This is a genomic window from Pseudodonghicola xiamenensis DSM 18339, from assembly GCF_000429365.1.
In the GTDB taxonomy this organism is placed as follows: Bacteria; Pseudomonadota; Alphaproteobacteria; order Rhodobacterales; family Rhodobacteraceae; genus Pseudodonghicola; species Pseudodonghicola xiamenensis.
In genome coordinates this window covers 1-56,892 of the sequence record NZ_AUBS01000005.1, presented here as the reverse complement: position 1 = coordinate 56,892, position 56,892 = coordinate 1, and the positions used below count along the sequence as shown (strand labels likewise).

At 63.0% G+C, this 56,892-nt stretch carries 50 protein-coding genes (1 of these 50 only partly in view); 35 read left to right on the top strand and 15 right to left on the bottom strand.

All coding sequences use genetic code 11. The annotated features are described in order from the left end of the window. A protein-coding gene (dnaE, locus tag G455_RS0107805; protein ID WP_028093182.1) for a DNA polymerase III subunit alpha crosses the window boundary here: on the top strand, positions 1–1,087 show its 3' portion. 2,441 nt of this gene lie to the left of the window's left edge; the window shows 1,087 of its 3,528 coding nt (coding positions 2,442–3,528); its start codon lies beyond the left edge, outside the window; it ends in the stop codon at positions 1,085–1,087. A gap of 257 nt (positions 1,088–1,344) precedes the next feature. Here dnaE and G455_RS0107800 read toward each other — a convergent pair whose 3' ends face one another. Continuing rightward, the gene (locus tag G455_RS0107800) at positions 1,345–1,539 is read right to left on the bottom strand and encodes a SlyX family protein (RefSeq protein WP_028093181.1); all 195 of its coding nucleotides are present in this window, start codon (positions 1,537–1,539) and stop codon (positions 1,345–1,347) included. 132 nt (positions 1,540–1,671) lie between these two features. On the opposite strand from G455_RS0107800, the gene G455_RS0107795 reads away from it, so the two are divergent. The 4 genes from G455_RS0107795 to hisG all read left to right on the top strand — a co-directional run bounded on the left by G455_RS0107795 (position 1,672) and on the right by hisG (position 5,956). Further along, entirely contained in the window at positions 1,672–2,475 is an 804-nt protein-coding gene (locus G455_RS0107795; protein WP_028093180.1) for a crotonase/enoyl-CoA hydratase family protein, read from the top strand. Between the two features lie 204 nt (positions 2,476–2,679). Continuing rightward, a complete protein-coding gene (gene hisS, locus G455_RS0107790) occupies positions 2,680–4,179 on the top strand; it encodes a histidine--tRNA ligase (protein ID WP_028093179.1) in 1,500 nt (499 codons plus the stop codon). After that, complete coding sequence (locus G455_RS0107785; protein WP_028093178.1) at positions 4,179–5,267, top strand: ATP phosphoribosyltransferase regulatory subunit; 1,089 nt, start codon at positions 4,179–4,181, stop codon at positions 5,265–5,267. The genes hisS and G455_RS0107785 overlap by 1 nt, the downstream gene beginning before the upstream one ends. Continuing rightward, positions 5,264–5,956 carry an ATP phosphoribosyltransferase gene (gene hisG, locus G455_RS0107780; protein ID WP_028093177.1) on the top strand — a complete coding sequence of 231 codons (693 nt, stop codon included), beginning with the start codon at positions 5,264–5,266 and terminating at the stop codon, positions 5,954–5,956. The genes G455_RS0107785 and hisG overlap by 4 nt, the downstream gene beginning before the upstream one ends. A 194-nt stretch (positions 5,957–6,150) precedes the next feature. Here the strand turns inward: hisG and G455_RS0107775 are convergent, their stop codons facing one another. Next, positions 6,151–6,582: a DUF1489 family protein gene (locus G455_RS0107775; RefSeq protein WP_028093176.1), complete on the bottom strand. Its 432-nt coding sequence runs from the start codon at positions 6,580–6,582 to the stop codon at positions 6,151–6,153. A 195-nt stretch (positions 6,583–6,777) separates the two neighbouring features. Here G455_RS0107775 and G455_RS0107770 point away from each other — a divergent pair, with 195 nt between their 5' ends. The 3 genes from G455_RS0107770 to G455_RS0107760 all read left to right on the top strand — a co-directional run bounded on the left by G455_RS0107770 (position 6,778) and on the right by G455_RS0107760 (position 10,728). Beyond that, positions 6,778–9,066 carry an adenosylcobalamin-dependent ribonucleoside-diphosphate reductase gene (locus tag G455_RS0107770; protein ID WP_028093175.1) on the top strand — a complete coding sequence of 763 codons (2,289 nt, stop codon included), beginning with the start codon at positions 6,778–6,780 and terminating at the stop codon, positions 9,064–9,066. A 628-nt stretch (positions 9,067–9,694) separates the two neighbouring features. After that, on the top strand, positions 9,695–10,090 hold the full coding sequence (locus G455_RS23640) for a YqcI/YcgG family protein (protein WP_051312282.1): 396 nt from the start codon (positions 9,695–9,697) through the stop codon (positions 10,088–10,090). Then, the gene (locus G455_RS0107760; protein WP_028093174.1) at positions 10,087–10,728 is read left to right on the top strand and encodes a LysE family translocator; all 642 of its coding nucleotides are present in this window, start codon (positions 10,087–10,089) and stop codon (positions 10,726–10,728) included. The genes G455_RS23640 and G455_RS0107760 overlap by 4 nt, the downstream gene beginning before the upstream one ends. Before the next feature lie 815 nt (positions 10,729–11,543). On the opposite strand, the gene G455_RS0107755 is transcribed toward G455_RS0107760, so the two are convergent. Next, entirely contained in the window at positions 11,544–12,149 is a 606-nt protein-coding gene (locus G455_RS0107755) for a hypothetical protein (protein ID WP_028093173.1), read from the bottom strand. 166 nt (positions 12,150–12,315) lie between these two features. Further along, complete coding sequence (locus G455_RS0107750; RefSeq protein WP_407636241.1) at positions 12,316–12,798, bottom strand: IS5 family transposase; 483 nt, start codon at positions 12,796–12,798, stop codon at positions 12,316–12,318. A 103-nt stretch (positions 12,799–12,901) separates the two neighbouring features. Here G455_RS0107750 and G455_RS0107745 point away from each other — a divergent pair, with 103 nt between their 5' ends. Genes G455_RS0107745 through G455_RS0107735 form a run of 3 tightly spaced genes read left to right on the top strand, consistent with a single transcriptional unit; the run spans position 12,902 to position 19,653 of the window. After that, entirely contained in the window at positions 12,902–15,298 is a 2,397-nt protein-coding gene (locus G455_RS0107745; protein WP_028093171.1) for a type I restriction-modification system subunit M, read from the top strand. Then, positions 15,295–16,578: a restriction endonuclease subunit S gene (locus tag G455_RS0107740; RefSeq protein WP_028093170.1), complete on the top strand. Its 1,284-nt coding sequence runs from the start codon at positions 15,295–15,297 to the stop codon at positions 16,576–16,578. The genes G455_RS0107745 and G455_RS0107740 overlap by 4 nt, the downstream gene beginning before the upstream one ends. A gap of 54 nt (positions 16,579–16,632) precedes the next feature. Then, a complete protein-coding gene (locus tag G455_RS0107735; protein ID WP_035366384.1) occupies positions 16,633–19,653 on the top strand; it encodes a type I restriction endonuclease subunit R in 3,021 nt (1,006 codons plus the stop codon). Between the two features lie 379 nt (positions 19,654–20,032). On the opposite strand, the gene G455_RS0107730 is transcribed toward G455_RS0107735, so the two are convergent. After that, positions 20,033–21,472, bottom strand: coding sequence for a helix-turn-helix domain-containing protein (locus tag G455_RS0107730; RefSeq protein ID WP_028093168.1), 1,440 nt, complete (start codon positions 21,470–21,472; stop codon positions 20,033–20,035). A gap of 138 nt (positions 21,473–21,610) precedes the next feature. On the opposite strand from G455_RS0107730, the gene aceB reads away from it, so the two are divergent. Both aceB and G455_RS0107720 read left to right on the top strand, forming a co-directional pair. Next, a complete protein-coding gene (gene aceB, locus G455_RS0107725; protein WP_028093167.1) occupies positions 21,611–23,251 on the top strand; it encodes a malate synthase A in 1,641 nt (546 codons plus the stop codon). Between the two features lie 83 nt (positions 23,252–23,334). Further along, the gene (locus G455_RS0107720; protein WP_028093166.1) at positions 23,335–24,945 is read left to right on the top strand and encodes an isocitrate lyase; all 1,611 of its coding nucleotides are present in this window, start codon (positions 23,335–23,337) and stop codon (positions 24,943–24,945) included. Between the two features lie 63 nt (positions 24,946–25,008). On the opposite strand, the gene G455_RS0107715 is transcribed toward G455_RS0107720, so the two are convergent. Next, positions 25,009–26,394, bottom strand: a complete 1,386-nt coding sequence (locus G455_RS0107715; protein ID WP_028093165.1) for a short-chain fatty acyl-CoA regulator family protein — start codon at positions 26,392–26,394, stop codon at positions 25,009–25,011. A gap of 142 nt (positions 26,395–26,536) precedes the next feature. Between G455_RS0107715 and G455_RS0107710 the strand changes: the two genes are divergently transcribed. From G455_RS0107710 to prpB, 4 genes are read left to right on the top strand one after another with little or no spacing between them, the layout of a single operon-like run. Beyond that, a complete protein-coding gene (locus G455_RS0107710; RefSeq protein ID WP_028093164.1) occupies positions 26,537–26,947 on the top strand; it encodes an acyl-CoA thioesterase in 411 nt (136 codons plus the stop codon). Next, entirely contained in the window at positions 26,944–28,458 is a 1,515-nt protein-coding gene (locus tag G455_RS0107705) for an MmgE/PrpD family protein (RefSeq protein ID WP_028093163.1), read from the top strand. The genes G455_RS0107710 and G455_RS0107705 overlap by 4 nt, the downstream gene beginning before the upstream one ends. 2 nt (positions 28,459–28,460) lie before the next feature. Continuing rightward, positions 28,461–29,630 (top strand): bifunctional 2-methylcitrate synthase/citrate synthase, encoded by a 1,170-nt coding sequence (gene prpC / locus G455_RS0107700; protein WP_028093162.1) that lies wholly within the window; start codon positions 28,461–28,463, stop codon positions 29,628–29,630. Positions 29,631–29,634: 4 nt separating this feature from the next. After that, complete coding sequence (prpB, locus tag G455_RS0107695; protein WP_028093161.1) at positions 29,635–30,552, top strand: methylisocitrate lyase; 918 nt, start codon at positions 29,635–29,637, stop codon at positions 30,550–30,552. A 101-nt stretch (positions 30,553–30,653) separates the two neighbouring features. Here the strand turns inward: prpB and G455_RS0107690 are convergent, their stop codons facing one another. The 3 genes from G455_RS0107690 to hisI form a co-directional block, all read right to left on the bottom strand. Continuing rightward, positions 30,654–31,982 (bottom strand): dihydroorotase, encoded by a 1,329-nt coding sequence (locus tag G455_RS0107690; RefSeq protein ID WP_035366382.1) that lies wholly within the window; start codon positions 31,980–31,982, stop codon positions 30,654–30,656. An 81-nt stretch (positions 31,983–32,063) separates the two neighbouring features. Continuing rightward, positions 32,064–32,741, bottom strand: a complete 678-nt coding sequence (gene ribD, locus G455_RS27165) for a bifunctional diaminohydroxyphosphoribosylaminopyrimidine deaminase/5-amino-6-(5-phosphoribosylamino)uracil reductase RibD (RefSeq protein WP_084437030.1) — start codon at positions 32,739–32,741, stop codon at positions 32,064–32,066. A 10-nt stretch (positions 32,742–32,751) separates the two neighbouring features. Then, a complete protein-coding gene (gene hisI, locus G455_RS0107680) occupies positions 32,752–33,228 on the bottom strand; it encodes a phosphoribosyl-AMP cyclohydrolase (RefSeq protein ID WP_028093159.1) in 477 nt (158 codons plus the stop codon). A gap of 148 nt (positions 33,229–33,376) precedes the next feature. Between hisI and cysS the strand changes: the two genes are divergently transcribed. Genes cysS through G455_RS0107635 form a run of 9 tightly spaced genes read left to right on the top strand, consistent with a single transcriptional unit; the run spans position 33,377 to position 41,167 of the window. Beyond that, entirely contained in the window at positions 33,377–34,717 is a 1,341-nt protein-coding gene (gene cysS, locus G455_RS0107675; protein ID WP_035366416.1) for a cysteine--tRNA ligase, read from the top strand. Between the two features lie 8 nt (positions 34,718–34,725). Then, on the top strand, positions 34,726–34,962 hold the full coding sequence (gene yidD, locus G455_RS0107670) for a membrane protein insertion efficiency factor YidD (protein WP_035366414.1): 237 nt from the start codon (positions 34,726–34,728) through the stop codon (positions 34,960–34,962). After that, positions 34,959–36,881 carry a threonine--tRNA ligase gene (gene thrS, locus G455_RS0107665; RefSeq protein WP_028093156.1) on the top strand — a complete coding sequence of 641 codons (1,923 nt, stop codon included), beginning with the start codon at positions 34,959–34,961 and terminating at the stop codon, positions 36,879–36,881. The genes yidD and thrS overlap by 4 nt, the downstream gene beginning before the upstream one ends. Continuing rightward, the gene (locus tag G455_RS23630; RefSeq protein ID WP_051312278.1) at positions 36,881–37,390 is read left to right on the top strand and encodes a transcriptional repressor; all 510 of its coding nucleotides are present in this window, start codon (positions 36,881–36,883) and stop codon (positions 37,388–37,390) included. The genes thrS and G455_RS23630 overlap by 1 nt, the downstream gene beginning before the upstream one ends. A gap of 46 nt (positions 37,391–37,436) precedes the next feature. Then, a complete protein-coding gene (gene folE2, locus G455_RS0107655) occupies positions 37,437–38,375 on the top strand; it encodes a GTP cyclohydrolase FolE2 (RefSeq protein ID WP_028093155.1) in 939 nt (312 codons plus the stop codon). Then, positions 38,372–39,556: a thiolase domain-containing protein gene (locus tag G455_RS0107650; RefSeq protein ID WP_028093154.1), complete on the top strand. Its 1,185-nt coding sequence runs from the start codon at positions 38,372–38,374 to the stop codon at positions 39,554–39,556. Before folE2 ends, G455_RS0107650 begins: the two co-directional genes overlap by 4 nt. 1 nt (position 39,557) lies before the next feature. After that, the gene (locus tag G455_RS23625) at positions 39,558–40,043 is read left to right on the top strand and encodes a Zn-ribbon domain-containing OB-fold protein (RefSeq protein ID WP_084437024.1); all 486 of its coding nucleotides are present in this window, start codon (positions 39,558–39,560) and stop codon (positions 40,041–40,043) included. After that, entirely contained in the window at positions 40,044–40,529 is a 486-nt protein-coding gene (locus tag G455_RS0107640; protein WP_028093153.1) for a hypothetical protein, read from the top strand. After that, a complete protein-coding gene (locus tag G455_RS0107635; RefSeq protein WP_035366378.1) occupies positions 40,529–41,167 on the top strand; it encodes a DUF1826 domain-containing protein in 639 nt (212 codons plus the stop codon). The genes G455_RS0107640 and G455_RS0107635 overlap by 1 nt, the downstream gene beginning before the upstream one ends. A 50-nt stretch (positions 41,168–41,217) precedes the next feature. On the opposite strand, the gene G455_RS0107630 is transcribed toward G455_RS0107635, so the two are convergent. Continuing rightward, positions 41,218–42,240, bottom strand: coding sequence for a GlxA family transcriptional regulator (locus tag G455_RS0107630; RefSeq protein WP_051312276.1), 1,023 nt, complete (start codon positions 42,238–42,240; stop codon positions 41,218–41,220). 122 nt (positions 42,241–42,362) lie between these two features. Between G455_RS0107630 and G455_RS0107625 the strand changes: the two genes are divergently transcribed. After that, the gene (locus tag G455_RS0107625) at positions 42,363–43,526 is read left to right on the top strand and encodes an S-(hydroxymethyl)glutathione dehydrogenase/class III alcohol dehydrogenase (protein WP_028093150.1); all 1,164 of its coding nucleotides are present in this window, start codon (positions 42,363–42,365) and stop codon (positions 43,524–43,526) included. A gap of 194 nt (positions 43,527–43,720) precedes the next feature. Here the strand turns inward: G455_RS0107625 and G455_RS0107620 are convergent, their stop codons facing one another. The 4 genes from G455_RS0107620 to G455_RS0107605 form a co-directional block, all read right to left on the bottom strand. Then, complete coding sequence (locus tag G455_RS0107620) at positions 43,721–44,215, bottom strand: flavin reductase family protein (RefSeq protein ID WP_028093149.1); 495 nt, start codon at positions 44,213–44,215, stop codon at positions 43,721–43,723. Further along, on the bottom strand, positions 44,212–45,252 hold the full coding sequence (locus tag G455_RS0107615) for a methionine synthase (RefSeq protein ID WP_028093148.1): 1,041 nt from the start codon (positions 45,250–45,252) through the stop codon (positions 44,212–44,214). The genes G455_RS0107620 and G455_RS0107615 overlap by 4 nt, the downstream gene beginning before the upstream one ends. Positions 45,253–45,277: 25 nt before the next feature. Then, positions 45,278–46,255: a DUF1852 domain-containing protein gene (locus tag G455_RS0107610; protein ID WP_028093147.1), complete on the bottom strand. Its 978-nt coding sequence runs from the start codon at positions 46,253–46,255 to the stop codon at positions 45,278–45,280. A 186-nt stretch (positions 46,256–46,441) separates the two neighbouring features. Beyond that, positions 46,442–47,314, bottom strand: coding sequence for a LysR family transcriptional regulator (locus tag G455_RS0107605; RefSeq protein WP_028093146.1), 873 nt, complete (start codon positions 47,312–47,314; stop codon positions 46,442–46,444). A gap of 435 nt (positions 47,315–47,749) precedes the next feature. On the opposite strand from G455_RS0107605, the gene G455_RS0107600 reads away from it, so the two are divergent. The 8 genes from G455_RS0107600 to G455_RS23615 all read left to right on the top strand — a co-directional run bounded on the left by G455_RS0107600 (position 47,750) and on the right by G455_RS23615 (position 56,578). Then, complete coding sequence (locus tag G455_RS0107600; protein ID WP_028093145.1) at positions 47,750–48,085, top strand: helix-turn-helix domain-containing protein; 336 nt, start codon at positions 47,750–47,752, stop codon at positions 48,083–48,085. Then, positions 48,078–49,325 carry a type II toxin-antitoxin system HipA family toxin gene (locus G455_RS0107595; RefSeq protein WP_028093144.1) on the top strand — a complete coding sequence of 416 codons (1,248 nt, stop codon included), beginning with the start codon at positions 48,078–48,080 and terminating at the stop codon, positions 49,323–49,325. The genes G455_RS0107600 and G455_RS0107595 overlap by 8 nt, the downstream gene beginning before the upstream one ends. 443 nt (positions 49,326–49,768) lie before the next feature. Beyond that, positions 49,769–50,395, top strand: coding sequence for a hypothetical protein (locus G455_RS0107585; protein WP_028093142.1), 627 nt, complete (start codon positions 49,769–49,771; stop codon positions 50,393–50,395). A gap of 130 nt (positions 50,396–50,525) precedes the next feature. Further along, positions 50,526–50,765 (top strand): hypothetical protein, encoded by a 240-nt coding sequence (locus tag G455_RS0107580; RefSeq protein WP_028093141.1) that lies wholly within the window; start codon positions 50,526–50,528, stop codon positions 50,763–50,765. A 252-nt stretch (positions 50,766–51,017) separates the two neighbouring features. Next, a complete protein-coding gene (locus G455_RS23620; RefSeq protein ID WP_035366376.1) occupies positions 51,018–51,698 on the top strand; it encodes a PDDEXK family nuclease in 681 nt (226 codons plus the stop codon). Positions 51,699–51,902: 204 nt separating this feature from the next. Next, a complete protein-coding gene (locus G455_RS0107570; protein ID WP_229861742.1) occupies positions 51,903–53,984 on the top strand; it encodes a Mu transposase C-terminal domain-containing protein in 2,082 nt (693 codons plus the stop codon). Between the two features lie 2 nt (positions 53,985–53,986). Beyond that, positions 53,987–54,967 carry a TniB family NTP-binding protein gene (locus tag G455_RS0107565; protein WP_028093139.1) on the top strand — a complete coding sequence of 327 codons (981 nt, stop codon included), beginning with the start codon at positions 53,987–53,989 and terminating at the stop codon, positions 54,965–54,967. A 3-nt stretch (positions 54,968–54,970) separates the two neighbouring features. Further along, the gene (locus G455_RS23615; protein ID WP_051312274.1) at positions 54,971–56,578 is read left to right on the top strand and encodes a TniQ family protein; all 1,608 of its coding nucleotides are present in this window, start codon (positions 54,971–54,973) and stop codon (positions 56,576–56,578) included. On the opposite strand, the gene G455_RS23610 is transcribed toward G455_RS23615, so the two are convergent. Beyond that, a partial coding sequence (locus G455_RS23610; RefSeq protein ID WP_035366374.1) for a transposase occupies positions 56,563–56,892 on the bottom strand: 330 nt, incomplete at its 5' end. The genes G455_RS23615 and G455_RS23610 overlap by 16 nt on opposite strands.

Below are 56,892 nucleotides of genomic sequence, written 5' to 3'. Positions count from 1 at the left end.
AGAGGTGAAGCACGGGCTCGAGATTGAGGTGGTGCCGCCCTGCGTGAACCGGTCTCTGTCGACTTTCGATGTCGTCGATCAGAAGCTGGTCTATGCGCTGGGCGCGCTGAAGAACGTCGGTCACGAGGCGATGGAACTTATCGTGCAGGCGCGCGAGGAGGGCGGCAAGCTCTTTGCCTCGCTCTATGATTTCGCGCGGCGGGTCGACATGAAGAAAGTCGGCAAGCGGTCGCTGGAAATGCTTGCCCGTGCCGGCGCCTTCGATCAGCTCGACCAGAACCGCCGGCGGGTGTTCGAAAGCCTGGACGGGCTGGTGGCCTATTCGGCTGCGATCCAGGAGCAGAAGCATTCGGCGCAGGTCTCTCTCTTCGGGGAGGCGGGCGACGATCTGCCGGAGCCGCACCTGGCCCAGGTTAACGATTGGATGGCGGTCGACCGGCTGATGGAGGAACAGAAGGCGATCGGCTTCTTCCTTTCCGGCCACCCGCTCGACGATTATGCCGCGGCGTTGAAACGCAAGGGCATCGCCACCCTGGCCGAGGCGCAGGAAAAGGCCGAACGCGACGGCGGCGCCATCGTCAAGGTCGGGGTGATGGTCTCGGGTTTCCGCGAGATGAAAAGCTCCAAGGGCACGCGCTATTTCCGCATGAACATCTCTGACAGCTCCGGCCAGCTTTCGGGCATTGCCATGTTCCCCAAGTCCGAGGAATTCGGCCCTGCACGCGCGGTCTTCGAGAAGACCGACAAGGTGGTGGCGACGCTGGAGGCGCGGTTCCACGATGGCCAGTTCGACCCGACCATTCGCGGCGTCGTTCCGGTGGAAAATGTCGTCGCGCAGGCCGGGGCGACCGGTCTGCGGGTGTTCCTGGAAAGCCCCGGCGCGGTCGAGACCGTGGCTGCGATCCTCGAGGACGCCGCCCGGGCTGCGCGCGGGGCCACCGCCAAGGGCCCGGTGCAGCTTTGCCTGATGGATCCGGGGCTACCTGGCGAGGTGGAAATGGAACTGGGGCAGGATTTTACCCTAAACCCCGAGATCAAGGGGGCCCTGAAGAACGTCGAAGGGGTCATGTCGGTGGAGGAACTTTGATGCCGCCGCCCGGCCGCTCTGTGCGGGGAAGGGGGCTGTCTGCCCCCTCTTGGCCCCTGCAGGGCCAATTCACCCCCGAGGATATTTGTCGCCAGATCGAAGGCAGGCAGAAACGCGGCTGGAGGATATAGCCTAGCCCCGGGGCCGAGGTTCACACCTTCGACCTGGTTGAAATATCCCGGGGGAGGCGCGCGTAAGCGGGCCGGGGGCAGAGCCCCCATCATCACGTGATATCGGGACTGGGGGGCAGTTGGGCCTCAGTAATGCGGCGGACGTTCGTCGCCATAGATGACACCGCCGGAACCTTCGGCTTCGCGCTGGGCTTCGCGTTCCATCAGCATCTGCACCCGGCGGGTCAGCTTGTCGATCTCGGTTTGCTGGCGCGCGACGATCTCGCTCAGATCCTCGACGGTGCGGGTCAGATGGGCGAGCTTTTCCTCGATATGCTGCATCGGCACCTCCTTCGGGTTGCGGCAGCTCCGGGATAGGACAGTGGCGCTTCGGGCGCAACGTCAGTTGGTGGAACGCTTGCGCGGGGGCAGTGGCGCCGGCAGGCTGATGCCTGGGAGACGGGGAGGAGTGACATGGGCATTGCAATCGATACCGAAGGCGCGGTGCAGGTCATCGCCATCGACCGGCCGCAGGCAAGGAATGCGGTCGACCCTGAGACGGCGCGGGCACTGTTTCAGGCCTTTCTCGACTTCGACGCGGATGACACGCTGTCGGTTGCGATCCTGACCGGAACCGGGGGCGCGTTCTGCGCCGGTTTCGATCTGAAATCCGCCGGCTCCGGCGCGGCGGATGCCTGGATCGCCGAGGTCGATATTCCGGTGGGCTGGTGCGATCCGGGCGGCGATCCGATCCCGGGGCCGATGGGACCGTCGCGGCTGATGCTGCAGAAACCGGTGATCGCCGCGGTCGAGGGCCATGCCGTGGCGGGCGGGATGGAGCTTGCCGCCTGGTGCGATCTGCGGGTGATGGCCGAAACCGCGACCACCGGGATCTTCTGTCGTCGCTGGGGCGTGCCGCTGATCGACGGTGGCACCGTGCGGCTGCCACGGCTCCTGGGGCAGGGGCGGGCCAATGATCTGATCCTGACCGGTCGGCCGGTGGGGGCGGCAGAGGCTCAGGCGATGGGGTTTGCCAGCCGGGTGGTGCCGGAGGGGCTGGCACTGGCCGAGGCGAAGGCCCTGGCGCAGGATTTGGCGCGGTTTCCGCAGGGCTGTCTGTTGGCGGACCATCTCTCAGCGCGGATACCGCCCGCCGATCTGGCCGCAGGCCTGCGGCGCGAATGGGTGTCTTCTGCCATCTTCTCCGCCGAGGGTCGGGCCGGGGCCGCGCGCTTTGCTGCGGGCAAGGGGAGGGGAGGCGATTTCTCCGCACTCTGAGACGAGGCGTCCGGCGTCCGGAAGCGATCTTTTCAGTCTTGCGAATGCGGTGCTCGGGTGGGGCAGGAGGCGCGAGCGGCGATTGATCTGCCGAAAACCATGGGAAATGGCTGCCAGAGCCGCTTGCCAGCGGCGCGCCCGCCTTGCTCCCCGGGGGGGCATGGGATAGACCCCGCCGCGACATCTATTGTGCAGGAGCCCGCGATGGCCAAGCCCAAGAAAACCCCCCGTCCCAAGGCCGAGACGCCGAAGGGCTTTCGTGACTATTTCGGTGCCGAAGTTACCCAGCGCACCGAGATGCTGCGCAAGATCGCCGGGGTCTACCATCGCTATGGCTTCGACGCGCTGGAGAGCAGCGCGGTGGAGACGGTCGAGGCTCTGGGCAAGTTCCTGCCCGACGTCGACCGCCCGAACGAGGGCGTCTTTGCCTGGCAGGAGGCGGATGAGGACGGCAAGGGCGACTGGATGGCGCTGCGCTATGACCTGACGGCGCCGCTGGCACGGGTCTATGCCCAGCACCGCAACGATCTGCCGACACCGTACCGTCGCTTTGCGATGGGGCCGGTCTGGCGTAACGAAAAGCCGGGGCCGGGGCGTTATCGCCAGTTCTATCAATGTGATGCCGATACCGTCGGCACTGCCTCGATGGCGGCGGATGCCGAGATCTGCGCGATGCTGGCCGATACGCTGGAAGAGGTCGGTATCCCGCGCGGTGACTATCTGGTGCGGGTCAATAACCGCAAGGTCCTGAACGGCGTGCTCGAGGCGATGGGCGTGACCGACGAGGGCCAGGCGGCGGACGTGTTGCGCACCATCGACAAGTTCGACAAGGTCGGCGAAGCCGGCGTGCGCGAGCTTTTGGGGAAGGGGCGGCTCGATGCTTCCGGCGCCTATATCGACGGGGTCGGCCTCAGCGATGCGCAGGCCGAACCGGTGATTGCCTTCCTGACCTCCAAGGGCGCGGATGCGGAAGAGACGCTGACCAATCTGCGGGCCGCCGTGGGCGACAGCGCCATCGGCTCCGAGGGTGTGGACGAGCTGGCGCAGGTCGCCGATCTGCTGGCCGCCGGTGGTTATGGCGTTGATCGGATCGTGATCGACCCCTCGGTCGTGCGGGGCTTGGGCTATTATACCGGCCCGGTGTTCGAGGCTGAGCTGACCTTTGAAATCCTCGATGAGAAGGGCCGCAAGCGGCAGTTCGGTTCGGTCGCGGGCGGCGGGCGCTATGATGGCTTGGTCAAGCGTTTCACCGGGCAGGAAGTGCCGGCGGTGGGCGTTTCCATCGGGGTCGACCGGCTGCTGGCAGCGCTGCGCGAAAAGGGCCGGGTGACCGCCCATGACGTGGGCCCGGTGGTGGTGACAGTGATGGATCGCGACCGCATGGCCGATTATCAGGCCATGGTGTCCGAACTGCGCCAGGCCGGCATCCGCGCCGAGGTCTATCTGGGCAATCCGAAGAACTTCGGTAACCAGCTCAAATATGCCGACCGCCGGCACTCCCCCGTCGCCGTTATCGAAGGCGGGGATGAAAAGGCTGCAGGCATTGTCCAGGTGAAGGATCTGATCCTGGGCGCGCAGATTGCCGAAAACGCAACGCTGGAGGAATGGAAGGAACGCCCGAGCCAGTTTGAAGTGGCGCGCGGCGATCTGGTCGCAAAGGTGCGCGACATCCTCGCAGCGCATGATCTGGGTGGGCTGGGCTGATGGAAGACCGGGCCAGGACCTTGGCGCGCGCGGCCGAATTGCGCGCCTATTTCGAACAGGCCGGCGCGCTGCCGGTCGAGACACCGGTGCTGCAGCCGGCGGAATTACTGCTCGATCTTTATGGCGAGGATATCCGTGGGCGCGCCTATGTCACCTCGGACGCGCTGCGGGGGGAGCAGATGCTGCGCCCCGACTTCACCGTGCCGGTGGTGCAGATGCACATGAGCCATGGGGCGGAACCGGCGCGCTATACCTATGCGGGCGAGGTGTTCCGACGCCAGGAGCATGACCCGGATCGCGCCAATGAATATATCCAGGTGGGCTATGAGGTCTTCGACCGAAACGATCCTGCGGCGGCGGATGCCGAAGTCTTTACTCTTATCGCGGGGGCTTTGTCGGGCTTGCCTCTGCGGGCCGCGACGGGGGATATCGGCATCCTCACTGCGGCGGTCGCCGGGCTGAACACCACTGCGGCGCGCAAGGCCGCGCTCATGCGGCACATCTGGCGCCCGCGCCGGTTTCGCGCGTTGCTGGATCGTTATGCCGGCCGCACGCCGGTGCCGCCGACCCGCGATGCCCTGTTGGCCGAGGCCGATCCTCTCGCGGCCGCCGGTCCGGTGATCGGTCGGCGCGGTCGGTCCGAGATCGCGGCTCGGGTCGCGGTGCTGAAGGCGGATGCGGCGGCGGGACCGATTTCCAAACACGAGCTGACCGCGCTCGAAGCGCTGCTGGCGGTGCGTGAGACATTGCCCTTCGCGCAGGAGCAATTGCGCGACGTGGCGGTTGATCTGCCGCAGATTACCCCGGCGCTCGACCGGTTGGAGGCGCGGTCCGCAGCGCTGGCGGCGCGTGGTGTCGATGTCGACAGTCTTGAGTTCGAGGCAAGCTATGGGCGCACCTCGATGGAATACTACGATGGGTTCGTGTTCGGATTCTATGCCGAGGGTCGGGCTGATCTCCCCCCCGTGGCCAGCGGTGGGCGCTATGACGCGCTGACGCGGGCGTTGGGGGACGGGGCAGAAATTCCGGCCGTGGGTGGTGTGCTGCGCCCGGGGCTGATGCTTGCGCTGCAGGAGGGCGGAGAATGACGCTGAAACTGGGCGTGCCGTCAAAGGGGCGGCTGATGGACAAGACCTTTGAGTGGTTCGACCGTCACGGCATCCAATTGAGCCGGACCGGGTCGGATCGGGAATACTCCGGTGCGGTCGAGGGGATCGAAGGCGTCTCGTTGGTCTTGCTCTCGGCCGGGGAGATTCCCCGCGAATTGGCGGCAGGGCGGATCCATTTCGGCGTCACCGGCACCGATCTGGTGCATGACAAGCTGCCGCGCTGGGAACAGCAGGTCGAAGAGATCGCACCCCTGGGCTTCGGTCAGGCCGACCTGATCCTCGCGGTGCCGCGCTGCTGGGTCGATGTCGACACGCTCGACGATCTGGATGCCGCTGCTGCCGCCTTCCGGGCCGAACACGGATTCCGGCTGAGGATCGCCACGAAATACCACCGGTTGGTGCGGGAATTCCTGATGGATGCGGGCGTGGCCGATTATCAGCTGGTCGACAGCCAGGGCGCCACTGAAGGTACGGTGAAGAATGAGACCGCCGAGGCGATTGCCGATATCACCTCCACCGGCGAGACATTGCGGGCGAATCACCTGAAGATCCTGAGCGACGGTTTGGTGCTGAAATCGCAGGCGACGCTTTGGCGCAGTCGTGGCGCGCCTTGCACCGGCGACGATCAGGAGGTGATGGCGGATTTCCTGCGCCGGGTTGATCACTGAGATGGGGCAGGGGGGCTCTGCCCCCACGGCCTGCGGCCTCCCCCCGGGATATTTCTTGCCAGAAAAAGGCGCGATGCCGGCGGAACCCGCGGTCAGGCCATGTGCCCTCCTGCTTTTCTTGGCTGGAAATATCCCGGGGGAGGCGTGCCGTCAGGCACGGTGGGGGCAGAGCCCCCCCGATCGGGTGAGAAGGTTCAGAGCACACCGATTTCAGCCAGCGCGCGGCTGAGGTCATCGGGCAGATCATCCTCGGCCTGATGGCCGTCTGGCAGATCGGCTGGGGCCTCCTCCGGTTTGAGATAGCGCCAGCCCTGGAACGGGCGGCGGGGGGCGGTGCGGGTCAGGATCACCTCAGGATCGAGCACGATGGCACAGCGCAGGATGCCGTCAGAGCCCTGGGCTTCCTCCAGTCGCAGGACGCGCTGACGCGCCAGCACCTCGCCCTTGAAGACCCAGTAGAGCGAGCCGCCGTTCAGCAGTTCCGTCGCGCGCTTCGGCCACATGCGGGTGATATGGCGTGGCAGCCCGTCGGGCCAGCGCAGGCGGGTTTCGGCTTGCCAGTCCAGCAGATCCTGCACCTGTTCGGCGCCGACACATAGCTTGATGAGATTGATACTGTCGCTCAAGTGAGTCTTTCCCTTTCTTGTCCGTATATTGTAGTCTCTCAGGTCAGGACTTCAAACTGTTGTGGGTTCCCTTCCCGGTGATTGAGTGGCATTGCGCGGCACCGCGATGGTTATCCGCGTTATGATTCCCCGCCGGGATGTTGTATCTTGGGTTTCCTCGCCGCTGATCAAAGACCTCTGCCAAGGACCACTGCCATGACTCGTTTCGCTGCCGCCATCGCTGAACAGATTTGGGATATGAAGTATCGCTTCAAATCCGCCGATGGGGAGCCGATCGACGTCACTGTCGAAGACAGCTGGCGCCGGATTGCCCGCGATCTGGCGCGGGTGGAGCAAGACCCCGAGTTTTGGGAGCAGCGGTTCTTCGAAGCGCTGGAGGATTTCAAGTACCTGCCCGCCGGGCGCATCACTGCCGGTGCCGGCACCGCCCGTGAGGTGACGTTGTTCAACTGCTTCGTCATGGGGACGGTGCCCGATTCGATGTCGGGCATCTTCGACATGTTGAAAGAGGCGGCGCTGACCATGCAGCAGGGCGGCGGCATCGGTTATGATTTCTCGACCATCCGGCCGCGCGGGGCTGAGGTGAAGGGGGTGGCGGCGGATGCCTCAGGCCCCCTGTCCTTCATGGATGTCTGGGATGCGATGTGTCGCACCATCATGTCGGCGGGGTCGCGCCGGGGCGCGATGATGGCGACGATGCGCTGCGATCACCCGGATATCGAACAGTTCATCACCGCAAAGCAGGATGCGGCGCGGCTGCGGATGTTCAATCTCTCTGTGCTGGTGACGGACGCCTTCATGGAGGCGGTCAAGGTCGATGGCCCCTGGGAGCTGCAGTTCGGCGGCAAGGTCTATCACACCCTGCAGGCGCGCGATCTGTGGAACAAGATCATGCGCGGCACGTATGATTATGCTGAACCCGGCGTGATCTTCATCGACCGTATCAACAAGATGAACAATCTCGCTTATTGCGAGACCATCGCCGCCACCAACCCTTGCGGCGAACAGCCCCTCCCGCCCTATGGCGCCTGTCTGCTGGGGTCGATCAACCTGGCGCGGCTGGTTTCCGACCCCTTCGGGCCGAAGGCGGCGCTTGATCTCGAGGCACTCTCTGATCTGGTTGCCGTTGCGGTGCGGATGATGGACAACGTGGTCGACGTGTCGAAATTCCCGCTGCCGCAGCAGGAGGCCGAGGCGCAGGCCAAACGGCGGATCGGCCTCGGCGTCACGGGGCTGGCCGATGCGCTGTTGATGCTGGGGCTGCGCTATGGTTCGGACGAGGCTGCGGCGCAGACCGAGGAATGGCTGCATCAGATCGCGCGCGCCTCTTACCTTGCCTCGGCTGAACTGGCGAAGGAGAAGGGCGCCTTCCCGCTGTTCGATGCGGAGAAATACCTGGCGAGCGGCTCGCTGATCCATATGGATGCAGATGTGCGCGCCGCCATCGCCGAACATGGCATTCGCAACGCGCTTTTGACCTCGATCGCTCCGACCGGCACCATCAGCCTTTATGCCGGCAATGTCTCGAGCGGGATCGAGCCGGTCTTCGCCTATGCCTATACTCGCAAGGTGCTGCAGAAGGATGGCAGCCGGACCGAGGAAGAGGTGGTCGATTACGCGGTGCAGATGTGGCGTGACCTGAAGGGCGATGCGGAATTGCCCGATTATTTCGTCAACGCCCAGACGTTGGCGCCTGCTGATCACGTCAAGATGCAGGCGGCGGCGCAGAAATGGATCGACAGCTCGATCTCCAAGACCATCAACTGCCCCGAGGATATCAGTTTCGACGCCTTCAAGGACGTCTACATGCAGGCCTATGAAACCGGCTGCAAGGGCTGCACCACCTACCGGCCGAACGATGTGACCGGGTCGGTGCTGAGCGTGTCGGAGACATCCGAAGCCGCCCCGGGCGAGGCGCAGGCCAAGGGTGCCGGCGTTACTGAGGCGGGGGCCGAGGTGGTCTATATGTCCGAACCGCTCGATCGGCCGCAGGCGCTGGAAGGCCATACCTACAAGCTGAAATGGCCCGACAGCGAACATGCGATCTATATCACCATCAACGATATCGTCATCGCCGGCCGGCGCCGGCCTTTCGAGGTCTTCATCAACTCGAAGAACATGGAGCATTACGCTTGGACCGTGGCGCTGACGCGGATGATCTCCGCCGTGTTCCGCCGCGGCGGCGATGTGAGCTTCGTGGTCGAGGAGCTGAAGGCCGTCTTCGATCCGCGCGGCGGTGCCTGGGTACAGGGGAAATATATTCCTTCGATGCTGGCGGCGATCGGCGGGGTGATCGAGCGGCATATGGTTACGACCGGCTTCCTGGAGGGCGAGGGCATGGGGTTGAAAAGTGACCCCAAGGCAGAGGTCGTCAACCTCGACACCCCGCGCGGCAAGGCCTGCCCGAGCTGCGGCCAATACGACATGCGCATGATCGAAGGCTGCATGACCTGCGCCAGCTGCGGCTATTCGAAATGTGGGTGAGTGTCTGACTGATCTAATAGTTGTTGTGGCGGTTCAGACGACATGACCTAAACGTCTCAAAAGCTCGTTTTGGCTGAGATGATAAAGAAACGGCCTCGGGGAGTGAGTACCCGAGGCCGTTTGCATACCTGGCTGTGCCGACGCCTAGTCGTACTCTGCGGGTGCGGCAGGCAAAGTCGACCTTCGTTGCGCGTGGTCGGATCGTATGAGGGAAGGCAGGCGAAGTATGTGGATGCAGTTCCGCGACTTCAGATCTTAGTTCGTCAGGAAGCGGCCCATTGCCCCGTCTATCTTGCCTTTGATCGCGGCTGGTGTCAGCCAAAGCCGCCGTCCATGTAAATTCTTATTATGATAGAGGTACTGCAGTGCAGCGGGGGGCGGCATGTCGAGGGCTATCTGAGCTGAATAATGTCAAGGATGCTCTGTTTTTTCCTGAACGTGTAGTGCTAACTTTCGGATGAAAACAAGTTGGCTCGGTATCGCGGAAGATTTGTCAAATGAGTAGCGATCTGGATTTTGGCGGAGCACGAGGCTCCAACACTGGTGATGTATATCATGAACTTTGGGCAGTTCGTTCGGCCCTGAAGCTGTTAGACAGCGCGAGCAAGCTAGAAGCGGTAACAGTGGAGTGGACTGGCCTTCCAACGTCCCCATTGATCCCGAGGACAGTCTCTGGAGCTTTTGTTTCGACGGGGTGCAATTGTTTATCAACATGAGTTGCCCGGGTCATGTGACCCTGAAAAGCCGCAACCTTGGAGCCTACATCACCTTCGTCATCAATCCGCGTGAAAACTTCGATCTGATCGCCAATCGGAACAGCCGCAAGGGTATCCGGGTGCGTCAGACGATTCGCAAGCGCGTCGAAAGGTATAACGCTGCGCCGGTTCCCGATGCGCTTGGCTTCTTCGGTAGCCACAGCAACCTCGAATGGCGACAGTACCAGTTAGCCGAGGAGCATAGTCCGCCGAAAACCATTTGCCCCTTCCGTATGCGCACTCGAACCAGAGAGGTCGAGCCCTCATGAACCTTACGCTTCTGTCGGTCTACTTGACCTCCATCGTCTTGCTGATCGCAACCCCTGGCCCCGTTGTCGCACTCGTTCTCAACACGGCCGCAAAGCGCGGGTTGCGTCAGGCCGTGCTCACCGTATTCGGAACCAACTGGGCCTCGCTTTTCCTGATCGGCGCAGCTGCTCTGGTGATTTCCGGCCTGATGACCATCAACGTGAGGATGCTGACCTGGGTCAGTCTTATCGGCTGCCTGTTCATCGCCTGGATGGCCATTCAGTCGTTTCGTCACAGGCCGACCTCGCAGGAAACAGATCCCACAGAGGAATTGGGGATGGCACGACGCGGCTCCTCTCCTCTGTTGCACGGGTTTCTTGTTGGCATCTCCAACCCGAAGGACATCCTGTTTTTCGTCGCCTTCTTCCCGCAATTCGTCGGCATCACCAGCCGACACGAGATCAGTCTCATCATTCTGACTGTGCTCTGGATTTTCTTCGACTTTGCGATCCTCGTCAGCTACGCCGCCGTCATCCACACCAGCGTGTTCCGCCGCCAGGCGCATCGGATCTCACAGATCTCCGCAGGATTCCTGCTCTGTGTCGCCATCGCAGGCTTTGCCTACTCTCTCAACGAGTTGCTCTCTGTGCCCCGTTAAATGATAAGCCGAAACCTCTACCGCAAAAGACCACCGACAACTGTCAATGTCATGTCAGCGGGGCTCTGATGATGTGACCGACCGCGCCCGTCGGCATCAATGTACCAAGGTGGGGCTGCGATGATCCACAATGGTGGCCAGTCATGTCGGAGATTATCACGGTCGGGCTCGACCTGGTGGAGAATGTGTTCCAGGCGCACGGGGCGGACGGAGAATGAAGACTGCGCCATGCCATCAGCTTTTCCGTTGCGCGCGGGCATTGCAACCCGAGAGATGTCAATCTGGGCTCGAAGCTGCCTTCAGCTGCCTAAATCATGAAAGTCCGGTTTGGGCCGGGAGCGTCACATTTACTCTGCCAGGCTGATCACGCGACCTGCCGCAGCGCCGCATGAAGGCTTGGAGCCCTTCCGAGACATTCTCTGAGAGTGCAGGCGGCGAGTGATGCCTCGACTGGTCACGTATGTTGGGCCATGGCCTCCGCCAGAAAGCCTGGAAGGGTTTCGCTCACCGGCGTTGCGTGTTCCTGTGAACTCAATCTGCGGCATCTGTCCCGGATGTTGACCAGGGCAGAGGCTATGACCGGGCATATGCTTCTCAACTGAGTAGGCCGCATCGCCCCCTTCCATGAGTTTGTGGTCGGCGAACTGCCTTGGCGGGAGGGTTGCTTCCGGGCCGTCTTCTGGCGGCGTCGGGTAATTGCTCTCAGCGAGGAGGGTCTGTCTGGAGGTCAGTCGCTGAACGCGCAGGCGACAAGCGCCCCATGGGGGCCTGTCGACATGCTGGCAACTACCGAAGGAATGTAATCGACCACAGGGTCAACTGCACTCGAAGACGGCCCCAATCATGTGTGGGTCAAAAGCGTCTCCGGTCCAGATCATCGTCCAGTAGACGCCAGGTTCCGGAGCCAGGTCTGAATTTCCGCACACGGCGCTGAGGGTTTCGTAATTTTGATCCGGCGTCTGGAACCAGGAAAACGTCATTCCATAATTTTCGATTTGGCTGACGGCCACGCCTCGCACGTAATATCCAGCTTCTTCTGCTTCTCTTGGGAGACGCCCCAAAGTATTGGCGCAAGCCAAGTTTGCTGCTGGGCTGGCGGTGCCGCCGCACATGTATGTATATGGGCTATCCATGTTTAGATCAAAGCCACAGCTGCTGACCGAGACCTGGTCCATTCTGGAAAGATTCTTCAGGAAGGAGTTTGATCCCAGATACCATTCTCTTGGGAGATTGGCTGGGACCATGATCGGGGTTTCCCCGTTGTTCGTGATCACCCTGCAGACGCCATGTTTGTCCAGTGTGACGGATGTGCCCGGATCAACCTTGGCGCCGAGTTGCGCAGCCTCCTGTGCGAATGCCGTCTGGGCAGCAGTCATGGAGACCATAGCTGCGGTGATGATGAAGAGGGTTCTGGTGTTCATGTCGGTCCTCGGTGTTTCTGGCTCACCAAGAATTATAAGATGACACTTGGAAAATACGTATGCGCCTGGTGGGAATGGCGTGCGGAATTTGTGGATAACTGGGCATTAAATGGCTGGAGGTAGCCTGAGGCGAAATAATTAATTGCAAAAAGTCCGTGGTGTTAGGTCATGTTGACAAATGGCGGAGCCAGAGGCGGATCGACGTGATGTCGATGAAGCTCAGGAAGCTCTCGGCGGTCTTGTCGTCGCGGGTGGCGACGCGGCGGGCGTTCTTCAGTTTGTTGAAGCAGCGCTCGGCCAGGTTGCGCAATCGGTAGAGGGTGCGATCCACGGCGATGCGCAGCTTTCGGGACTTGCGCATCGGGATGAACGGCACGACGTTGCGCGCTTCCATGTTTTCTCGAACCTTGTCAGAGCCATATCCGTGATCCGCCAACAGGACGCTCGGTTCGGGCAAGTTGTCGTCCATGACCAGATCGAAGCCCAGATAGTCTGACGTCTGGCCCGGCGAGATGTCCGACCTCATGGGCAGGCCTGCGGCGTTGACGCGGAGGTGGATCTTGGTCGTGAAGCCGCCGCGTGAATGGCCGAGACCTTGTTGCTTTCCCTCATGGAAGCTTCGCAGACCGTCCGGGTTTTGAGAGCACATCAACGTATGTCACGCCTTGGGCTCCATTGCCGCGCCAGACACTTACCCTTATCCCTGTTCTCAAAGCGACTACAGTCGCGCGAATACCTTTTGGGGCCCTCCATTGAACCAGACTTCCCACAACAGCCTTGTCTCCTTCATCTGGCGCATCGCCGACGACTGCCTGCGCGACGTCTACGTGCGTGGTAAATACCGCGATGTCATCCTGCCGATGGTCGTCCTGCGCCGCCTCGACACGCTGCTTGAGCCGACCAAGGCCGCTGTTCTGGAAGAAGTCAGGTATCAGAAGCGAGAGGACCCAGGCTCGACGGAGCTGGACGATGAGCCGCTCAAGGATGCCTCAGGCTACGTGTTCTTCAACACCAGCCAATGGACCCTCAAGAAGCTGCACGGCACCGCCACCAACAACCAGCAGATCCTGCTCGCCAATATCGAGGATTACCTCGACGGCTTCAGCGACAACGTCAAAGAGATCATCGGCCGCTTCAAGCTGTTCGAACAGATGCGCCACATGGCCGAGAAGCAGGTTCTCCTCGACGTCATCGAGAAGTTCGTCTCCCCCTGGATCAACCTGACCCCTCACAACATCGAAGACCCGGATGGCAACACGCTGCCCGGTTTGTCGAACCTCGGCATGGGCTACGTCTTCGAGGAGCTGATCCGCAAGTTCAACGAAGAGAACAACGAGGAAGCCGGGGAACACTTCACCCCGCGCGAGGTGATCCACCTCATGACCCATCTCATCTTCGACCCGATCAAGGATCAGCTGCCTCCGGTCATCACGATCTATGACCCGGCCTGTGGGTCGGGCGGAATGCTGACCGAGGCGCAGAACTACATCAAGGAGCCGGGCGGTCCGATCCGGACCAACGCTGACGTCTACCTCTACGGCAAGGAGATCAACGACGAGACCTACGCGATCTGCAAATCGGACATGATGATCAAGGGCAATGACCCTGCGAACATCCGCGTGGGCTCCACCCTCTCGACCGACGAATTCTCGGCCAACCGCTTCGACTTCATGCTGTCCAACCCGCCCTACGGCAAAAGCTGGAACAGCGAGGTCAAGTACATCAAGGACGGCAAGGACGTCATCGACCCCCGCTTCCAGGTCGAGCTGGCTGACTACTGGGGCAAGAAGCAAGTCATGGACGCCACGCCGCGCTCCTCGGATGGGCAGTTGCTGTTCCTGATGGAGATGGTCAGCAAGATGAAGCCCACGGGCACCAGCCCGCTCGGCTCGCGCATCGCGTCCGTCCACAACGGCTCCAGCCTCTTCACCGGGGACGCGGGCAGCGGGGAATCCAACATCCGCCGCTACATCATCGAGAATGACTGGCTCGACACCATCATCCAGCTGCCGAACAACCTGTTCTACAACACCGGCATCACCACCTACATCTGGCTCCTGTCCAACGCCAAGCCCGAGGGACGGAGGGGCAAGGTGCAGCTGATCGACGCCAACCTGCTCTATCGCAAGCTGCGCAAGAACCTGGGCGACAAGAACTGCGAGTTCTCGGACGCGCATATCCAGCAGATCACCGACGCCTTCCTCGCCTTTGCCCCGATGGAGCGCGAGATGGATGCCAACAACGATCCCACCGGCATCGCCGTGCAGGTCTTCGACAACGCGGACTTCGGCTACCACAAGGTCACCATCGAACGCCCGGACCGCCGCCGCGCGGGTTTCAGCGCCGAACGCCTTGCGCCTCTGCGTTTCGACAAGTCGCTGCGCGAGCCGATGGAATGGCTCTATGGCGAGCATGGTGATCAGGTCTATCAGCCGGGCTTCCTCAAGGAGCAGACCAAGGCAATCATGGCCTGGTGCGAGGAACAGGGCATCACCCTGAATGCCAAGGCTAGGGGCAAACTGACCGATACCAAGTACTGGATCAAGCTGCGCGACCTGCTGGCCACGGCGACCCAGATCATGGGCGATGTCGGCCTTGAGGAGACCGACGATTTCAACGCCTTCCGCAAGGCGGTGAACGCCGCGATCAAGGCGCGCAAGTTCAAGCTGGGTGTGACCGAGAAGAACGCCATCCTGAACGCCGTCAGCTGGTACGACGAGACCGCCAAGAAGGTCATCGCCAGGAAGCACAAGCTGACCGGGGCGGAGGTCGAGGATCTGACCACGCATCTGGGCTGCGCAGCGGGCGATCTGGCCGATTTCGGCTGGTACCGGCAAGCGGACGGCAGCTACCTGACCTACGAGAGCACCTCTGACCTGCGCGACGCGGAAAGCGTGCCGCTGAAGGACGACATCCACCGCTACTTCCTGGCGGAGGTAAAGCCACATGTTGAGGAAGCCTGGATCAACCTCGACTCTGTGAAGATCGGCTACGAGATCAGCTTCAACAAGTACTTCTACCGCCACAAGCCGCTGCGCAGCCTCGAAGCGGTGACGCAGGACATCCTGGCCCTGGAAGAAAAGGCCGACGGGCTGATCGCCGACATCCTTGGCGTCGAGGTCGCGACCAAGCTGGAGCCGGCGGAATGAACATCGCGGCATATCCCCAACATGAAAGCTACATCGACAGCGGCATTGATTGGATTGGCGAGGTGCCATCGACTTGGTCGGTCGAACCCGGTCGCCAGTGCCTCTACGAAAGCAAGGAGAAGAACACCGGCATGAAGGAGAGCACCGTGCTTTCCCTCAGTTATGGCCGCGTGATCGTGAAGGATGAAGACAAGCTGACCGGCCTTGTCCCTGAAAGCTTCGAAACCTACCAAGTCGTGCAGCCCGGTGACATCATCATCCGGGGAACCGATCTCCAGAACGACATGACCAGCCTCCGCACTGGTCTCGCGCGTAATACAGGGATCATCACCTCAGCCTACATCAATCTGCGCCCAAAGGCCGATATCGACCCGAAGTTCCTGCACTACCTCCTGCACTCCTATGACGTGAAGAAGGTCTTCTACGCACTTGGCTCTGGCCTGCGGCAGAACCTGTCGTATGAGGACTTCAAGTACCTTCGCCTGCCAATCCCCAGCCCCGAGGAACAACGCGCCATTGCGGCGTTCCTGGATGGGAAATGCGCGACGATTGACGAGGCGGTGCGGATCAAGGAGGAGCAGATCAGGCTACTGGCCGAGCGCAGGCAGATCCTGATCCAGCAGGCCGTCACCCGCGGCCTGAACCCCGCCGCCCCCATGAAGGACAGCGGCATCGACTGGATCGGCCAGATCCCCGCGCATTGGGAGGCCCAACGCTTCAAATACCTGTTCGAGCAGAGCCGGTTGCCCGTTCGACCTGGCGATGAAGTCGTGACCTCTTTCCGCGACGGGCAAGTCACGCTCCGGTCGAACCGTCGCCTCGAAGGTTTCACCGAAGCCATCATCGAAGGCGGTTATCAAGGCATCCGAGTGGGTCAGCTTGTGCTGAACTCCATGGACGCTTTTGAGGGGGCAATTGGCGTCTCGGAGTCTGATGGGAAATGCACTCCTGAGTACGTTATCTGCGACCCAATCCAAGATGGGCTTTCCCAGCAATACTTTGCCTACCTTCTGCGCGAGATGGCGCTGGCACGGTACATTCAGGTGATCTGTAATGCGGTGCGCCAGCGCGCCGTCCGCATTCGTTTCAATAACCTCGCGCATCGCTTCGTGGTCGTCCCACCAGCAGATGAACAAAAGCATATCGTCGAATTCGTCGAAGCGACAAAGAAGCGGATTGGCGATGCCATTACCCTCAAAGAAACCCAGATCACCGCATTGCGGGAATACAAGACGAGCTTGATCAACGCAGCGGTGACTGGAAAGATCAAGGTATTGTAAGCGCCCGGCCCCAGAACGGGGCCCCGGGTGCCAGGACGTGAGAGTAGAAGCCCCATGAATGTCGCGGTCAGCAACACCAAGGAAATCGCCCTCGAACAGGCCATCGAACGACGGCTCTGCGGCGCGAGCTCCGAAGAGCTGGCCGCTGGGGCCGCTACTGAGACCGGCCCCTTCCGCATCGGCCAAGCGTCGGACTTCGACGCGCCCCTCGCGCTCGACCGCGCCAAGTTCTGGGAGTTCCTCGAGGCCACACAGTCCAGGGACCTCGACAAGCTCAAGAGCCACAACCCCGCCGACTGGCAGGCCAAGATCACCGGCCAGCTCGACAAGCTGATCAGGTCCAAGGGCCTGCTGCACGTCCTGAAGAAGGGCCTGCCCGTCGACAACGCGCATTTCACCCTGATGTACCCCGCGCCGCTGGCCAGCTCGGCGCAAAAGGTCCACGACAACTTCGCCGCCAACATCTGGAGCGTGACCCGGCAGGTCCATCACAGCACAGCCAACCCGAATGAATCGGTGGACATGGTGGTGTTCCTCAACGGGCTGCCGCTGGTAACGCTGGAGCTGAAGAACGCCTGGACCCACCAGACCGCCCGCTACCACGGCCAGAAGCAGTATCGCGAGCGCGATGCGAACCAGACCCTGATGCGCTTTGGCCGGGTGCTGGTCCACATGACCGCCGACACCGACGAGGTGTGGATGGCGACGAAGCTGGACGGGGCCAAGACCTTCTTCCTACCGTTCAACAAGGGCCACAACGAAGGCGCGGGCAACCCGCCGAACCCGAACGGCCACAAGACGGCCTACCTGTGGGAAGAGGTGCTGCAACCGGAGAGCCTTGCCGGGATCATCCAGCACTTCGTCCTGCTGGAGGGAAAGAAGACCGACCCGCTGGCGAAGAAGACGCTGATCTTCCCGCGCTACCACCAGTTGAACGTGGTCCGGAAGCTTCTTTCCCACGCCGCAGAGACGGGCGTGGGGCACAGCTACCTGATCCAGCACTCTGCCGGTTCGGGGAAATCCAACAGCATCACCTGGGCCGCTTACCAGCTGATCGAGACCTACCCGGCGGAACTGGGCCTGCCGGGCGCCAAGGCGCTGGACGCCCCGCTGTTCGACAGCGTGATCGTCGTGACCGACCGCCGCCTGCTGGACAAGCAGCTGCGCGACAACATCAAGGACTTCTCCGAGGTCAAGAACATCGTCGCGCCGGCCCTGAAGTCCTCGGACCTGAAGGCGGCGCTGGAGAATGGCAAGAAGATTATCATCACGACGATTCAGAAGTTCCCCTTTATCATCGACGGGATCGCTGACCTTGGCGACAAGAGGTTCGCCGTGATCATCGACGAGGCCCACAGCGGCCAGAGCGGCATCGCCAGTGACAAGATGAACCAGGCAATGGGCGGCGACCCGGACGAAGATGACGCGCAGGACAAGATCGTCGCGGCCATGCAGGCCCGCAAGATGCGCGGCAATGCGTCCTACTTTGCCTTCACCGCGACGCCGAAGCCGATCACCCTGGAGAAGTTCGGCGAGCAGCAACCTGACGACCGCTTCCGCCCCTTCCACCTGTACAGCATGAAGCAGGCGATCGAAGAGGGGTTCATCCTCGACGTGTTGGCGAATTACACGACCTACAAGGGCTATTACGAGATCCAGAAGTCCATCGAGGACAATCCCCTGTTCGACACATCCAAGGCGCAGAAGAAGCTGCGCGCCTATGTCGAGCGGAGCCAGCAGACCATCAACACCAAGGCCGAGATCATTGTCGATGACTTCATCGACAACGTGGTCAACCCGAAGAAGCTGCGCGGCAAGGGCAAGGGGATGATCGTCACGCAGAACATCGAGATGGCGATCCGGTACTACAAGGCCGTCCAGGCGGAGCTTGCCAAGCGCGGTAGCCCGTTCAAGGCGCTCATCGCCTTCTCGGGCGAGAAAGAGGTCGATGGGGTCAAGTACACCGAGGCCGACATGAACGGTGTGGCCGAAGACAAGACGCGGAGCGAGTTCGACAAAGACGAGTATCGGCTGCTCATCGTCGCGAACAAGTATCTGACCGGTTTCGATCAGCCGAAGCTCTGCGCGATGTACGTCGACAAGAAGCTGCAATCAGTGCTGGCGGTTCAGGCCCTGTCCCGGTTGAACCGGTCCTCGCCGAAGCTGGGCAAGCGGACCGAGGACCTGTTCGTGCTCGACTTCTTCAACTCGACGGAAGACATCAAAGCCGCCTTCGATCCCTTCTTCACCGTGACGACCCTGTCCGAGGCGACGGACGTCAACGTTCTGCACGAGCTGAAGGCATCCCTGGACGATGTTGGCGTGTACGAATGGTCCGAGGTCGAGGAATTCTGCACGCGGTTCTTCGACGGCGAGGATGCCGAGAAGCTAAGCCCGCTGATCGACAGCGCCGCTGAACGCTTCAACAATGGCCTGGAGCTGGATGATCCCGAGAAGATCGATTTCAAGATCAAGGCCAAACAATTCGTGAAGATCTATGGGCAGATGGCCGCGATCATGCCCTTTGAAGTATTGGCGTGGGAGAAGCTGTTCTGGTTCCTGAAGTTCCTGGTGCCGAAGCTGAACATCCAGGACCCCAACCAGGACGCCCTGGATGAGCTGCTCGAGGCGGTTGACCTGTCGTCGTATGGGCTGGAGAGGACCAAGCTGAACCACGCCATCGACCTGGACACTTCGGAAGCAGAACTAGAGCCACAGAACCCCAATCCCCGCGGCTACCGCGAAGGAGAGGTGCAGGAGGACCCGCTCGAAGAGATCATCCGCAGCTTCAACGAGCGTTGGTTCCAAGGCTGGGGCGCTACACCGGAAGAACAGCGGATCAAGTTCTTGAATATTGTGGAGAGTGTTCAGGCTCATCCAGACTTCGAAGAGAAGTTCGATGGAAACCCTGATCCATACAGTCGCGACCTGGCGTTCGATAAGATCATGAAGGAAGTTATGCTTAAGCGGCGGAAAGAGGAGTTGGAACTTTACAAGCTTCATAGCCAGGACGAGGCGTTCCGGTCTTCGCTTTATCAAAGCGTCAAGGAAGCGCTCGCGAAGAGCGTGGGCTAATCGGCATTGACCTGCCCTCTTGGGGTCCACGGCTAAAACGATGGTCTGCGGGTTTGAGCCTAGCCGTTGGCTCGATGGCATTGGGCCCAGAGCATGCGTAATTGGGCTGACCCTGAACTGAGGTCGAGCTCCCGATAGGATCACAGGAAATCTGTGAACAAGGGAGATTTCGAATGGAACATTATGTTGGCTTGGATGTGTCGCTACGGTCCTGCGCGGTTTGTGTGGTCGCTCGTCGATCAGGTCTCCTTGCGGGGCCTGAAACATGCCGGGAGCCTGAAATCAATGGGTCTGGAGCCTAGCTCGGCGCGAGGGCTTCGATCGGTTGTTTGCGACGCCGATTGACCTGAAAAAGACCAATGAACTTCTGCCAGTACAGCTATTCTGTGTCTGGTGCGAAACCGAAGCTCGACACGCCGCGGGAGCGTTCGGAAAAGCTGAAAGGCCGGTTGATCGGTGGATAGGCCCGGGACGGACAATCGGGCCGTTCGCAGAGATAGCAGTTCACCCCGATCGGCACCGGCTGCACCGCCTCCAGGTCCAAATCCTGCGCATAGATCAGCCGCGGCGCATAGGCGATGTCGCACCCCAGCCCGATGGCAAAACGCGCCGCCGGGCTGGCATAGGTGCCGACCTGCCGCGTCACCGTGCGCGCGACCGAGAAATAGGTGGTGCCGTCGGGCATGGCGATCACCTGGGTCTGCACCCGCTCGGGCGTCTCGAAACAACTGTGGATGTTCCAGAGCGGGCAGGAGCCGCCGAATTTCGAGAAGTGAAAGCGCCCGGCGCTGAACCGTTTCGACACATTGCCGGCGCGGTCCATGCGCACGAAGAAGAAGGGCACACCGCGCGCCTCGGGCCGTTGCAGGGTGGTGAGGCGATGCGCCACCTGCTCGAAACTGGTGCCGAAGCGCTGGCACAGCAGTTCAACGTCATAGCGCGCCCCCTCCGCCGCCCTGAGAAACCGGCGATAGGGCATCAAGAGAGCGGCGGCGAAGTAATTGGCAAAGCTCGCCCGCGCCAGCGGCAGAGCAGCGTCGGAGACGCCGGCGGCCGCAGCCTCGGCTGCGATCAGATCGTCGTACTCCAGCCGCGCCAGCTGCACCGCGATCTGGAACCGTCGCCCGGGCTGGTCCAGCCGTTCCGACAGGTTCAGGTGCTTGCGGTGCGGGTCCAGCAGGCGAAGCTGGCCGGGCATGACGTCTTGCGGCAGGATGCGGACGCGATAGCCGTGCACCTCGCGCAGCCGGTCGTTCAGCACGATCTGCGGCTCGGTCCGCCAGATCGCCAGATCGTCGGCCAGCGCCTCGGCAGCGCGGTCGAGCGCGTCGATATGGTTGTGTCGGACATGGAAATGCGCCCGCACCTCGTCCACCGGGCGCACCGTCTGTTCCAGCAGCTCCACCTTGTCGCGGTCGGAAAAGGGGTTCTCCTCGGAAATCGCGGCCATCGCCATGGCGCGGTATTTCTCATGTAGCCTGAGCAGCCCGCGCGCCAGCGCGGGGGAGGCGTTCACAACCTCCTCGATCTCGGCCCGCGGGACGGTTTCGGCAAAGAGCGGATCCTTCAGCGCCGCCTCCAGATCCGCCTGCAGTTGCAGATCGCCGCCGCCCGCGATCTCTCCGGCCGAGAAGTCGTAGACCTGGCTGAGCCGCACCAGCAGCTTGGCCGAGACCGGGCGCTGGTTCGCCTCGATCAGGGTGATGTAGCTGGGCGAGACGCCCAGATCCTGCGCCATCTGCGCCTGGGTCAGCCCCAATGTGCGCCGCAGCCGCTTGAGCCGCGCCCCGATGATCAGTTTTTCGCCGCGTTCCGACATGACAAACCTTACAGACCTCTGTGGTGTAATCTTACATTAATTACAGAATAACCCTTTAATTACAGCATATTATTTCAATTACCCCAACACATTACTAACCTCACATCAGCCGACGACTCCAGCAGAAAGGCCGATGTGATGACCCTTGCCCGCCCGATCCTCTCCGATCCCCCAACCCAAGCCGCGCGCCCCGTTGTGCTGCGCGACGTGCCGGGGGTGAGCCGCGTGCTGACGCCCGAGGCGCTGGCCTTTCTGGCCGATCTTCAGGCGCAATTCGGCCCGCGTCTGGCCGCGCTGCGCACCGCGCGGCGGCAGCGGCAGGCGGGCTATGACACCGGGCTGTTGCCCGAATTCCTGGTGGAAACCGCCGATATCCGCGCCGGCGATTGGGAGGCCGCCCCGGTGCCCGCACCGCTGCGCGACCGGCGGGTCGAGATTACTGGCCCGGTCGACCGCAAGATGATGATCAACGCGCTGAACTCCGGCGCCAAGGTCTTCATGGCGGATTTCGAGGATGCCTCAGCCCCGCGGTTCGACATCATGATCGCCGGGCAGGTGAACATGATGGATTACCGCGACGGCGCCCTGTCGCATGACGATCCCAGAACCGGCAGATCCTACCGGTTGAATGACCGGACTGCGGTGCTGATCGTGCGCCCGCGCGGCCTGCATATGGAAGAGGACAACGTGATGATGGGCGGCCACCCCATCGCCGCCGCGCTGTTCGATTTCGGGCTGCATATTTTCCACAATGGTGTGGCGCTGGCCGAGACCGGGCGCGGACCGTTCTATTACCTGCCGAAGTTGGAAAACCACCGCGAGGCGCGGTTGTGGAATGACATCTTCGTCTTTGCGCAGGACCGGCTGGGCCTGCCGAAGGGCACCATTAAGGCCACCGTGCTGATCGAGACCCTGCGCGCCGCCTTCGAGATGGACGAGATCATCTGGGAACTGCGCGATCATATCGCCGGGCTGAACTGCGGACGGTGGGATTACATCTTCAGCTATATCAAATGCCTGCAGGCGCATCCGAACTTCGTGTTGCCGGACCGGGCGCAGGTGACGATGGATCGCGCCTTTCTGGCGGCCTATTCCGCCCGGCTGGTCGAGGTCTGCCATCGTCGCGGCATCCACGCCATGGGCGGCATGGCCGCGCAGATCCCGGTCAAGGACGATGCGACGGCGAACGAGGCCGCCTTTGCCAAGGTGCGCGCCGACAAACTGCGCGAGGTGACGGCGGGGCATGACGGTACCTGGGTCGCACACCCCGATCTGGTGCCGGTGGCGATGGAAGTGTTCGACGCCGAGATGCCGGGGCCGAACCAGATCCGCCAGCCGCGTCAGCATCCGCGGGTGACCGCCGAGGCGCTGTTGAAGCCCCACAGCGGCACGGTGACCGAAGCCGGCCTGCGCGGCAATGTCTCGGTCGCCATCGAATATCTGGCTGCCTGGCTGTCGGGGCGCGGTGCGGTGCCGATTCACAATCTGATGGAGGATGCGGCCACCGCCGAGATCGCGCGCAGCCAGATCTGGCAATGGATCCGCCACGGTGCCGCGGTGGAGCTGGAAGCCGGCGGCGCTCGGCAGATGGATGCCGACTGGCTGGCCGAGCTGATCCAGCAGGAGATCGAGACGATCCTGAATCGCCTTGGCGCCACCGGCTTTCATCGCGGCCATTACGCCTCGGCCGCGCGGATCTTTCAGGAGGCCGCCTGCGCCGAGACCTTGCCCGATTTCATCACCACCCCCGCTTATGCGGTGCTGAACGCGCTCGACTGATGCAGCCCATTCGTACCGCATCCTCCTTCGGCGACCCGGGCCTTCCGGGCGCTGCCTTTCATCCGCCAAAGAGGAGACAGATCATGGCACATCGCAAACCCTATGCCGAATTGCGCGCGGACGCGCTGGCCCGCTACCCGGAGGGTCAGGCCCCGGGCGGCGTCTCGGTCGACGATATCGTCCAGCTCAAGCTGCAAAACACCTGGGACACCCATCTGGAGATCGCCCGCGAGATGGCCCATGTGATGCGGGCCGACATGGCCGCCTATGACGCCGACAGTTCGAAATTCACCCAGTCTCTGGGCTGCTGGTCGGGCTTCCACGCCCAGCAGATGATCAAGGCGGTCAAGCGGCTGCGCGGCACCGCCAAGGGCACCTATGTCTATCTCTCCGGCTGGATGGTTGCCGGGCTGCGCAACCGCTGGGGCCATCTGCCCGACCAGTCGATGCATGAGAAAACCGCCGTCGCCGATCTGATCGCGGAAATCTACACCTCGTTGCGGCAGGCCGATGAGGTGGCGCTGAACGATCTGTTCAAAGACCTGCGCGCCGCTCCAACCGATGCGGCCCGCGCCGAGGCGATTGCCGCGATCGACGCCTTTGAAACCCATGTGGTGCCGATCATCGCCGATATCGACGCGGGCTTCGGCAACGAACACGCGACCTATCTGCTGGCCAAGGAGCTGATCAAGGCCGGCGCCTGCGCGCTCCAGATCGAGAACCAGGTGTCGGATGCCAAGCAATGTGGCCACCAGGATGGCAAGGTGACGGTTCCGCGCGAGGATTTCATCGAAAAGCTGCGCGCCTGCCGTCTGGCCTTCGAGGAGCTGGGGGTCGAGGATGGGGTGATCGTCGCCCGCACCGACAGCCTCGGAGCCGGTCTCACCCAGAAGGTGCCGGTCAGCCAGGCGCCGGGCGATCTGGCCGCCGAATACATCAAGTGGCTCGATACCGAGGCGATCAGCGAGGCCAATCCGATCCGCGAGGGGGAATTGGCGCTTTATCAGCGCGGCGAGTTCGTCAAGCCGCGCCGCCTGCCCAACGGTCTCTTCCCGTTCAAACCGAACACCGGCCGCGCCCGTGTGATCGAGGATTGCATTGCTTCGCTGAACGAGGGCGGCGCCGACCTGCTGTGGATCGAGACCGACACCCCCAATGTCGACGAGATCGCCGGCATGGTGGCGGAAATCCGCGAGAAGGCACCGGGCGCCAAGCTGACCTATAACAACTCGCCCAGCTTCAACTGGACGCTGAACCTGCGCAAGCAGGTCCGCGAACAATGGCTGGCAGAAGGCAAGATCGCCGAAGGCGACTATCCCGAGGGCAATGAGCTGATGAAGGCCGAGTTCGACGATACCGATCTGGGCCTTGAGGCAGACGCGCGGCTGCGGGCCTTCCAGACCGATATCGCGGCGCGGGCCGGGGTGTTCCACAACCTGATCACCCTGCCGACCTTCCATCTGACCGCCAAGGCGATGGACGAGCTGAGCCATGGCTATTTCGGCGGTGACAAGATGCTGGCCTATGTCGCCACCGTCCAGCGCGCGGAAATCCGGCGCGGTATTTCGGCGGTCAAGCACCAGCACGAGGTCGGCTCCGATCTGGGTGACAGCTTCAAGGAAATGGTCGGTGGCGACCGCGCGCTGAAAGCGGGCGGCTCGGCCAACACGATGAACCAATTCGCAGCTGAATAGCACCACGCGGGCGCCGCCCCGGTGCGACGGTCGCCGCCCCCGCCGGGGCGGCGGCCTTTGCCGTCAGCCGCCGGAATAGGGGGCAAACCGCGATCGGTTGGGATCGGGGTGCAGCTCTCGCCCGGTGGCGGGAAAGGCGCGTTGCGGGCAGGCCGGGCGGTCGCAGACCTTGCAGCCGGCGCCGATCGGGGTGGCGAGCGCCGGGTTTCTCAGATCCAGCCCGCGGGCATAGACCAGCCGGTCCGCATGGGCCAGATCGCAGCCGAGCGCCACGGCAAAGCGTTTGACCGGCGCGCCATAGCCGCCGGCGCCATGGCTGACCGTGCGCGCGACCCAGAGGTATGACCGTCCGTCCGGCATCTGCGCCACCTGGGTCAGCACCTCGCCGGGGCGGGAAAACGCCTCGTAGACATTCCACAGCGGACAGGAGCCGCCGATGCGGCTGAAGTGGAAATCGGTTGCCGATTGGCGTTTGGAGATGTTGCCGGCCCGGTCGACGCGGATGAAGAAGAACGGTACGCCGCGTGCCTGCGGCCGCTGCAGGGTCGACAACCGGTGACAGGTGGTCTCGAACCCGACGCCAAACTGGCGGGCCAGAAGTTCGATATCGTACCGCTCGTCCTCCGCTGCCTCGACAAAGGCACCATAGGGCAGGATCACCGCACCGGCGAAATAATTGGCCAGCCCGATGCGCAGCAGGTCGCGCGCCTCGGTGCTGTCCATCGGCGCCTCGGCGGCCAGCCGGTCGATCTCCGCCCCCTGTTCGAGAAAGGCCAGCTGCGTCGCCATCTGGAACGCCCGCTGCCCCGGCGACAGGCGGGCCGACAGGGTCAAAAGCCGCGCGCCGGGATCGAAGCGCCGCAGCGCCGCCGCCCCATCCTCCAGCGTCACCCGGATGCCGTGGCGCCCGGCCAGCCGGTCGGTCAGCCCCTCGGCCATCCGCCCCGTCCGCAGGCCCCGACCGATGGCTTCACCCGCTTCGTCGAGCGAGGGGATATAGTTGCGGTGGGTATAGAAGTAATCGCGCACCGCCTCGAAGGGGGCCAGGGTGGCGCCCAGCTCTCCGGTGATGCGGCCGCTGATCAGGTCGATCTGTTCGGCCGCCTCACGCAGCCGCGCCTGCATGGCGATGATGGCGCGGGCGACATCGGGCATGTTGGCCGCGATCTCGCGCACCTCGGCCAGGGCGGCGCCGGCGCCCTGATCGGCGAGTGCGGCGCGCAGATCGGGGATCAGTCGCGCCTCCTCGGCTTCCGAGAACAGCTGCACGTCAAGACCGAAGACCGCGTTCAGCTTCAGCAGCACCGGCACGGTCAGCGGCCGCTGATTGCGTTCCATCTGGTTGAGATAGCTGGGCGACAGCCCCAGCGCCCGGGCCAGTGCCGCCTGGCTCATCCCCCGTTCCTCGCGCAGGCGGCGCAGACGCACCCCCATGAAGGTCTTTTTCATTGCTGACACCTTCGCAACATTCGCAAAATCCCTCAGGGTCATTCGCAAATCTATTCATTTTCAGTAGTTTATATGACTTCCTACTTTGTGTGAACCTCTGCCTTGCCAATCTTGCGAATGATCCGAGGACGTGAGGCAGACGATGACCGCCCCCCAGGAAACAGAGCCGGCGACCGTGACGGTCGAGATGATCTTTCCCGATCAGGCCAACCATTACGGCACGCTGTTCGGTGGCAACGGCCTGTCGCTGATGGCCAAGGCGGCCTTTGTCGCCGCCAGCCGGCGGGCGCGTGGCCCGGTGGTTCTGGCCAGCGCCACCCGCAGCAATTTTCCCGCTCCGGTGCGGGTGGGGGAGCTTCTGGAGCTGAGCGCGCGGGTCACCCGGGTCGGGTGCGCCTCGCTCTCCGTCGCGGTGGAGGGGGTGGCGGAGGAGATCGTCAGCGGCCAGCGCCGCGCGGTGCTCTCGGGTGCGTTCGAGATGGTGGCGGTGGATGCGACCGGGCGGCCGCGCGTCATCGCGGCAGAGGATTTCAGAAAGGAAGAGACAGCATGAAGACGCATGAGGTGCGGACGTATAAGTCCGCCGAACATCTGGCCCGCGAAGATCAGCTGGCCTGGAAGATCGCCGAAGTGGCGGCCGATCCGGTGGCGGTCGAACCCGATGTTACCGAGATGATCATCAATCGGGTGATCGACAACGCGGCGGTGGCGGCGGCCTCGGTTGCGCGCCGCCCCGTCGCCTCGGCCCGGGCGCAGGCGCTCTGCCACCCTTACGCCCGCGGCGCCACGGTCTTCGGCATGGCCGAGGGCACTCGGGTCAGCCCGGAATGGGCGGCCTGGGCGAATGGCACGGCGGTGCGCGAGCTGGATTTCCACGACACCTTCCTGGCCGCCGAGTATTCCCACCCCGGTGACAATATCCCGCCGATTCTTGCCGTGGCGCAGCATTGCGGGTTGTCAGGCGCCGATCTGATCCGCGGCCTGGCGACCGGCTATGAAATCCAGGTGGATCTGGTGAAAGGCATCTGCCTGCACGAACACAAGATCGACCATATCGCCCACCTCGGACCGTCAGCCGCCGCCGGGATCGGCACGGCGCTGACCCTGCCGACCGAGGTGATCTATCAGGCGATCCAGCAGGCGCTGCATGTGACGACGACCACTCGTCAATCTCGCAAGGGCGAGATTTCCTCGTGGAAGGCCTATGCCCCCGCCTTCGCCGGCAAGATGGCGATCGAGGCGGTGGATCGGGTGATGCGGGGCGAAGGCGCGCCGAGCCCGGCCTGGGAGGGTGAGGACGGTTTCATCGCCTGGCTGCTGTCGGGGCCCGAGGCCGTCTATTATGTGCCGCTGCCGGAGGCGGGAGAGGCCAAGCGGGCGATCCTCGACACCTACACCAAGGAGCATTCGGCCGAATACCAGTCCCAGGCACTGATCGACCTGGCGCGACGGATGGGGCCGAAGATCGGCGATCTCTCCAAGGTGAAATCCATCCTGATCGAGACCTCGCACCACACCCACAACGTCATCGGCACCGGCGCCAACGACCCGCAGAAGATGGACCCGAAAGCCAGCCGCGAAACGCTGGATCATTCGATCATGTATATCTTCGCCGTGGCGCTTGAGGACGGCGGCTGGCACCACGTCGACAGCTACACCCCCGAGCGCGCGCAGCGGCCTTCGACCGTGGCGCTGTGGCACAAGATCTCGACCGCCGAGGACCCGGAATGGACGCGCCGCTATCATGCCCGCGATCCGAAGGAGAAGGCCTTTGGCGGCCGGGTGACGGTGACGCTGGATGACGGCTCCAAGATCGTCGACGAACTGGCGCTGGCCGATGCCCATCCCGAGGGCGCCCGCCCGTTCGGGCGCGCCGACTACAAGCGCAAGTTCCTGACCCTCTCCGACGGTGTGCTGAGCTCCGCGGAACAGACCCGGTTCCTGGCCGCCGCCGAGGGGCTGGCCGATCTGAAACCGGGCGAGCTGGGGCAGATCAATTTCACCGTGACGCCGGACAAGCTGGGCCTGCCGCGCCCGACCGGCATTTTTGACTGGAGGGCATGAGGATGAGCGATCCCATCAGGAAGCCGAAGAAATCCGTGGCGCTTTCGGGCGTCACGGCGGGCAACACCGCGCTGTGTTCCGTGGGCCAGAGCGGCAACGATCTGCATTATCGCGGCTATGACATCCTCGATCTGGCAGAGGCCTGCACCTATGAGGAGGTGGCGCATCTGCTGATCCACGGCAGCCTGCCTACGGCCTCGGAGCTTTCCGCCTATAAGGCCAAGCTGCGCGCCCTGCGCGGCTTGCCGAAGGCGGTGCGGGAGACGCTGGAGGCGATTCCGGCCGCTGCCCATCCGATGGATGTGCTGCGCTCGGGCGTTTCGGCGCTGGGCTGCGCCTTGCCGGAGGCCGTCGACCATAACACTCCCGGCGCGCGCGACATCACCGACCGGTTGATCGCGGCGCAGGGCTCGATGCTGCTTTACTGGTATCACTACGCCCAGAACGGCCGGCGGATCGAGGTGGAGACGGAGGATGCAACCATCGCCGGGCATTTCCTGCATCTGCTGCATGGGCAGGCGCCGTCCGAGGATCATGTGCGGGCGATGCAGACCACGCTGAACCTCTATGCCGAGCATGAATTCAACGCCTCGACCTTCACCGCGCGGTCGATCGCCGGCACCGGATCGGATCTCTATTCTGCGGTGACCGGCGCCATTGGCGCGCTGCGCGGACCGAAACATGGCGGCGCCAATGAGGTCGCCTTCGAGATCCAGAAGCGCTACGCCACGCCGGATGAGGCCGAAGCGGACATCCGGGCCAGGATGGAGCGCAAGGAGGTCGTGATCGGCTTCGGGCACCCGGTCTATACCGTCTCGGACCCGCGAAATGTGGTGATCAAGCGCGCCGCCCGCGCGTTGTCTGAACAAGCGCGCTCGACGAAGATGTTCGACATCGCCGAACGGATCGAAGCGGTGATGATGGAGGCCAAGAAGATGTTCCCGAACCTCGATTGGTATTCGGCGGTCTCCTACCACCTGCTGGGGGTGCCGACGGCGATGTTCACGCCGATCTTCGTGATCTCGCGCACCGCGGGATGGGGCGCCCATGTGATCGAGCAGCGCGAGGACAACAAGATCATCCGCCCTTCGGCCAATTACACCGGGCCGGACAACCGCGCCTTCGTGCCGCTTGAGGCGCGCGGCCTGCCTCTGTCTGCCGCTGCGGAGTGATGCCATGACTTATCTGATTGCCGATGACTTGTCGTTGGAAAGCGCCGGGCGGCGTTTCCGTAAGGCGTTAAACGAGCCGGGCATCCTGCGCCTTCCCGGCGCCCATAACGGCCAGGCGGCGCTGCAGGCCAAGGCGGCCGGTTTCGGCGCGCTTTATCTCTCGGGGGCGGCGATGACCGCCTCCATGGGGCTGCCTGATCTGGGCATCATCACGGTGGACGAGGTCGCCTTCTTCATCCGCCAGATCGCCCGGGCCTCCGGCCTGCCGCTGCTGGTCGATGGCGATACCGGCTATGGCGAGGCGTTGAACGTGATGCACATGGTGCGCGTCTTCGAAGAGGCCGGCGCCGGCGCCGTGCATCTGGAAGACCAGCTGTTGCCGAAGAAATGCGGCCATCTGAACGACAAGAAGATCGCGCCGGCGGCTGATATGGCGGCCAAGGTGGCGGCAGCGGCAGGGGCGGCGCGCGACCTCGTGGTCATCGCCCGCACCGATGCGGCGGCTTCCGAAGGGCTTGAAGGGGCCATCGCCCGGGCGAAGCTCTATGTCGAGGCCGGGGCGGATGCGGTCTTCCCTGAGGCGCTGACCAGCGTGGAGATGTTCCGAGAGGTGCGCGCCGCTTTGCCAGGTGTCAAATTGCTCGCCAATATGACCGAGTTTGGCCGTACCCCAGCGCTGACGGCGCAGGAGTTCCAGGAGCTCGGCTATGATATGGTGATCTGGCCGGTCTCGTCGCTCAGGGTCGCTAACAAGGCGCAGGAACGGCTCTATGCCGCCTTGGCACGCGATGGCGCCACCACGGCGATGCTCCCCGAGATGCAGACCCGGCAGGAGCTGTACGACACCATCGGCCTTGGCACGTTCGAGGCGCTGGACCGGACCATCGCCGCCTCGGTTGCGCCCGATTGGGCGGCGGTCTGAGCGGGCGGTGCGCGCGCCCTTGCTGGCGTCGGCCGGGCCGCAGGGGCTCATGCCCTCACGGGGCAGGGCGCGGGCTCCCGCGCAGGGGTGTCCGGTCGGCGTCAGTGCGGCAATGCTTCGAGAAATCGCATGGGCTGCCCTTTGGCGGGTGCCAGCAGCTCTCCCTGCCACATCACCCGATGCCCGCGCAGCACGGTGCCCACCGGCCAGCCGGTGACCGGCACGCCATCATAGGGCGTCCAGCCCGCCCGCGAGGCAATCCAGTCATTCGTAATCGTCTCGCGGCGCTTCAGGTCCACGATCGTCAGATCGGCGTCATACCCTACGGCGATGCGTCCCTTGCCCGCGATGCCGAACAGGCGATTGGGCCCGGCACTGGTCATGTCGACGAAGCGGGCAAGGCTCATCCGGCCCGCGTTGACATGGTCCAGCATTGTGGGGACCAGCGTCTGGACGCCGGTCATCCCGGAATGGCTTTGCGGATAGGGCAGGTCCTTTTCCGCCCGTGTGTGCGGCGCATGGTCGGAGCCAAGGATATCGGCGACCCCGTTCTCCACGCCTTGCCAGATCCGCCTGCGCTGCACCCCGTCGCGGATCGGAGGATTCATCTGCGCGTAATTGCCAAGGCGGGCATAGGTGGTGTCATCCAGCGTCAGGTGATGCGGCGTGACCTCGACGCTGGCCACGTCCTTGTGCTCGGCCAGGAACTCCATCTCCTCGCCGGTCGAGACGTGCAGGACATGGATGCGCTTGCCGGTCTTCTGCGCCAGGGCGACCAGCCGTCTAGTCGAACTCAGCGCGACCTCGGGAGAGCGCCAGACGGGGTGGCTGGACGGATCGCCCGGCACCCGCAGGGGCTTGCGCTGTTCGAGCATGTATTCGTCTTCGCTATGGAAGGCGGCGCGGCGCGAGAGGGCGGAGAGGATCGCCTCGATCCCCGCGTCGTCCTGCACCAGAAGCGCGCCGGTCGATGAACCCATGAAGACCTTGATCCCGGCGCAGCCGGGCAGCTTTTCCAGCATCGCAAGCTCGGAAATGTTCCCGTGGGTGCCGCCGATGTAAAAGGCGAAATCGCAATGCATCCGGCCCGTGGCCGAGGCGATCTTGGCCTCGAAAGCCTCTTGCGTTGTCGTCAGGGGATCCGTGTTGGGCATCTCGAAGACCCCGGTCACGCCACCCATGACGGCCCCGAGCGAGCCAGTTTCCAGATCTTCCTTGTGGGTCAGGCCCGGGTCGCGAAAGTGGACCTGCGTGTCGATGACACCCGGCAGGATGTGCAGGCCGGTGCAGTCTTCCACATGCGTCGCAGTATCACTGCTCAGGCAGCCAAGCGCGGCGATGCGCCCGGCGCGCACCCCGATGTCAGCGGTGCTGACACCGTCCTGATTGGCAATCGTGCCGTTTCTGAAAAGGGTATCGTAGTGGGCCATGATCCTAGCTTTCCTGTTCTCTTTCAGGACGCGCGCGCCTTGCTGCGGGGCGGTCCTGTGCGATCGGACTGTGAGGGGCGCCTAGACCCTCCTCCGCGGGAACGGAGGGGCAAGCAGTTGGGGTGCAATCGGATCATCGACTGCCACGGCGACCGAGGTCAGCCCCATCTTTCCCAGGTGCGCAGGCAACCCATGGCTTGCAGGTTCCGCAAGGCGGAAACGCTCGACCCTCGTTTCGTGGCGCGTGATGAGGGTTGCGCGATCCCCGTCAGAGCGGATGACCGCATCTACCCCCGCGGGTATCGCGACCGGGGGCCGTTCCAGTACAACGACCTCCGGCGTGCCGGTCTCTATGCGATGGAAAAAGCCCGACATCAGTGTCCTCGCCTCTTCGGCGCCAAGGCCGACCTCTACATTGACACCTGCCGCCCGCAACCTGGCAAAGCCACCACCGTTCACCCTCGGGTCTGGATCCTGGATGGCGCAGACGACCCGCGAAACGCGGGCTGCAATGATGGCATCGGCGCAGGGAGGCGTTCTTCCCCAATGGCAGCAGGGCTCCAGCGTGACATAAAGCGTGGCCCCCGCCGCAGCGGAACCGGCAAGTTCCAGTGCCTTGCGTTCTGCGTGAGGGCGACCGCCCGGATCCGTGGCCGCCTCGGCGATCAGGTCATCGTCGCGGGCTATGACACAGCCAACGGGCGGGTTCGGCCAGACATGCCCGCGCATCCCTGCGGCCAGGGTCAGCGCATGTTGCATCCAGGCCAGGTCACAGCTGGGTCGGATTGGGGGCATCGCCATAGACCTTGAGCGGGTCAAAGGTTTTCCGATCCTCGACAAATGCCAGCGGTTTGCCCGCGTCGGTCCCGACAGGCAGGGCGCGGTAGAAGCAGGAGCGATAGCCGACATGGCAGGACGCGCCCGAACCGGCGACCTCCACGCTGAGCCAGATCGCATCCTGATCGTCATCGATCCGCGCTTCGACCACCTTCTGCAGCAGGCCGGAGGTGGCACCCTTGTGCCAGACGCTTTGCCGCGATCGGCTGAAGTAATGCGCCTCGCCGGTGGTGATCGTCAGGCGCAGCGCTTCGTCGTTCATCCAGCCCAGCATCAGGACCTCGCCGCTATGGGCATCGGTGGTGATGCAGGGCAGCAGGCCATCCGATCCAAACTTGGGTGAGAGGTCAGTCCCTTCCTCGACCTGTTCGACCGAGGTTCGCGGTTGGAATGTCAGAATCGTCGTCACTGCGTTTGGTCCCTTGTGTAATGTTATAATATAACATATCCCTGTTTGGCCGATCAGGTTGGAGAAGTAAAGAGATGGCGCATCCAAGGGTATCCAAGAGCGTTCAAGGAACAGAAATCACGTCGTTCTTTGAGGTGGATTGCTGAAGATGCTCTGTCTTTTCAACTCTATGGGGCGCAGGGTTGAACCTTTCGTTCCGCGCGATCCTGGACAGCTGCGCATGTACGTCTGCGGGCCGACGGTCTACTCCTATGCCCATATCGGCAACGCGCGGCCCGCGGTCGTGTTCGACGTTCTGGCACGGGTGCTGCGCGCCCGGTTCCCGCGGCTGACCTATGCGCGCAACATCACCGATGTAGATGACAAGATCATCGCAGCGGCCGCCGCTGCCGGTGTCCCCTGTGACGCGATTTCGGCCCGTTTCACCGCCGCCTATCACGCTGACCTTGCCGCCCTGGGCGTCCTGCCGCCGGATGTCGAGCCGCGCGCGACGGACCACATTGCACAGATGATCGCGATCATCGAAGAGCTGATCGCCGCAGGTCACGCCTATGCCGCCGAAGGCCACGCGCTGTACCATGTCCCGAGTTTTGCCGCCTATGGCCGCCTTTCAGGTGTCAATCCCGACGAAATGCGTGCCGGTGCCCGGGTCGAGGTTGCGCCCTGGAAACGCGACCCGCGTGATTTCGTGCTCTGGAAACCCTCGCAGGCCGGACAGCCGGGATGGGACAGCCCCTGGGGCTTTGGCCGCCCGGGGTGGCATATCGAATGCACGGCCATGATCCGCACCCATCTGGGGAATCACATCGACATCCATGGCGGCGGGATCGACCTGCGCTTTCCGCATCATGAGAACGAGATCGCCCAGGGCACCGATGCGCGGTTCTGGGTCCATAACGGCCATGTCACCGTGTCGGGGGCCAAGATGTCGAAATCTCTCGGCAATGTCCTTCTTGTGCGGGATCTTCTGGCGGACATGCCGGGCGAGGCGATCCGCTATGCGCTTTTGTCCGCGCAGTACCGCCAGCCGCTGGACTGGACGGACGAGACGCCGCGCGCCGCGCGGGCGGCGCTCGACCGTCTTTATGGCGCGCTGCGCGATCAGCCGCCTGCCGAGGCGCAGGATGAGGACATGGCGCCGGTGCGCGCCGCGCTCGATGATGATCTGAACACGCCGGCAGCGCTTGCGGCCCTTCATGCGCTTGCGGGGCAGATCCACGCCGCCACCGATCCCGCCCGGCGGGCCGAGCTTGCGGCGGCCCTGCGGCAGGCGGGCGGGCTTCTGGGACTGCTGGCGCAGGACGCGACGGCCTGGAGCCAGGCCGGTGCGGCTGATGTTGGCCGGATCGAGGCGCTGATCGCCGAACGCGCCTGCGCCCGTGCCGCGCACGATTGGGCCCATGCGGATGCGCTGCGCGACACGCTGACCGCTATGGGGGTCGAGATTGAGGACGTCGACGGCGAAAGTCACTGGCGGGTGCGGGCATGAGGGTGGTGATGGTCTGGCTTCTGATCCTGCCGTTCCGGAGCTACCGGCTGTTCCTGTCGCCCTGGCTGGGCCATGCCTGCCGGTTTCAGCCGACCTGTTCCGCCTATGCCATCGAGGCGCTGGAAACCCACGGGCCCCTACGTGGGCTGTGGCTTACGATCTGCCGCGTTGCGCGATGCAATCCATGGGGCGGGTCCGGATACGACCCGGTGCCGGCCGTCCCGAACCGAAAGACCACGAAATGATCCATGTCCGTCTTCCCGATGGGGCCAGCCGCGCCCTGTCTCCGTCCAGCACTGCCGCCGATCTGGCGGCCTCCATCGGCCCGAGCCTTGCCAAACGCACGGTGGCCGCGATCGTGGACGGGCGGCTGAGCGACCTGTCCGCGCCGCTGCCCGATGGCGCGGCGGTGGAGCTGGTTGCGCGCGACGATCCCCGCGCGCTTGAACTGATCCGCCATGACCTTGCCCATGTTCTTGCCGAGGCGGTGCAGGCTCTTTGGCCCGGTACGCGCACGGCGATCGGCCCGGCCATCGAACATGGATTCTACTACGATTTCGACCGCGAAACGCCCTTCACGCCCGAAGAGCTGCCGGTCATCGAGCAAAAGATGCGCGAGATCATCGCCGCCCGCACCCCCTTCACCTGCGAGGAATGGGGAAGGGAGGAAGCCCGCGCCCATTTCGAGGCGGCTGGCGAGACCTACAAGATCGCGCTGCTTGACGCGATCCCGGAGGGAGAGCCGGTCACGATCTATCGGCAGGGCGACTGGCTGGACCTGTGTCGTGGTCCCCATATGCGCACGACGGGCGATGCCGGGACGGCTTTCAGGCTGACGCGTGTTGCCGGGGCCTACTGGCGGGGCGATGCGAACAACAAGATGCTCAGCCGGATCTATGGCGTGGCCTTCGCGGACAAGGCAGCGCTCGACGCCCATATGACCATGATGGCCGAGGCCGAGAAGCGTGACCACCGGCGGCTTGGCCGCGAGATGAACCTCTTTCACTTCGAGGAGGTCGCCCCGGGATCTGTCTTCTGGCACCCGAATGGCTGGCGGCTGTTCCAGACGCTGATCGGCTACATGCGCGCGCGTCAGGAAGAGGCCGGCTATGTCGAGGTGAATTCGCCCGACATCATGGACCGCAGTCTTTGGGAGACCTCTGGTCACTGGCAGAATTACCGTGAAAACATGTTCCTGGCCAAAACCCAGGACGATCGCGATTATGCGCTGAAGCCGATGAACTGTCCCGGTCACATGCTGATCTACGGGCAGGGCACCAAGAGCTACCGGGACCTGCCGCTGAAGCTGGCCGAGTTCGGCAAGGTGCATCGCTATGAGCCCTCGGGCGCGCTGCACGGGTTGCTCAGGGTGCGCAGCTTCACCCAGGACGACGCGCATATCTACTGCACGCCGGAGCAGCTGACCGAGGAATGCCTGAAGGTCAACGACCTGGTGATGTCGATCTACCGCGATTTCGGCTTCGAGGATGTGCGCATCAAGCTCTCCACCCGGCCCGAAAACCGGATCGGAAGCGAGGAAAGCTGGGATCGCTCCGAGGAAGCGCTGCGCGAGGCGCTCGACCAGGCCGGGCATCCCTATACGATCTTCGAAGGGGAGGGCGCCTTTTACGGCCCCAAGCTGGAATACGTTCTGCGCGATGCCATCGGGCGGGACTGGCAATGCGGCACGCTACAGGTCGATTTCAATCTGCCCGAGCGTTTCGGCTCGACCTATGTCGCGCCCTCGGGGGAAAAGCTGGCGCCGGTCATGCTGCACCGGGCGCTCTTCGGGTCGCTGGAGCGCTTCACCGGCATCCTGATCGAACACCATGCAGGTCACCTGCCGCTCTGGCTGGCGCCGGTTCAGGTGGTGGTCGCAACCGTGACAGGGGCGGCCGATGCCTGGGCAACCGAGGTGGCCGCAACGCTTCGCGCATCCGGGTTGCGTGTCGAGACCGATCTGCGCAACGAGAAGATCGGCTACAAGGTGCGCGAACATGCGCTGAAGAAGGTGCCTGTTCAGATCGCCCTTGGCGCAAATGAAGCTGAGCAGGGAACCGTCACGATCCGCCGCCACGGCACCGAAGGGACGCAGACGCTGGATCTCGGGGAGGCCGTCAATTGTCTCGCGCGGCGGGCGCACCCCCCTCGGGAGCTGGGCTGATGACGACGCCCGGGGAACAGATGCAGGCGGACGTGCTTGCCATATTGCGCCGCCGCAATCTGGCCCTGTCAGCCTACAAGGTGCTGGAGGAACTGCGGGACGCACATCCGAAAATTGCGCCGCCGGCCGTCTACCGGGCGCTTTCCTCGCTGATGAGCAAGGGGCAGGCCCATAGGGTCGAGACCCTGAAGGCCTATGTCGCCTGTCAGTGTAAGGAACATGCGCGCGCGTCCATCCTGTCGATCTGCGAGAATTGCGGTGCCATTGAGGAGCACCTCGCAGGCGAGGTATTGGAGGCTGTCTCCCACGTCGTTGCCGAAACTGGATTCAGCTCGCAACACCATGTCATCGAGGTTCATGGCATCTGTGCGGCCTGCAATGCGCGCATGCCTGCGCCGGAGGGGGGTGGGGGCCGGAGGCTCTCCGCAATAGCTGATCCGATGCCCCCCAAGCTGGAGGCTGTTTGCTGTCCGCTGCCAACCGCGCGGCGAGCGGCGTGGCGGCACTAGGCTGCCCGCCAGTCGATACTGTATCAAAGAACAGGTTTACCTGGATATGAACGCCGAACTTCCCGATATTTCGCTTTCCGAGACTGCCTCCGCCCGGCTTCCTCTTGGCTGGGTGGGGATGCAGGGCATTGACTTGCCCCTGCAGATCTCGGAGCCCGATTGCCTGGCCAAGCTGCATGCCCGTGTCGATATGCAGGTCGACCTACCGCGCCCGGAAGCCAAAGGCATCCATATGTCGCGGCTCTATCGACTGCTCGATGCGTTCGGCGCCGACACAGCCGTGTCACCTGGCGCTCTCGAGGGGCTTCTTCGTCGCATGCTCGACAGCCATGCCGATTGTGGCAGCGGCAATGCGCGGCTGCGCATAAAGTTCAACCTACTGATCCGCCGGCCCGCCTTGGTGACTGATGATCTGGCCGGTTGGAAGTCCTATCCGGTGCAGATCGATACAAGCCTGATCAAGGGTAGGTTTTCCTGCCGGACCGAGGTCTGCGTTGTTTACTCCTCGACCTGTCCCTGCTCGGCCGCGCTTTCGCGACAGGTGGTCGCAGAGGCCTTTCGGGAGGCGTTTGCGGGTCGCAAAGAGGTAAGCCCGGATGAGATCGCGGCATGGCTTAACATACACGCAACTGCGGCGACGCCCCATAGTCAGCGCAGTGAGGCCCGGGTTTCGGTCTCCCAAGATCCTGAACGAGAGGATCGGCTCGGGTTGGTCGCCCTTATTGATCAGATCGAAGCGGCCGTACAGACCCCGGTACAGACAGGCGTGAAGCGCGCAGATGAGCAGGCCTTTGCGGTGCTCAATGGGCGCAACCTGATGTTTGTCGAAGATGCTGCGCGGCGTATCGCCTGTGCCTTGGACGGGTTCCATGCGCCGAAGGTCCATGTGCGCCATATCGAGAGCCTTCATCCCCATGACGCGGTCGCCTGGGCCGAACCGGACGCGGCGGGGAGCTTGGCAGAGGGTCTGCGAGGGGCGCCATGACCCTGAGGAACCAGGCATTTGTCGTCGGCGCCTACGAGCATCATACCCGTGACGCGACGCGTATTCCGCTCGCGCAATTGCATGCCGAAGTTGCCGTCGGCGCCCTGGCCGATGCAGGGCTCACCCTCAGCGATGTTGATGGATACTTCTGTGCGGGCGACGTGGCGGGCTGGGACGCGCCGGGCTGTGGCCCATTTTCGATGGTTGAATACCTCGGGCTGGATCTCCGGCATCTAGACACCACGGAAAGCTGGGGATCGGCCTATATCAACCATGTCTCCCATGCCGTTCAGGCCATCGTGGCGGGCAAGTGCCGGGTCGCGCTGATCACCCAAGCGGGTCGTCCCCGGGCTGAGCGCCTCTCGCCCGAGCGCATGCATGCAGAGCAGACACAATCGGCGCATGAAGCGCAGGTTGAACTGCCTTATGGCCCGGTTGTCACCAACATGTATGGGATGGTGGCTGCTCGGCACATGTACGAACATGGGACCACGCCAGAACAACTTGCCTGGATCAAGGTTGCCGCGTCACACCACGCGCAGCACAATCCCAATGCGATGCTTCGCCAGGTCGTGACGGTGGAGGATGTCCTCGCCTCGCCGATGGTCGCAACCCCTTTGCACCGGTTGGATTGCTGCGTCATCAGCGACGGCGGAGGGGCTCTGGTCATTGTCCACCCGGACGTGGCCCGAGCGCTCGACCGACCGATGATCACCCCAACAGGAGCGGGATTCACGGTCAAGCATCTGAACGGAGGCTATTTCGACATTCTCGAGTCCGGTGGCGTGAAATCGGGCGCAGAGGCTTTCGCCGAAGCAGGTGTGAGGCCAGAGGACATTCGTTATGCGTCGATCTACGACAGCTTCACGATCACTGTGCTCGTTCAACTCGAAAACCTCGGGTTCTGTCCGGTCGGCCAGGGCGGTCGGTTCGTGGCAGACGGAAACCTGATTGCCGGGGTTGGCCGACTTGCGATCAACACGGATGGCGGCGGCCTTTGCAGCAATCATCCCGGCAATCGAGGGGGCATGACGAAGCTGATCGAGGCGGTGCGGCAGCTCCGCGGCGAGGCGCATCCGGCAGTGCAGGTGCCCGATTGCGGCTTGGCTCTTGTGCATGGCACCGGAGGACAGCTCGCGTCCCGGCACGGCAGCGCAACTCTCATTCTTGAAAGGGTTTGAAATGAGCGGAACCACGCTTCCAATCGCCCCGGAGCCGACGTCGGAAACCGCCGAGTTCTGGGATGCGGCCAACGAAGGTCGTCTGCTGCTGAAGCGCTGCCTGGGTTCGGGACGTGCCTTTCATCCCCCGCGGCGGATCAGCCCCTTTACCGGGCGTCCGGAAACGGAATGGTTCGAGGCCAGCGGGGCAGGGAAGATCTATGCCTTCAGCATTACACAGCGTTGCGGCGCGCCCCACTGCATCGCCTATGTCAAGCTGGCCGAGGGCCCGATCATTTTGAGCGCTCTGACAGAGTGTGATGTCAGCAGTGTTCAAATTGGGGAGCCTGTAAAGGTGACCTTTGTCCCAAGTGCCAGCGGCCAGCTGTTGCCGATGTTCACGCCGATCAGCAACGAGGGACAATCTGGACGAGGCGGTGCAGGCCTGGGGCACCAAGGCCCAGCCACGGCGCGGTTTCTGGACAAAAGACAGATGGAAGGAAAATAGATGCAGATCACGCAGGAAGAGATTGAACAGGCCCTGGTGACATGGGGCAATGGCAAGATCGCCATCTCGAAGGCCTTCGAGGAGGGCGGCATCGAGGCCGCTCGCAAGGTCGCGTCGGCCAATCTGGACAGCTACTATGGGTACAACCTCGGACCCGTGCTGTTCAAACCGACCATGTCGAGTGGCGAACAGACCTTCCGCCCGAAAAAGGCCGGCGCCCTGGCCTATTTCTGTGGCCATTCCGAGGAATATCCGCTCGACAACGGTTTCGCGATCATGGGCTGGCGTGCGACCGAGAACATCACCTCCACCACGTTCATCCAGGGCGATATCGCGATGTGGATGGGACGGATCAAGCTCACCAACAAGGACGGCTCCGTCACCACGGTCGACAAGAGCTTCGGCTACAAGAAGGACGAAACCGGCACGCTGCGCATCGTCCTGCATCACTCGTCGCTGCCTTACCTGCCGCCGGAACCAAACTGATGGTCGCCGAAGAGCTGAAGCAATGCATGACTTTTGGATCTAGTCCCGAAGGTCTATCGGCCATTCACCGACCCGGTACCGCGGCCACACTCTGGGAGCGGAGCCCGCTCAGCCGGTTCCAAAACTGGATCGACGCGTTGCCGCCAGAGCAATTGCCGCGCGCCCGCGTTATCCTGAGGTCCGAAGCGGTGTGCGATGCGCTGACCGAGATCACCCGCTTTTGCGGAACCCCGGAGGGCCCGGAGCGCAACATGCTGATCGAGGATGCGTCGGCGCTGGCACTGATCTTTTCCGACGTCATGGATTGCCCCTACCTGCAGCTGCGCCTCGACGTTGTGCAGACCAACGCCTGCCGGAAGTTTCATGTCGACGCGGTGACGGCCCGGCTGATCTGCACCTATCGGGGAACGGGGACGCAATACGGGATCTTCGGCGATGGAAGTGATCCCATCGAGGTCATGACCGTCCCGACCGGGTCGCCCGTCATCCTGCGCGGGACACGGTGGCCGGAAGCCCCGCTCTCTGGTCTTCTGCATCGCTCGCCGCCGATTGCCGGCACCGGGGAAACACGACTGCTACTGGTGCTCGATCCGGTCGAAGACCCCGCGCAGGCAAGCGAGGTTGCGTACCTCCACTGAGCGCCGCGCCCCCGGGGCTTCGTGTTTCCGGGGGCAAGGATCGCAAGGCATCATTCCGCCCGCGTGCCCGAGGTCGCGAAGCGCGCCCGGTAGTCGCGCGGCGACAGAGAGAACCGGCGCCGAAAGGTCTTGCGCATCTGTTCGTCCGTGCGAAAACCCGCCCTGTAGGCCACGGTCTTCAGCGGCAGGTCGGTATCGAGCAGCAGCGCCTTCGCCCGGTCGCAGCGCAGGCGCTCCAGCGTTGCCATGGGCGAGGCACCGATTTCGGCCGTGAAGGCGCGGGTGAGGCTGCGCACGCTCATGCCCTGTTGCGAGGCAATCTCTTCGAGTGTCAAAGGCTGATCCAGCCGCTCGTTCATCCAGGTCAGAACGTCTCGCATTCCGGTCTGGTTGGACATCTGGCCGGTCAGCAGAGTGCTGAACTGAGACTGGCCACCGGGCCTTTTGAGGTACATCACCATGTCCCGCGCCACGGCCAGCGCAATGTCGCGACCGTAGTCCTGTTCGACGAAGGCGAGGGTCAGGTCAATCGCCGCCGTCACTCCGGCCGAGGTCCAGAAACCGCCTGCCTGCAGGAAGATCGCGTCGGCATCCACGTCAACCTCAGCAAAGCGTTGGTGCAACTGGTCCGCGTATTTCCAGTGGGTTGCCGCCCGCTTGCCGTCAAGCAGGCCGGCTTCGGCTAAAAAGAACGACCCGGTGCAGAGCGCGGCGCAGCGGGGTACCTGCCGGCCGTTTTCCCGACACCAGGTCACCAGGACCGTTTCGCGCGTCAGTGCCTCTTCGATTCGGGTGGAGCCGGCAATCAGCACGGTGTCGCGGGCAGCCAGATCCCGCAACGCCACGGTGGCCTCGATTGATATCAGCGTGTCTGACGGAACGGGTCCGGCCTGCGGTGCGGCGACGACCACATCATAACCGCCCGGACGCCCAGCAGCGGCGAGATGCTGGGAGGCATAGTCCAGCACACTCAGCGGCCCGGTCGCCTCCAGCGTCTTGAAGCCGGGGTAGATGATCAGCGCTACCTGGCGTCGCTGATCCGTTGCCTCGCTCCGTTCCTGCTCTGTCGGCATCCTCATGTCCTGCGGTGGCCAGTATGGCGCGGTGACTGGCCAGATGGCGTGGGTCGGTTCGCTCGTGTCGCAAGTGTTACTGTGTAACACTTGCGATCAGTTGGACAACAAGGAAACGCACCATGAAGATCCGCGCCGCCGTCGCCTGGGAACCGAACCGCCCTCTGGAAATCGAGGAAATCGACCTTGATGGTCCTAAGGAAGGCGAGGTCCTGATCCGTATCGTCACCACCAGCCTGTGCCATACCGACATGTTCACCCTTTCGGGCGCCGACCCCGAAGGGCTGTTCCCCGCCGTCCTCGGCCACGAGGCCGTCGGCATCGTCGAGGAACTCGGCGCCGGTGTGACCTCGGTCAAACCGGGCGATCACGTGATCCCGCTCTACACCCCCGAGGATCCGAACTGCCCCTACATCAAGTCCGGCAAGACGAACCTCTGTCAGACCATCCGCAAGACCCAAGGGCAGGGCGTGATGCCCGATGGCACCTCGCGCTTCAGCTACAAGGGCAAGAAGATCCATCACTACATGGGCACCTCGACCTTCGCGGAATACACCGTGCTGCCCGAGATCGCCGTGGCCAAGATCAGCAAGGAGGCGCCGCTCTCCAAGGCAAGCGTCATGGGCTGTGCCATCCCGACCGGCATGGGCGCTGTGCGCAACACCGCCAAGGTCGAGATCGGCGCAACCGTTGCCGTCTTTGGCCTGGGGGCGGTCGGCATGGCGGTTACCCAGGGCGCCAAGATGCAGGGCGCATCGCGCATCATCGGCATCGATACCAATCCCGAGAAGTTCGCCCTGGCGCGGCAACTGGGCGCGACCGAATGTATCAACCCCGCCGATTTTTCCCAGCCGATCCAGGACATCATCGTCGAGATTACGAACGGCGGTGTCGATTACAGCTTCGAATGCATCGGCAATGTGAACGTCATGCGTTCGGCGCTGGAATGCTGCCACAAGGGATGGGGCGAATGCACCGTTATCGGCGTGGCCGGCGCGGGCGAGGAAATTGCCACGCGCCCCTTCCAACTGGTCACCGGCCGTGTCTGGCGCGGGTCGGCCTTTGGTGGCGTTTTGGGGCGCAGCCAGTTGCCGGGCATGGTGGATGAATGGCTGCGGGGTGATTTCGACGTCGACCCCTACATCACCCACAACATGACCCATGAACAGATCAATACAGCGTTTGATCTGCTGCATGCGGGAAAGTCGATCCGCTCGGTGATCCATTTCCAGCCGAGCGAGACAATGGTGAAGAACAATCTGCCGGGCGTGATCGTGCCCGTATGATAGCGTCTTTCAAGATGTTCATGTTCGAGACTTGAACAGAAGGGGTCCGCGCCACCATCGCGGGCTCTTCCAAGGCGCGGATCGAAGCATCTGCGATTCCGATCGCACTGGAAACCGTCTGGTGCCGGAAAAACGCATCGTCGCCTGCGCCATGGCAGGCCACGATATCGATTTCTACATACCTATGTCGCGGTTCAGGCCGCATGGGCACTGACGCCGCCGAACCGACCGGCGTGATGCAGCAGCGGCCGGGCCGTGGGCGACTGCTCCAGGTGTGCGACCCGGCCAATCACAAGGACATGATCGCCCACCTCGACCTCCTGCACCACACGGGTCACGATCACCGCAGCCGCACCGCGCAGAACGGGCAGATCCTCGTGCCGCGCGAACAGATCGCTCAGCGCCGCATCCGGCCGTCCGGCAAAGTGCAGGGCATGGGCGCGCATGTCCTCGGCCAGGATGTTGACCGCATATCGCCCCGAGGCGCGCAGCTTTGGCAGCATCCGCGACCCGGTCCCGACGGAAATGCACACCAGCGGCGGATCGAGCGAGACCGACATGAAGGCGCTGATGGTCATGCCGTGATCGCTCTCAGGCGTGCGGGTGGTCACGACCGTCACGCCGGTGGCGAAACGGCCGCAGCATGCGCGCAGCGCCTGGGGGTCAATGTCTACCGTTGCGAGGGTCATGCTGCCGCAGACACCCCCAGCTCGCGGCGGATGATCTCGGCTCCCGCGCTCAGCGCCGCAAGTTTGCCGCGCGCGACCTGCCGTGACAGGGGTGTCATCCCGCAGTTGGTGCAGGGATAAAGCTTGTCCACATCCACGAATTGCAGTGCCTTGCGCAGGGTCGCGGCAACCTCTTCGGGCGTCTCGATCGTGTTGGTTGCCACGTCGATGGCGCCCACCATAACCTTTTTGCCGCGCAGCATCTCGATCAGGTCCAGCGGAACGTGGCTGTTGTGGCATTCCAGCGAGACCAGATCGACGCTGGATTGCTGAATGGCGGGAAAGATCATCTCGTACTGCCGCCATTCCGAGCCGAGCGTCGCTTTCCAGTCGGTGTTGGCTTTAATGCCATAGCCATAGCAAACGTGAACGGCCTTCTGGCATTTCAAGCCTTCCATGGCGCGTTCCAGCGCGGCCATGCCCCAGTCGTTCACCTCGTCGAAGAAGACGTTGAAGGCAGGTTCGTCGAACTGGATGATGTCGATCCCGGCCGCTTCCAGCTCCTTCGCCTCTTCGTTCAGAAGCGTGGCGAATTCCCAGGCCAGCTTTTCGCGGCTGCGGTAATGCGCGTCATAGAGCGTGTCGATCATGGTCATTGGCCCGGGCAAGGCCCATTTGATCGGGGCATCGGTGAGGCCGCGCAGGAATTTCGCATCCTCGACAAAGACCGGGCGGGGGCGGGCCACGGCACCGACCACCGTCGGCACGCTGGCGTCATAGCGATCCCGGATGCGCACCGTCTCGCGCTGTTCGAAGTCGACGCCCTCCAGCCCCTCGATAAAGGTGGTGACGAAATGCTGGCGCGTCTGCTCGCCGTCGCTGACGATGTCGATGCCGGCGTCGCGCTGTTCGGCCAAAGTCACGCGCAGGGCATCCTGCTTGGCCTGTGCCAGCGCCTCGCCCTCCATCTTCCACGGCGACCAGAGTTTTTCGGGCTCGGCCAGCCAGGCAGGTTTCGGCAGGCTGCCGGCGGTGGAGGTGGGAAGCAATTTGGTCATGGTCATGTCTTTCATCGGTTCTGGATCAGGCGGCGAACTGGGCAGACCATTCGGCCAACCGCGCGTGATAGGGCTTGATCAGGGCTTCTTCGGCAAATCTACCTTGCTCGGTCGCCAGACGTGCGCGCTCGTCGCGGTCGTAGACCACGCGGGTCGGCGAGAAATCCTGGTGCGTAAGGCTGGGCCGGTAGATCTCGCCCGCCGCGGAATTGGCATTGTAGATCTCGGGCCGATAGATTTTCTGGAAGGCCTCCATCGTGCTGATCGTGGCGATCAGTTCGAGGTTCGTGTAATCGTTCAGCAGGTCGCCTGCGTGGTAGAAGGCCAGCGGCGCGACGCTTTTGGATGGCATGAAGTAGCGCACCTTGAGGCCCATCTTGGCAAAGTACGTCTCGGTCAAGGACGCGCCACTGGGGACATATTCGACACCCAGCACGGGGTGGCTGTTCGCGGTGCGCTCGTAGCTCTTGGTTTCCGAGACGCTCAGGCAGATGACCGGCGGCTTGCGAAACCGCGCCCTGAAGGCCTCCGAGGTAACGAAGGCTTTGAAGATGCGGCCATGCAGCTCTCCGAAGTCGTCGGGCAGGGAAAAGCTTTCGTGGTCCTTGTTGTGCCCGGGCAGCACCACGCTGAAATCGTAGTCGCGGACGTAGGAGGAGAAGTTGTTGCCGACCAGGCCCGGCGCGCGGCGGTCGGTCCTGCGGTCGAGGATCGTGGTCTGAAGCACCTCGATCGCCGGGAAGGCCTTGCCGCTGCCATCGAAATCCAGATCAACCGAGACGATGTCCAACTCGACCGCATAGCGGTCGGCCTGCGGGTTGTCCCAGCTGGCCAGATCGTTGAACCGGTTGTCGATCATGCGCAGCGCATTCGCGAGGTTCTGCTGGCGGTGCTCGCCGCGCGCGAGGTTCGCGAAATTCGTGGTCAGCCGCGTCCCGCTTTCGGGCGTGTAGGTTTCGTTGAACCTTTGGCTCTTGATCTGGAATGCGAAGGGTTCGGTCATGGCGGTCCGGGTCTCCTGTCCGTGTTCACGAAGCCGGTGGCGGAGCGCGGGCGGCCCTGCACGTCTGGCAATGGCCTCTTCTGCCGCAGTTGTGACATGAATAAAAATGACTTATTATCTGAGTATCATGACGAGTTGTCATGAAAAGAGGGGCGGGTCAGCAACCCGATGGCCACGGTCGCGCCGTCAGATCTCGACAGATTCTGCCAGTTGCATGAACCCTTCAAGATAGCCCGGCATTGTCCCCGTCCGATAGCCCACGTGGATGGACTTCGGAATGCCGGAGCCGATGCGCACGCCCGTCACGCCTTTGGCACCTCTGAGCAGCCAGTCGGGCGTGGCGCTGACCGCGCGCCCCGACGCCACCAGTCGCAGCATCAGGTCGGTCGTCTCGACCGTGCGATGCCGGCGCGGCAGGGCGTGGGCGGGTACGAGGAACTTGGTATAGATATCAAGTCTTTCGCGCGCGACCGGATAGGTGATGAGCGTCTCGCGCGCCATGTCGGAGGGCGTGACCTGCCGTTTGCGGACCAGCGGGTGATCATCGGCCACGGCCAGAACCAGCTCGTAGTTGAACACCGGTCGATATTCGAGGCTCGGACGCTCGACCGGATCGGGGGTGACGAGCAGATCAATCTCGTGTCCCAGCAGCGCGGCGAGCCCCCCGAACTGAAAGGCTGAGGTGACGTCAAGATCCACATCCGGCCAGGCCGCGAGAAACGGGTCGACGATCCGCATCAGCCAGTCCTGACAGGGATGACACTCCATCCCGACCCGAAGCGCCCCACGCCGTCCGCGTGCAAAATCCTCCAGCACGGTGGCGCCGTGTTCAAGTTGCGGCAGGACGCGCGCGGCCAGGCTCAACAGATACTCACCCGTCGGCGTGAGGCGCAGCTTGCGCCCCTCCCGCTCCCAAAGCTTCACCCCGTACCGCTCCTCGAAGCGGCGGATGGCATGGCTGACGGCCGACTGGGTCAGGTTCAGCCGATCTGCGGCATCGGTCAGGCTTCCGGTCCGGTCGATTTCGCGCAGGATCGCGAGGGGTTGAATGTCGAGCATGTCTCTTGACTTGGTTTCATGGCATGGCGATTTACGTACCCTTCCATGTCATGAAAAGGATGGCAACGCACTTGAAGGTTCGAATTACTGGGATGATCGGCACGTCGCGGTTCTTCAGCGGTGTCCGATGTCGGAAAGTCTGAATTCCTAACTTGCACCAACTCCACAGCAAAGCTGCACTGAGGCGGCGGCGCACGGCAGGCAAGTTTTGTTGTCCTGCTCGCGCGTCGCTTTGTCCGCTCTGTGGGCGGTCATTCCTTCTTTGCTCGACAGCCTGCGGTAGCACGGCGGGTAATCGCATGGCCCGAGGTATGCTGCTATCTCTGACGCAAGCGATTCAGGTCGCAGCTGACGCTGGCTGCCTGACTTTCTCTATTTCAAAGATTGTAATCTTCGTGCTACATATTCATTTATTATGTAGCGCAAAGATGACAAATGCCGACACCTCACAACCCTCCGGCCGCAGTGCGGCGCGCGCTGCGCAAGCTTGGCGCGGACATCCAGGACGCCCGGCGGCGGCGCCGACTACCCATGGCGGTCGTGGCAGAGCGCGCTTTCACGTCGCGGTCGACGCTCCAGAAGATCGAGGCTGGAGACACCAGCGTCAGCATAGGCATCTATGCCAGCGTCCTCCAGGCGCTTGGGCTGCTGGATGGGCTAAGTCAGGTGGCGGATATCGCTAACGACAGCGTCGGCCAGGCTCTGGCCAGTGCCGACTTGCCGAAGAATGTCCATCTCAAGCGGCCAGCGGGACCGTCGCGCGATGGCTGATTTCGAGGTTCACGTCGATCTGAATGGCCGCCTGCATCCTGTCGGATTGGCGCACAGCAACCGTGTCCGCGGTGGTGAGACCATCCTGTTCGAGTACGATCCGGCATGGCTCAAGGATGCGGAGCGGTTCTCGCTTGAGCCTGCTCTCCCCATTACGCGTGGCGCCTTTGCGCCACCGGCGGGGCTGTCGACCTTTGGCTCAATTGGCGACTCCGCGCCCGACACCTGGGGACGCCGTCTCATGCAACGTTCGGAGCGACGCAGCGCCGAACGGGATCGCCGCGCCGTGCGCACGTTGACCGAAAGCGATTATCTTCTGGGTGTCGCCGACGAGACCCGGCTTGGCGCGCTTCGCTTCCGGCGGGTGGACGAGGAGTCGTTCCTCGCACCGATCCGCGCGGGGGTTCCGGCCCTGATCGAACTCGGGCGTCTCCTTCAGGTCACCGAACGGATCCTGCGGGATGAGGAAACCGACGAGGACCTCCAGCTCATCTTTGCGCCTGGCTCGTCGCTGGGCGGCGCGCGTCCGAAGGCCTCGGTCATCGATCAGCATGGTCATCTTTCCATTGCCAAGTTCCCGAAGGAAACCGACGAATACAGCATGGAGACATGGGAGGAGATTGCCCTCCGACTGGCCGGCCAGGCCGGTATCGTCACGCCGCACCACGAACTCGTCGATGTGGCGGGCAAGAAGGTCATGCTGTCGCGGCGGTTCGATCGCGAGGGCGCCGTGCGGATCCCGTTCCTGTCAGCGATGGCGATGATGGGCGCCAGGGATGGCGAACGCGGAAGCTATCCCGAGATCGTCGACGCTCTGGCTGAGCATGGCGCACAGGGCAAGACCGATGCCCAAGCCCTGTATCGCCGCGTCGTCTTCAGCGTGCTGATCTCCAATGTCGACGATCATCTGCGCAACCACGGCTTCCTCTGGCGTGGCAGGGCGGGATGGTCGCTGTCGCCGGCCTACGATCTCAATCCGGTGCCGACTGACATCAAGGCGCGGGTGCTGACCACCAATATCGATCTCGACGAGGGCACCTGTTCGCTCGACCTGCTGGAAGAGGCGTCGGGATACTTCGCCCTGACGCTCGCCCAGGCGCGCGCAATCATCAGGGAGGTGGCCACAGTCACCGCCACCTGGCGCGAGACCGCGAGGTCGGTCGGTGCGCGTTCGGCCGAGATCAACCGCATGGCCAGCGCCTTCGAGCATGAAGATCTGCAGCGTGCGCTGGCTCTATGACACGACCATGCTGCTGCGGATTTGACACGCCATCGGTCAGGGTGCAGCCTCTTGAGGGCGCGTTCCATTTGCTTGCGCCCAGGATGACCTTCAGAAAGGGAAGCCCATGATTGGTCCGTTGATCTGCATAGCTGGCATGGTGATCAGCGTCGTGGGGTCAGTCCATTGCTGGCTGGTCTACCGGGAGTCTGCGCGCAGTGCCCGCGTCGACCCCGAGAGGGTCCGGCGCTTTGTGGAAAGCGCGCCGCTGCACCGCCTTGAGGAGCTGAAGGCGAAGCGCCCGGTGTGCCGGTGCTGCGGTGCGCCGCTCGAGGCGCGCGGGGCGTAAGCTCAGGGCGCGGGCGGCGGCTGCATATTTTACGGAAAAACTTTTACCGTAAACTTGACGCGTGATCTGTCGGGTGGCATAACGCTCCCAAGGACACTTCACGAGGACAGCTTTCATGGCGACGAAAGGGGAAATGGTGCGGGCGCTTGCCCAGCGGTTCGACCTGAACCCCAACAAGGTCGACGCGATGACGCGTGCCATGGCGCGGGCCGGACTGCGCACGCCTGGCGGCCGTGGCCGGGCGGCGGCGGATATGACCGGGGAAGATATCTTTCATCTCACCCTGGCTCTGGTCATGGCGCTGGAGACCAAGGATGCGCCTGAGGTCGTGCGGGAACTCTCACAGCTTCAGCTTGTGCGCGGGAACCTGTTTCTTGACGGCCATATCCAGTGGGAAGCCAACTGCGATGGGGGAGGGGAGAGCAAGCTGCTCGATGTCCTGAACCGGCTGCCTGTCGCTGGCCTGGAGCTGCACCGTACCTTTGGTGCGTTTTGCGGTCATTGGCTCGAGGAGGGGTTCAATGGTGAAGACGAAGGGTTCAACTCTGCCCCGGTCTCTGTCGAGGTCAGCTCAAACGGGCCGCATGCCGTGTTCTCGCACCGATCCGACAAGGGCAGTCTGAAGCTCTGGTTCGGGGATGCTGCCAGGGACCTGAAAACACCGGAGTGGGAGCGGCGGACGATCCTGTCCGACAAGCTCTTCCGGCGGCTGTCGCAGCTCGCCCGCAGCGGCGCGTCCTGACCGACTCCCGGCGCCTTTTCGGCCCGGAAAGCGGAATGATTTGCCGAATTCGATTCGCGAAATCGGAGTGATTTCATGATGTGCGCCGCCGAATTGGCGTGCGTTCTCAACTATCCACAGAGTTATCCCGATGAAAATGACCATTCAAAAAATTTCTGAAGCTCACAACGCCCGCGTTTCGGGCGGTGCTGAAGAACTTCCGGTCATCTTTTCGCAAAATCTGCTGGATGATCTGAAAATCGGGGGCGAGCGCCTTTCCGATCTTGAGGCCGGAATTTGCGAAAATTCGGCCCCCGAAACCCCGCTCTCCCGGCGGGCTGGACAGGTGGTGCCAGTGTCTCTTATGGGCAATTCCCGAATATGCGGCTGATCTCCTGACGCGGTTCTGATCTCTCAGTTCCAATCAGGTTACAGGCGCTCATCGGAAGAAACTGTCCAAAGAGGCTCAAACACCCAAAACCAGATATAGGCGCTTGGCGCCCGAATGAACCGTGCGAAAGCCCGATCCATGTGTTGCACCTGCCGATTAGCATGATGCTGTCGCCAGGACAAGGACGGCTCTCCGCGCATTTCCAAGATCGACATAGCCCGAGAATGTTAATTTCTCGGGGCGGGAGAAATCATGTCTTATCCCTTTCTGCCGGGCGGCATTCGCTTGCCCGAGGTGAGCGCTGGCGACCGCAGCACTCAGGTCGCATCGAAGTCCCACTTTACGGGACATATTACTTTTGGCGAAGGCCACGGACGCGGCGTCGGCCTGGAAAGCAACCTTGAGAAGAAGGTGGCACTCATCCTTCGCTATGCGCCTTCCACGGTCGATCTCGTCGAGCAGCAGGCCTTTGAATGGTATGATGCCGATAGGGAATGCTACACCCATTATGTCGACCTGGTCTGCCGGCTGCGTGACGGCCGTCGTATCGGCTACGCGGTGCGTCCGATCCATCGTGTCAGCGCCGGGTACGAGGACGAACTGGCCAGGGTCAAGCACCAGTCGCTCTCCCAGGGTGTGTTCGACGACTTTCGCCTCTTCACCGAGCATGATGTGTGCCCTGTCGCCCTTCACAACGCCACGCACCTTCACTCGGTGCGCATCGCGGAGCCTGACGCAGATCAGGCGGCTGCCGAGGTGATCGGTGCAATGCGCGGCGTCGAGACGATCGGGGCCCTGCGTGACCGGATCGGGATGGAGGGTACCGGCTTGCGCGCCGTGGTCCGTCACATCGGATCGGGGCACCTCCAACTCCTGCGCCAGGAGAAGATCAACGAAACCTCCCAGGTCATCAGGGTGATGGCGCTGCACTAACCGCAGCGCCGCCTCAGACCCTCCACCAATCATCCCCCATCAACCGCTGCGGCGGACCGACTGCGCATAGGCAGTGGGTTCTATCCGCGCGCTCAAATTCCGGAACGACCGGACACCACCAAAGGAAAGAAAATGGAACTCAACTTCAATATCGACAACGCACGCTATGCCTTCGGAAAGTTTGACCGGGTGCATATCAACGGGATGGCCTGCAAGGTCATTCACCAATCCGAAGACGGGTATGTCTTCGGTGCCGATGACAGTGTCGGTCTCGCCCAGGCGTATACGCATGGACAGTTGAGCCGCTTGGGGGCGCAGGGACGTATCCGCGTCGAGACCGGCTACTACGATGTTGCCTCTGCTCGCAAGCGCCTGGTTCAGTCTGCGGGTTTCGTGAACGATCTGCCGTTCAAGAGCCATGCGCGCCTTTCGAAGAAGGACGCCTATTGCGAGGCGCTGCTGGAACTGCGCCGCGATGGCCTGATCAAGATGACGGATGAAAGCCTTGGCGCCAACATGGTGCTGATCAAGGGCAAGGCCCTGGAGTATGCGGGGAAGGATACCCGCGCTGGCGACCACAGGCTCGACATCTCGCGGAACTTTGACGAAGCGCCTTCTCCCCGTACGTTGCGCCGTTGGCTGGTCGCGAAGGAAGAGCTTGGGCTGATCGGGCTGGCCGATGCCATGCATCGTCGCGGCAACCGTACCCGGGTGATGGGCTCTGGAGCAATCGGCCTGCTCATGACCGAGGTGCGGAAGTATCTTTCGCCCGAGAAGCCGACGATCAAGATGATCCATGAAGGCGTCCAAATCGCCTTCGCCGAGCGGAATGCCGAACGTGTGAAAGCTGGGCTGGGTGTGTGGACCACGCCAAGCCGTGAGACGGTTCGCCGCGCTGTGCGCGAACTCGACCCCTTCCAGGTGACCTTGGCCCGGGAAGGCGAGGCCGCGGCGCGGAAGAAATACCGCCCGGTGTTTGAAGGACTGTATCTCGCGCGACCGCTTCAGCGGGTGGAGATCGACGAATGGCAGATCGACCTTATTACACTCATGAAAAGCTCCGGCATGTACGATCTCCTGACGGACGAGGAGAGGGCAGCCTTGGGCCTCGACAAGAAGAAGGCGCGTTGGTGGATCACCGCCGCGATCTGCTGCACCACGCGCTGCATTCTCTCCATGGTGCTGAGCCGGGAACCCGGGGGGGAGGCCGCAACGCAGGCGGTGCAGATGATCATGACGAACAAGGGCAAGTGGGCAGACGCCGTCGGTGCGCTTACTGCCTGGGACATGCATGGTCGGCCCGAGTTGATCGTTACGGACGGCGGTGCCGCATTCAAGTCTGAACGCTTTCGGTTCGCATGCGCCGATCTGGCGATCGCCACGGAAATCGCCATCAACGGCGTTCCGGAAGTTCGCGGCACGATCGAACGTGTGTTCAAGACCTTCGTCCTGGATCTGATGCCGCGCCTGTCTGGCCGTACCTTCTCCAACAATCTGGAGAAAGGCGACTCTGACCCGACCAAACGCGCGGCGCTGACCGTAGATGATCTGACCTTTGCGCTGGTTCGCTGGGTCGTCGACATCTACCACAACACGCCTCACCGTGGGCTGGACGGAGAGACGCCCATCGCCTGCTGGCGTCGCCTGAGCACGCAATGGGGTGTGATGCCTCCGCCGGACATGCACACCGCGCGCACTGTGTTCGGTCAGCACAAGACCGCTACGCTGGACAAGACCGGGATCACCATCCTCAAGGTCCGCTATCACTCCGAGAAACTGGCGACCTGGCTCCGTCGTGAGGACAGCTGCACCGTCAATGTCCGCTGGCATCCCAAGGATATCGGAGCCGTTTCGGTTCAGCTGGGAGATCGGTGGCATGAGGTGCCGTCTGTTGACGCCAGCCTCGAAGGGGTCTCCGCTCAAACCTGGCTGACGGCAACCCGCACGGTTCGTGCCGGCAACCCGAAGTCGAACCGGCTGGATCTGCCGGCGGTCCGTCAGGCCATCAAGGCGATCGAAGAGCGCAACGAGGCAGCCATGGCTGCGGCGAGCCTGAACCTGGAGGACTGGTCTGGCGACGCCATCGAACGTGCGGAAAGGAAAGTGCTCGCGGGTGTGGAATTCCACGACCGCGCCCCCAGCCCGCAGAACGACAACGAGCTGGGCCGTGCCATTCGCGATCACGTCGAGCCCGCCGATGCCGCGCCTCCGGCGCAGCGCACCGCGGCGAAACGTGCCGGCAGCGCGCCCAAGACCCAGACGACCCTGAACATCGAAGAGGACTGATCATGTCGCATCACGCTCAAACCGCACGTGCGCTCGAACATCTTCGGAGCCTCCACGTTGGCTCCGATATGGATACCGAGCTGACGGGCCAACTCGCGCGCCTCCTGAAACGCGACGACGAGGGGGAACTCTCCCCCGAGCCGATCCGCTTCACCCGGACCAATGAAACGCGCGGTATCATGGTCGTGGGCGGCGCCGGCAGCGGCAAGTCCCACCTCGTTCATCGCGCCCTGATGAAGTTTCCTGTCCTGGCAGAGGGGGAGTACGGCCGCCCGAGGTTCCTGGAATGCTCCGTACCGAGCCCGGCAACCCTCAAGAGCATGGTGCTGGAGATGCTCGAGAAGAGTGGCTACGGAACTGTGTCGCCGACCCGGCAGGTCTGGTCGCTTGTCCAAATCCTTCGCGAGCGCATGCGCGTGACGGGTACTGTTGTCCTGTGGATCGACGAGGCCCACGACCTGTTTTGCGCGGACAGAAACCTCATTCTGCGCGCGTTGAAGTCCCTGATGCAGGGAGATGATGCTGTGATCGTTGTCCTCTCCGGCACCGAGGAGCTTGCGCAGGTTGTCCGGACGGACCCCCAGGTTCAGCGGCGCTTCTCGACGGTCGCTTTTGCGGCGTTGGTTCCCGAATTGCACGGTGACCTGTTCCAGCAAATCGTGGGCGACTACTGCCAACGAGCAGGCCTCGGTGCGCCGGTCGAGGCTGACCTTGTCGGGCGGGTATTCCATGGCGCGCGCTACCGGTTCGGCAGGGCGATCGAACTGATCGTGCGCGCGATCGAACTGATCGTGCGCGCGATCGAGGTGGCCCTCTACGCAGAGGCCAGCGATCTGACGATCGATCACTTCGCCCGTGCCTGGGCCATGCATGAAGGGTGTCCTGCCGACCAGAACGTGTTCTATGCCGAGCAGTATCGGCTTCTGCGCCTGGATCAGGCTTCCGAGGTGGCACTGCGTGTCTCGACGCGGCGGAGGGGCTGAACCATGGCGATGCTTTTTCCCCCCCTGCCGTTTCATCCGGATGAAACTCCGCTCTCCTGGGCCGCGCGTAGCGCGGCCTTTCACACGGGTGGGCGCCTTGTGCCGTTTTTGAACGACCTTGGCATCGACCTCTGGTCCTTGAAGCGTGGCGAAGAGTGTGCGCTTGCGCGGCTGTGTTCGATCTCCGGGCAGGAGCGCGCACCAGTCGCGCATAACGCTGTGACAGCGCTCGGTTATCGGCAATATGCCCTCCGCGGTGAGCGCTTCGCTGCGGAGTTCCTGACTGGGCCCGTCACCCGCTTCTGCCCCTCCTGCCTGGCCGAGGATGCCGCGGGTGCTGCGCGTCCCGCCACCAAGTGGCGGCACCGTTTGATCTGGTCACTGTCCGTGGTCAGGGTGTGTCCCGTGCATCAGATCCCGTTGCTCAGCCACCGCGGCGGGAAATGGGACGACGGTGCGCATGAACTTCAGGCGTTGCCTTGGGAGAAAGATGCGCTGGCGGTCGGACCTAACGCCTCGCTGCGGCCTTCGCCGCTGCAGGACTATGTCGTCGCGAGGCTAGCGGGCGCTTCCGGCCCCGCATGGCTTGATGGCCAGGGGATCGAGCAGGGCGTCCGTGCCACCGAAATGCTGGGTGCGGTCATCGCGTTCGGAGCTGGGCAGAAGGCCTCCAACATGACCGAGAGCATGTGGGATGAAGCCGGCCGCGCGGGGTGGACGGTGATGAGCGAGGGGGAGGCGGCGATCCGTACCACCTTTATGGATCTGTTGAAGCGTTCCGAGACCAATCCCGGCTCCATGCATCCCAAGACAGCTTATGGCATGCTCTATGCTTGGATGTCCGCATCGCGGCTGACCAAGGATCCCGGGGCCATCCGCCCTCTTCTGCGGGAGCACATCCTCGACACGGTGCCCCTGACAAAAGGGCAGATCCTCTTGGGCAGCCCTGTTGAGGCCCCCCGTGTCAGCAGTGTGGCCAAGATCGCGGCCGGAGAACTCGTACATCCGATGACGCTCCGGAACCTGCTCGCCGACCAAGGGGCCATTTCCGCCTCTGACCGGGAGGCCCCGTGCGGTCATATCTTTCTGCGCTACGACGAAGCGCACGCGTCCATTCGAATGCTGAAGCATGCTGTGCCGGTCAGTCGCCTGCCGGAGTTGCTGGGTGCGTCCCGCCCCATGGTCGCAGCCCTTCTTGAAATCGGTGCGCTCACGCGGCTGACGGAGGTTGAGGCGGCTTCCAGTAAAATGAGCAAGGCAGTCGATGGGCTGGAGATGGCGGCCTTCCTGGAGCGGATGCAGGTGTGCCTTCCCGAAGTCGCGGAGAAGCCGACGACCTTGGTGACGCTTGCCAAGGCTGCAGAGAAGGGGAGGGTGAAGCTGTCCGTCATTCTATCGATGCTGCTGCAGGGGCGCTTGCACCGTGCATGTCGCTTAGCTGGTGCAGCTGGCCTGGCGGCCGTTCTCGTGGATCCTCAGGAGATCAAGTCGAAGCTTGCGCTTCCGCGTCCTGGGATGAGTGGGGAGTTGGCGCTCATCATTCTCGGGTTCGATCCCTCTCGAGGGAGATATGCGCAGAAGTTGGTGACGCCTGATCAGGCGGCGATTTGAACGTGGCGGAGGCCGTCGCGGAACTCAACCCCTTGGATGATTTCGGGCAGGCGGTTCCGGCCGTCGAGTTTGCGCCATTTTGCCTGCGCTGACATCATCAGCTTGAATGCCATGGCCAGTCCGGTCTTGCGGCTGAGGCAGCCCTTGGTGCGTTTCGTGCGATGCCGGACGGTGGCAAAGGTGCTTTCGATCGGGTTTGACGTGCGGATGTGCTTCCAGTGTTCGGCCGGGTAGTCGTAGAAGGTCAGCAGCGCGTCCCGGTCCTTGACCAGCTTGGCCACCGCCTTGTCCCATTTCACACCGTAGGTTTCGAC

What these genes read in the sequence shown, in the direction of transcription:
- G455_RS0107650 (WP_028093154.1), top strand. Translation starts at nt 38,372, where the DNA reads ATGACCCTGAGGAACCAGGCATTTGTCGTCGGCGCCTACGAGCATCAT.
- aceB (WP_028093167.1), top strand. Translation starts at nt 21,611, where the DNA reads ATGACCCTTGCCCGCCCGATCCTCTCCGATCCCCCAACCCAAGCCGCG.
- hisG (WP_028093177.1), top strand. Translation starts at nt 5,264, where the DNA reads ATGACGCTGAAACTGGGCGTGCCGTCAAAGGGGCGGCTGATGGACAAG.
- G455_RS0107640 (WP_028093153.1), top strand. Translation starts at nt 40,044, where the DNA reads ATGCAGATCACGCAGGAAGAGATTGAACAGGCCCTGGTGACATGGGGC.
- prpB (WP_028093161.1), top strand. Translation starts at nt 29,635, where the DNA reads ATGACTTATCTGATTGCCGATGACTTGTCGTTGGAAAGCGCCGGGCGG.
- G455_RS0107760 (WP_028093174.1), top strand. Translation starts at nt 10,087, where the DNA reads ATGAACCTTACGCTTCTGTCGGTCTACTTGACCTCCATCGTCTTGCTG.
- G455_RS0107600 (WP_028093145.1), top strand. Translation starts at nt 47,750, where the DNA reads ATGCCGACACCTCACAACCCTCCGGCCGCAGTGCGGCGCGCGCTGCGC.
- G455_RS0107635 (WP_035366378.1), top strand. Translation starts at nt 40,529, where the DNA reads ATGGTCGCCGAAGAGCTGAAGCAATGCATGACTTTTGGATCTAGTCCC.
- G455_RS0107705 (WP_028093163.1), top strand. Translation starts at nt 26,944, where the DNA reads ATGAAGACGCATGAGGTGCGGACGTATAAGTCCGCCGAACATCTGGCC.
- G455_RS0107730 (WP_028093168.1), bottom strand. Translation starts at nt 21,472, where the DNA reads ATGTCGGAACGCGGCGAAAAACTGATCATCGGGGCGCGGCTCAAGCGG.
- thrS (WP_028093156.1), top strand. Translation starts at nt 34,959, where the DNA reads ATGATCCATGTCCGTCTTCCCGATGGGGCCAGCCGCGCCCTGTCTCCG.
- G455_RS0107625 (WP_028093150.1), top strand. Translation starts at nt 42,363, where the DNA reads ATGAAGATCCGCGCCGCCGTCGCCTGGGAACCGAACCGCCCTCTGGAA.
- G455_RS0107630 (WP_051312276.1), bottom strand. Translation starts at nt 42,240, where the DNA reads ATGCCGACAGAGCAGGAACGGAGCGAGGCAACGGATCAGCGACGCCAG.
- G455_RS0107595 (WP_028093144.1), top strand. Translation starts at nt 48,078, where the DNA reads ATGGCTGATTTCGAGGTTCACGTCGATCTGAATGGCCGCCTGCATCCT.
- G455_RS0107565 (WP_028093139.1), top strand. Translation starts at nt 53,987, where the DNA reads ATGTCGCATCACGCTCAAACCGCACGTGCGCTCGAACATCTTCGGAGC.
- prpC (WP_028093162.1), top strand. Translation starts at nt 28,461, where the DNA reads ATGAGCGATCCCATCAGGAAGCCGAAGAAATCCGTGGCGCTTTCGGGC.
- G455_RS23625 (WP_084437024.1), top strand. Translation starts at nt 39,558, where the DNA reads ATGAGCGGAACCACGCTTCCAATCGCCCCGGAGCCGACGTCGGAAACC.
- G455_RS23630 (WP_051312278.1), top strand. Translation starts at nt 36,881, where the DNA reads ATGACGACGCCCGGGGAACAGATGCAGGCGGACGTGCTTGCCATATTG.
- G455_RS0107795 (WP_028093180.1), top strand. Translation starts at nt 1,672, where the DNA reads ATGGGCATTGCAATCGATACCGAAGGCGCGGTGCAGGTCATCGCCATC.
- ribD (WP_084437030.1), bottom strand. Translation starts at nt 32,741, where the DNA reads ATGCAACATGCGCTGACCCTGGCCGCAGGGATGCGCGGGCATGTCTGG.
- G455_RS0107750 (WP_407636241.1), bottom strand. Translation starts at nt 12,798, where the DNA reads ATGTGCTCTCAAAACCCGGACGGTCTGCGAAGCTTCCATGAGGGAAAG.
- folE2 (WP_028093155.1), top strand. Translation starts at nt 37,437, where the DNA reads ATGAACGCCGAACTTCCCGATATTTCGCTTTCCGAGACTGCCTCCGCC.
- G455_RS0107610 (WP_028093147.1), bottom strand. Translation starts at nt 46,255, where the DNA reads ATGACCGAACCCTTCGCATTCCAGATCAAGAGCCAAAGGTTCAACGAA.
- G455_RS0107690 (WP_035366382.1), bottom strand. Translation starts at nt 31,982, where the DNA reads ATGGCCCACTACGATACCCTTTTCAGAAACGGCACGATTGCCAATCAG.
- G455_RS0107740 (WP_028093170.1), top strand. Translation starts at nt 15,295, where the DNA reads ATGAACATCGCGGCATATCCCCAACATGAAAGCTACATCGACAGCGGC.
- G455_RS0107720 (WP_028093166.1), top strand. Translation starts at nt 23,335, where the DNA reads ATGGCACATCGCAAACCCTATGCCGAATTGCGCGCGGACGCGCTGGCC.
- G455_RS0107605 (WP_028093146.1), bottom strand. Translation starts at nt 47,314, where the DNA reads ATGCTCGACATTCAACCCCTCGCGATCCTGCGCGAAATCGACCGGACC.
- G455_RS0107585 (WP_028093142.1), top strand. Translation starts at nt 49,769, where the DNA reads ATGGCGACGAAAGGGGAAATGGTGCGGGCGCTTGCCCAGCGGTTCGAC.
- G455_RS0107755 (WP_028093173.1), bottom strand. Translation starts at nt 12,149, where the DNA reads ATGAACACCAGAACCCTCTTCATCATCACCGCAGCTATGGTCTCCATG.
- G455_RS0107580 (WP_028093141.1), top strand. Translation starts at nt 50,526, where the DNA reads ATGAAAATGACCATTCAAAAAATTTCTGAAGCTCACAACGCCCGCGTT.
- G455_RS0107715 (WP_028093165.1), bottom strand. Translation starts at nt 26,394, where the DNA reads ATGAAAAAGACCTTCATGGGGGTGCGTCTGCGCCGCCTGCGCGAGGAA.
- G455_RS0107710 (WP_028093164.1), top strand. Translation starts at nt 26,537, where the DNA reads ATGACCGCCCCCCAGGAAACAGAGCCGGCGACCGTGACGGTCGAGATG.
- cysS (WP_035366416.1), top strand. Translation starts at nt 33,377, where the DNA reads ATGCTCTGTCTTTTCAACTCTATGGGGCGCAGGGTTGAACCTTTCGTT.
- hisS (WP_028093179.1), top strand. Translation starts at nt 2,680, where the DNA reads ATGGCCAAGCCCAAGAAAACCCCCCGTCCCAAGGCCGAGACGCCGAAG.
- G455_RS0107620 (WP_028093149.1), bottom strand. Translation starts at nt 44,215, where the DNA reads ATGACCCTCGCAACGGTAGACATTGACCCCCAGGCGCTGCGCGCATGC.
- G455_RS23620 (WP_035366376.1), top strand. Translation starts at nt 51,018, where the DNA reads ATGTCTTATCCCTTTCTGCCGGGCGGCATTCGCTTGCCCGAGGTGAGC.
- G455_RS23615 (WP_051312274.1), top strand. Translation starts at nt 54,971, where the DNA reads ATGGCGATGCTTTTTCCCCCCCTGCCGTTTCATCCGGATGAAACTCCG.
- G455_RS0107735 (WP_035366384.1), top strand. Translation starts at nt 16,633, where the DNA reads ATGAATGTCGCGGTCAGCAACACCAAGGAAATCGCCCTCGAACAGGCC.
- yidD (WP_035366414.1), top strand. Translation starts at nt 34,726, where the DNA reads ATGGTCTGGCTTCTGATCCTGCCGTTCCGGAGCTACCGGCTGTTCCTG.
- G455_RS0107785 (WP_028093178.1), top strand. Translation starts at nt 4,179, where the DNA reads ATGGAAGACCGGGCCAGGACCTTGGCGCGCGCGGCCGAATTGCGCGCC.
- G455_RS0107570 (WP_229861742.1), top strand. Translation starts at nt 51,903, where the DNA reads ATGGCCTGCAAGGTCATTCACCAATCCGAAGACGGGTATGTCTTCGGT.
- G455_RS0107800 (WP_028093181.1), bottom strand. Translation starts at nt 1,539, where the DNA reads ATGCAGCATATCGAGGAAAAGCTCGCCCATCTGACCCGCACCGTCGAG.
- G455_RS0107770 (WP_028093175.1), top strand. Translation starts at nt 6,778, where the DNA reads ATGACTCGTTTCGCTGCCGCCATCGCTGAACAGATTTGGGATATGAAG.
- G455_RS0107615 (WP_028093148.1), bottom strand. Translation starts at nt 45,252, where the DNA reads ATGACCAAATTGCTTCCCACCTCCACCGCCGGCAGCCTGCCGAAACCT.